Annotated in this window: 60 protein-coding genes, 2 tRNA genes, 1 pseudogene and 1 other annotated feature (1 of these 64 running past the window's edge); of the genes and pseudogenes, 37 read left to right on the top strand and 26 right to left on the bottom strand. The window is 36.7% G+C overall.

Going from position 1 to position 57251, the window contains the following annotated elements; all coding sequences use genetic code 11:
* Positions 1–172 precede the first annotated feature (172 nt).
* Positions 173–949, top strand: a complete 777-nt coding sequence (locus J7E66_RS05090; protein ID WP_214998335.1) for a hypothetical protein — start codon at positions 173–175, stop codon at positions 947–949.
* Between the two features lie 79 nt (positions 950–1028).
* Entirely contained in the window at positions 1029–2012 is a 984-nt protein-coding gene (gene dapF / locus J7E66_RS05095; RefSeq protein ID WP_214998336.1) for a diaminopimelate epimerase, read from the top strand.
* Between the two features lie 7 nt (positions 2013–2019).
* On the opposite strand, the gene J7E66_RS05100 is transcribed toward dapF, so the two are convergent.
* Entirely contained in the window at positions 2020–3861 is a 1842-nt protein-coding gene (locus tag J7E66_RS05100) for a DNA ligase D (protein ID WP_214998423.1), read from the bottom strand.
* Positions 3862–3991: 130 nt separating this feature from the next.
* Here J7E66_RS05100 and ku point away from each other — a divergent pair, with 130 nt between their 5' ends.
* The 4 genes from ku (at position 3992) to J7E66_RS05120 (ending at position 6816) form a co-directional block, all read left to right on the top strand.
* Positions 3992–4822, top strand: coding sequence for a non-homologous end joining protein Ku (gene ku / locus J7E66_RS05105; RefSeq protein WP_214998337.1), 831 nt, complete (start codon positions 3992–3994; stop codon positions 4820–4822).
* A gap of 112 nt (positions 4823–4934) precedes the next feature.
* On the top strand, positions 4935–5900 hold the full coding sequence (locus J7E66_RS05110; RefSeq protein WP_214998338.1) for a nucleoside hydrolase: 966 nt from the start codon (positions 4935–4937) through the stop codon (positions 5898–5900).
* Between the two features lie 323 nt (positions 5901–6223).
* Positions 6224–6424, top strand: a complete 201-nt coding sequence (cspD, locus tag J7E66_RS05115) for a cold-shock protein (RefSeq protein ID WP_214712564.1) — start codon at positions 6224–6226, stop codon at positions 6422–6424.
* Between the two features lie 188 nt (positions 6425–6612).
* Positions 6613–6816 carry a cold-shock protein gene (locus J7E66_RS05120; RefSeq protein ID WP_179195903.1) on the top strand — a complete coding sequence of 68 codons (204 nt, stop codon included), beginning with the start codon at positions 6613–6615 and terminating at the stop codon, positions 6814–6816.
* Between the two features lie 43 nt (positions 6817–6859).
* Here J7E66_RS05120 and J7E66_RS05125 read toward each other — a convergent pair whose 3' ends face one another.
* From J7E66_RS05125 to J7E66_RS05135, 3 genes are all read right to left on the bottom strand, one after another.
* Positions 6860–7153, bottom strand: a complete 294-nt coding sequence (locus tag J7E66_RS05125) for a DUF6509 family protein (RefSeq protein WP_088090517.1) — start codon at positions 7151–7153, stop codon at positions 6860–6862.
* A gap of 394 nt (positions 7154–7547) precedes the next feature.
* Positions 7548–7639 (bottom strand) — tRNA-Ser (locus tag J7E66_RS05130).
* An 11-nt stretch (positions 7640–7650) separates the two neighbouring features.
* A tRNA-Gly gene (locus J7E66_RS05135) sits at positions 7651–7724 on the bottom strand.
* Positions 7725–7940: 216 nt separating this feature from the next.
* On the opposite strand from J7E66_RS05135, the gene J7E66_RS05140 reads away from it, so the two are divergent.
* From J7E66_RS05140 to J7E66_RS05150, 3 genes are read left to right on the top strand one after another with little or no spacing between them, the layout of a single operon-like run.
* Positions 7941–8693, top strand: a complete 753-nt coding sequence (locus tag J7E66_RS05140) for a DeoR/GlpR family DNA-binding transcription regulator (protein ID WP_285289197.1) — start codon at positions 7941–7943, stop codon at positions 8691–8693.
* Positions 8690–9604: a 1-phosphofructokinase gene (gene pfkB / locus J7E66_RS05145; RefSeq protein WP_214998340.1), complete on the top strand. Its 915-nt coding sequence runs from the start codon at positions 8690–8692 to the stop codon at positions 9602–9604. Before J7E66_RS05140 ends, pfkB begins: the two co-directional genes overlap by 4 nt.
* 13 nt (positions 9605–9617) lie before the next feature.
* Complete coding sequence (locus J7E66_RS05150) at positions 9618–11480, top strand: PTS fructose transporter subunit IIABC (RefSeq protein WP_214998341.1); 1863 nt, start codon at positions 9618–9620, stop codon at positions 11478–11480.
* A 29-nt stretch (positions 11481–11509) separates the two neighbouring features.
* Here J7E66_RS05150 and bcbE read toward each other — a convergent pair whose 3' ends face one another.
* Positions 11510–12796: a bacillibactin exporter BcbE gene (gene bcbE, locus J7E66_RS05155; RefSeq protein ID WP_214998342.1), complete on the bottom strand. Its 1287-nt coding sequence runs from the start codon at positions 12794–12796 to the stop codon at positions 11510–11512.
* Positions 12797–12975: 179 nt separating this feature from the next.
* Positions 12976–13225 (top strand) — a binding site (T-box leader).
* Between the two features lie 60 nt (positions 13226–13285).
* Here bcbE and trpE point away from each other — a divergent pair.
* The 8 genes from trpE to mnmH all read left to right on the top strand — a co-directional run bounded on the left by trpE (position 13286) and on the right by mnmH (position 21113).
* Positions 13286–14674, top strand: a complete 1389-nt coding sequence (trpE, locus tag J7E66_RS05160; protein WP_214998343.1) for an anthranilate synthase component I — start codon at positions 13286–13288, stop codon at positions 14672–14674.
* On the top strand, positions 14671–15282 hold the full coding sequence (locus tag J7E66_RS05165; protein ID WP_214998344.1) for an anthranilate synthase component II: 612 nt from the start codon (positions 14671–14673) through the stop codon (positions 15280–15282). The genes trpE and J7E66_RS05165 overlap by 4 nt, the downstream gene beginning before the upstream one ends.
* Complete coding sequence (trpD, locus tag J7E66_RS05170) at positions 15254–16282, top strand: anthranilate phosphoribosyltransferase (protein WP_214998345.1); 1029 nt, start codon at positions 15254–15256, stop codon at positions 16280–16282. Before J7E66_RS05165 ends, trpD begins: the two co-directional genes overlap by 29 nt.
* The gene (gene trpC, locus J7E66_RS05175; protein WP_214998346.1) at positions 16283–17074 is read left to right on the top strand and encodes an indole-3-glycerol phosphate synthase TrpC; all 792 of its coding nucleotides are present in this window, start codon (positions 16283–16285) and stop codon (positions 17072–17074) included. It abuts the gene before it with no gap.
* The gene (locus J7E66_RS05180) at positions 17071–17688 is read left to right on the top strand and encodes a phosphoribosylanthranilate isomerase (RefSeq protein ID WP_214998347.1); all 618 of its coding nucleotides are present in this window, start codon (positions 17071–17073) and stop codon (positions 17686–17688) included. Before trpC ends, J7E66_RS05180 begins: the two co-directional genes overlap by 4 nt.
* Positions 17689–17693: 5 nt before the next feature.
* Positions 17694–18893, top strand: coding sequence for a tryptophan synthase subunit beta (gene trpB, locus J7E66_RS05185; RefSeq protein ID WP_214998348.1), 1200 nt, complete (start codon positions 17694–17696; stop codon positions 18891–18893).
* Between the two features lie 3 nt (positions 18894–18896).
* Positions 18897–19682, top strand: coding sequence for a tryptophan synthase subunit alpha (trpA, locus tag J7E66_RS05190; RefSeq protein ID WP_214998349.1), 786 nt, complete (start codon positions 18897–18899; stop codon positions 19680–19682).
* Between the two features lie 345 nt (positions 19683–20027).
* Positions 20028–21113, top strand: a complete 1086-nt coding sequence (gene mnmH / locus J7E66_RS05195; RefSeq protein WP_214998350.1) for a tRNA 2-selenouridine(34) synthase MnmH — start codon at positions 20028–20030, stop codon at positions 21111–21113.
* Positions 21114–21223: 110 nt separating this feature from the next.
* On the opposite strand, the gene sda is transcribed toward mnmH, so the two are convergent.
* Positions 21224–21358: a sporulation histidine kinase inhibitor Sda gene (gene sda, locus J7E66_RS05200; RefSeq protein WP_066256632.1), complete on the bottom strand. Its 135-nt coding sequence runs from the start codon at positions 21356–21358 to the stop codon at positions 21224–21226.
* A gap of 246 nt (positions 21359–21604) precedes the next feature.
* Here sda and J7E66_RS05205 point away from each other — a divergent pair, with 246 nt between their 5' ends.
* Together J7E66_RS05205 and J7E66_RS05210 are read left to right on the top strand one after the other, a co-directional pair.
* Complete coding sequence (locus J7E66_RS05205; RefSeq protein WP_214998351.1) at positions 21605–21808, top strand: DUF6501 family protein; 204 nt, start codon at positions 21605–21607, stop codon at positions 21806–21808.
* A gap of 87 nt (positions 21809–21895) precedes the next feature.
* Positions 21896–22483, top strand: coding sequence for a GNAT family N-acetyltransferase (locus J7E66_RS05210; RefSeq protein ID WP_214998352.1), 588 nt, complete (start codon positions 21896–21898; stop codon positions 22481–22483).
* 56 nt (positions 22484–22539) lie between these two features.
* On the opposite strand, the gene J7E66_RS05215 is transcribed toward J7E66_RS05210, so the two are convergent.
* Positions 22540–23133 carry a YhcN/YlaJ family sporulation lipoprotein gene (locus tag J7E66_RS05215; RefSeq protein ID WP_214998353.1) on the bottom strand — a complete coding sequence of 198 codons (594 nt, stop codon included), beginning with the start codon at positions 23131–23133 and terminating at the stop codon, positions 22540–22542.
* Positions 23134–23250: 117 nt separating this feature from the next.
* Between J7E66_RS05215 and crcB the strand changes: the two genes are divergently transcribed.
* Together crcB and J7E66_RS05225 are read left to right on the top strand one after the other, a co-directional pair.
* The gene (gene crcB / locus J7E66_RS05220; protein WP_168244774.1) at positions 23251–23643 is read left to right on the top strand and encodes a fluoride efflux transporter CrcB; all 393 of its coding nucleotides are present in this window, start codon (positions 23251–23253) and stop codon (positions 23641–23643) included.
* On the top strand, positions 23640–23990 hold the full coding sequence (locus tag J7E66_RS05225; protein ID WP_214998354.1) for a fluoride efflux transporter FluC: 351 nt from the start codon (positions 23640–23642) through the stop codon (positions 23988–23990). The genes crcB and J7E66_RS05225 overlap by 4 nt, the downstream gene beginning before the upstream one ends.
* A gap of 38 nt (positions 23991–24028) precedes the next feature.
* Here J7E66_RS05225 and yidC read toward each other — a convergent pair whose 3' ends face one another.
* From yidC to J7E66_RS05250, 5 genes are all read right to left on the bottom strand, one after another.
* Positions 24029–24823 carry a membrane protein insertase YidC gene (gene yidC / locus J7E66_RS05230; protein WP_214998355.1) on the bottom strand — a complete coding sequence of 265 codons (795 nt, stop codon included), beginning with the start codon at positions 24821–24823 and terminating at the stop codon, positions 24029–24031.
* A 30-nt stretch (positions 24824–24853) separates the two neighbouring features.
* Positions 24854–25144: a hypothetical protein gene (locus J7E66_RS05235; protein ID WP_088088624.1), complete on the bottom strand. Its 291-nt coding sequence runs from the start codon at positions 25142–25144 to the stop codon at positions 24854–24856.
* Positions 25145–25290: 146 nt separating this feature from the next.
* Positions 25291–26040, bottom strand: a complete 750-nt coding sequence (pflA, locus tag J7E66_RS05240) for a pyruvate formate-lyase-activating protein (RefSeq protein ID WP_214998356.1) — start codon at positions 26038–26040, stop codon at positions 25291–25293.
* A gap of 95 nt (positions 26041–26135) precedes the next feature.
* Entirely contained in the window at positions 26136–28361 is a 2226-nt protein-coding gene (gene pflB, locus J7E66_RS05245; protein ID WP_214998424.1) for a formate C-acetyltransferase, read from the bottom strand.
* Between the two features lie 328 nt (positions 28362–28689).
* Positions 28690–29142, bottom strand: coding sequence for a cupredoxin domain-containing protein (locus J7E66_RS05250; protein WP_214998357.1), 453 nt, complete (start codon positions 29140–29142; stop codon positions 28690–28692).
* Between the two features lie 291 nt (positions 29143–29433).
* Between J7E66_RS05250 and mprF the strand changes: the two genes are divergently transcribed.
* Positions 29434–31962 (top strand): bifunctional lysylphosphatidylglycerol flippase/synthetase MprF, encoded by a 2529-nt coding sequence (gene mprF, locus J7E66_RS05255; RefSeq protein ID WP_251032776.1) that lies wholly within the window; start codon positions 29434–29436, stop codon positions 31960–31962.
* Positions 31963–32107: 145 nt separating this feature from the next.
* The gene (locus tag J7E66_RS05260) at positions 32108–33265 is read left to right on the top strand and encodes a D-alanyl-D-alanine carboxypeptidase family protein (protein WP_214998359.1); all 1158 of its coding nucleotides are present in this window, start codon (positions 32108–32110) and stop codon (positions 33263–33265) included.
* Positions 33266–33307: 42 nt separating this feature from the next.
* Here J7E66_RS05260 and modB read toward each other — a convergent pair whose 3' ends face one another.
* The 3 genes from modB to J7E66_RS05275 all read right to left on the bottom strand — a co-directional run bounded on the left by modB (position 33308) and on the right by J7E66_RS05275 (position 35131).
* Positions 33308–33964 (bottom strand): molybdate ABC transporter permease subunit, encoded by a 657-nt coding sequence (gene modB, locus J7E66_RS05265; RefSeq protein ID WP_214998425.1) that lies wholly within the window; start codon positions 33962–33964, stop codon positions 33308–33310.
* Between the two features lie 8 nt (positions 33965–33972).
* Entirely contained in the window at positions 33973–34767 is a 795-nt protein-coding gene (gene modA / locus J7E66_RS05270; protein ID WP_214998360.1) for a molybdate ABC transporter substrate-binding protein, read from the bottom strand.
* Positions 34768–34888: 121 nt separating this feature from the next.
* Complete coding sequence (locus tag J7E66_RS05275; RefSeq protein ID WP_214998361.1) at positions 34889–35131, bottom strand: YkuS family protein; 243 nt, start codon at positions 35129–35131, stop codon at positions 34889–34891.
* A gap of 102 nt (positions 35132–35233) precedes the next feature.
* On the opposite strand from J7E66_RS05275, the gene J7E66_RS05280 reads away from it, so the two are divergent.
* Positions 35234–35365: a YuzL family protein gene (locus J7E66_RS05280; protein WP_214998362.1), complete on the top strand. Its 132-nt coding sequence runs from the start codon at positions 35234–35236 to the stop codon at positions 35363–35365.
* 45 nt (positions 35366–35410) lie between these two features.
* Here J7E66_RS05280 and J7E66_RS05285 read toward each other — a convergent pair whose 3' ends face one another.
* Positions 35411–37030, bottom strand: a complete 1620-nt coding sequence (locus J7E66_RS05285; RefSeq protein WP_214998363.1) for an ABC-F family ATP-binding cassette domain-containing protein — start codon at positions 37028–37030, stop codon at positions 35411–35413.
* Between the two features lie 378 nt (positions 37031–37408).
* The gene (locus J7E66_RS05290; protein ID WP_214998364.1) at positions 37409–38011 is read right to left on the bottom strand and encodes an SCO family protein; all 603 of its coding nucleotides are present in this window, start codon (positions 38009–38011) and stop codon (positions 37409–37411) included.
* 184 nt (positions 38012–38195) lie between these two features.
* Between J7E66_RS05290 and J7E66_RS05295 the strand changes: the two genes are divergently transcribed.
* Both J7E66_RS05295 and J7E66_RS05300 read left to right on the top strand, forming a co-directional pair.
* Positions 38196–38588: a CidA/LrgA family protein gene (locus tag J7E66_RS05295; protein WP_214998365.1), complete on the top strand. Its 393-nt coding sequence runs from the start codon at positions 38196–38198 to the stop codon at positions 38586–38588.
* Entirely contained in the window at positions 38572–39249 is a 678-nt protein-coding gene (locus J7E66_RS05300; protein WP_214998366.1) for an LrgB family protein, read from the top strand. Before J7E66_RS05295 ends, J7E66_RS05300 begins: the two co-directional genes overlap by 17 nt.
* 66 nt (positions 39250–39315) lie before the next feature.
* Here J7E66_RS05300 and J7E66_RS05305 read toward each other — a convergent pair whose 3' ends face one another.
* Entirely contained in the window at positions 39316–39459 is a 144-nt protein-coding gene (locus tag J7E66_RS05305; RefSeq protein WP_214998367.1) for a hypothetical protein, read from the bottom strand.
* A gap of 47 nt (positions 39460–39506) precedes the next feature.
* Between J7E66_RS05305 and J7E66_RS05310 the strand changes: the two genes are divergently transcribed.
* Complete coding sequence (locus tag J7E66_RS05310; protein WP_251032777.1) at positions 39507–39725, top strand: cold-inducible protein YdjO-related protein; 219 nt, start codon at positions 39507–39509, stop codon at positions 39723–39725.
* 48 nt (positions 39726–39773) lie between these two features.
* On the opposite strand, the gene J7E66_RS05315 is transcribed toward J7E66_RS05310, so the two are convergent.
* The 3 genes from J7E66_RS05315 to yhfH form a co-directional block, all read right to left on the bottom strand.
* A complete protein-coding gene (locus tag J7E66_RS05315; protein ID WP_214998368.1) occupies positions 39774–40022 on the bottom strand; it encodes a transcriptional regulator SplA domain-containing protein in 249 nt (82 codons plus the stop codon).
* A gap of 17 nt (positions 40023–40039) precedes the next feature.
* Positions 40040–40213, bottom strand: coding sequence for a hypothetical protein (locus J7E66_RS05320; RefSeq protein WP_214998369.1), 174 nt, complete (start codon positions 40211–40213; stop codon positions 40040–40042).
* A gap of 150 nt (positions 40214–40363) precedes the next feature.
* Positions 40364–40498, bottom strand: coding sequence for a protein YhfH (gene yhfH / locus J7E66_RS05325; RefSeq protein ID WP_088088609.1), 135 nt, complete (start codon positions 40496–40498; stop codon positions 40364–40366).
* A gap of 298 nt (positions 40499–40796) precedes the next feature.
* Here yhfH and J7E66_RS05330 point away from each other — a divergent pair, with 298 nt between their 5' ends.
* Together J7E66_RS05330 and fdhF are read left to right on the top strand one after the other, a co-directional pair.
* Positions 40797–42950, top strand: coding sequence for a PAS domain S-box protein (locus tag J7E66_RS05330; RefSeq protein ID WP_214998370.1), 2154 nt, complete (start codon positions 40797–40799; stop codon positions 42948–42950).
* Positions 42951–43096: 146 nt separating this feature from the next.
* Positions 43097–45157 (top strand): formate dehydrogenase subunit alpha, encoded by a 2061-nt coding sequence (fdhF, locus tag J7E66_RS31610; RefSeq protein ID WP_374103829.1) that lies wholly within the window; start codon positions 43097–43099, stop codon positions 45155–45157.
* 164 nt (positions 45158–45321) lie between these two features.
* Here fdhF and J7E66_RS05345 read toward each other — a convergent pair.
* Both J7E66_RS05345 and J7E66_RS05350 read right to left on the bottom strand, forming a co-directional pair.
* Positions 45322–46020: pseudogene (locus J7E66_RS05345) on the bottom strand (MFS transporter); the annotation flags it as partial.
* A 214-nt stretch (positions 46021–46234) separates the two neighbouring features.
* Positions 46235–47731: a nitrate/nitrite transporter gene (locus J7E66_RS05350; RefSeq protein WP_214998373.1), complete on the bottom strand. Its 1497-nt coding sequence runs from the start codon at positions 47729–47731 to the stop codon at positions 46235–46237.
* Between the two features lie 360 nt (positions 47732–48091).
* Here J7E66_RS05350 and J7E66_RS05355 point away from each other — a divergent pair, with 360 nt between their 5' ends.
* The 4 genes from J7E66_RS05355 (at position 48092) to J7E66_RS05370 (ending at position 51569) form a co-directional block, all read left to right on the top strand.
* Positions 48092–49429: a TrkH family potassium uptake protein gene (locus J7E66_RS05355; RefSeq protein ID WP_214998374.1), complete on the top strand. Its 1338-nt coding sequence runs from the start codon at positions 48092–48094 to the stop codon at positions 49427–49429.
* 30 nt (positions 49430–49459) lie between these two features.
* Positions 49460–50113: a potassium channel family protein gene (locus tag J7E66_RS05360; protein WP_214998375.1), complete on the top strand. Its 654-nt coding sequence runs from the start codon at positions 49460–49462 to the stop codon at positions 50111–50113.
* Between the two features lie 71 nt (positions 50114–50184).
* Complete coding sequence (locus J7E66_RS05365) at positions 50185–51333, top strand: acyl-CoA dehydrogenase family protein (RefSeq protein ID WP_214998376.1); 1149 nt, start codon at positions 50185–50187, stop codon at positions 51331–51333.
* A gap of 74 nt (positions 51334–51407) precedes the next feature.
* The gene (locus tag J7E66_RS05370; RefSeq protein WP_214998377.1) at positions 51408–51569 is read left to right on the top strand and encodes a hypothetical protein; all 162 of its coding nucleotides are present in this window, start codon (positions 51408–51410) and stop codon (positions 51567–51569) included.
* A 72-nt stretch (positions 51570–51641) separates the two neighbouring features.
* Here the strand turns inward: J7E66_RS05370 and J7E66_RS05375 are convergent, their stop codons facing one another.
* Together J7E66_RS05375 and J7E66_RS05380 are read right to left on the bottom strand one after the other, a co-directional pair.
* Positions 51642–51821 carry an H-type small acid-soluble spore protein gene (locus J7E66_RS05375; RefSeq protein ID WP_214712142.1) on the bottom strand — a complete coding sequence of 60 codons (180 nt, stop codon included), beginning with the start codon at positions 51819–51821 and terminating at the stop codon, positions 51642–51644.
* Positions 51822–51925: 104 nt separating this feature from the next.
* Entirely contained in the window at positions 51926–52105 is a 180-nt protein-coding gene (locus J7E66_RS05380) for a hypothetical protein (protein WP_214998378.1), read from the bottom strand.
* Positions 52106–52621: 516 nt separating this feature from the next.
* Here J7E66_RS05380 and ltaS point away from each other — a divergent pair.
* The 3 genes from ltaS to J7E66_RS05395 all read left to right on the top strand — a co-directional run bounded on the left by ltaS (position 52622) and on the right by J7E66_RS05395 (position 56202).
* A complete protein-coding gene (ltaS, locus tag J7E66_RS05385; protein ID WP_214998379.1) occupies positions 52622–54571 on the top strand; it encodes a lipoteichoic acid synthase in 1950 nt (649 codons plus the stop codon).
* A gap of 85 nt (positions 54572–54656) precedes the next feature.
* Positions 54657–55559 carry a thermonuclease family protein gene (locus J7E66_RS05390; RefSeq protein WP_214998380.1) on the top strand — a complete coding sequence of 301 codons (903 nt, stop codon included), beginning with the start codon at positions 54657–54659 and terminating at the stop codon, positions 55557–55559.
* A gap of 130 nt (positions 55560–55689) precedes the next feature.
* The gene (locus J7E66_RS05395) at positions 55690–56202 is read left to right on the top strand and encodes an HD domain-containing protein (protein ID WP_088088594.1); all 513 of its coding nucleotides are present in this window, start codon (positions 55690–55692) and stop codon (positions 56200–56202) included.
* A 40-nt stretch (positions 56203–56242) separates the two neighbouring features.
* Here J7E66_RS05395 and J7E66_RS05400 read toward each other — a convergent pair whose 3' ends face one another.
* Positions 56243–56719, bottom strand: a complete 477-nt coding sequence (locus J7E66_RS05400; RefSeq protein ID WP_214998381.1) for a hypothetical protein — start codon at positions 56717–56719, stop codon at positions 56243–56245.
* Positions 56720–56915: 196 nt separating this feature from the next.
* On the opposite strand from J7E66_RS05400, the gene J7E66_RS05405 reads away from it, so the two are divergent.
* Positions 56916–57251, top strand: the 5' end (the start) of a protein-coding gene (locus J7E66_RS05405; RefSeq protein WP_214998382.1) for a hypothetical protein. The gene runs 3072 nt beyond the window's last position; the window shows 336 of its 3408 coding nt (coding positions 1–336); it begins with the start codon at positions 56916–56918; the stop codon falls past the right edge of the window.

Below are 57251 nucleotides of genomic sequence, written 5' to 3' on the forward strand. Positions count from 1 at the left end.
ACATAGAAAAACCCGAATAAGGGGCACTTTTTAATTAGTGTCCAATATTCGGGTTATAGTTCAACAAAGTCATATCATCCCTTTTTTTTGTTCTTTAATCGAAATCTCCTATCATTTTTTAGTCGAATAGTAAATAAACTAAAACTAGAGGAATTGATAAGGAGTTTTCTAGATGAAAATAAATGAATATTACCGGGATACGGCTCATTTGAACTTAAATGGTAGTATTGCTGCTCTGATTCCAGCTGTTATGATAGTTGCTGGCAATCTTTCTATTATTAAAAACAAAGAAATAATGATATTAACTATACCTTTCCTGATTTATAGCTTGATTTGTTTTCAAATCTATCTTTTTAGAATAAGGCAGTCGATATCCATTGACAGAAATATGGCAAATTCAAAGCGCATTAGAGAGTCTTTATTTGAAACACGACATTTACTTGTCTTATTTCTGAACACAAACTCTCCACGCCTTCTACTCTATTTTCCTGACGGGCATCTAGCAGGGATGATTAAAAGGTTTCATAACCAGGGCTTAAAGAAGCTTAGGATTTCGAAAATTTATGCTCTCTATAATTTGGATAACGATGCCATCGGATATTTTAAGGTTACTGGCAAAAAGATTGAGGTATTTGACCATAAAAGGCATTATTTAGGCTGCTTTGAAAAAAGGAAACTAGATTGGAGAACAAATAAGAAGGAATTACTAGATTCGAAAGGCAGGTTTATTGGTGCTGTTGAAGGGTCATCTACTTTTATGGATGAGCAAGTAATAAACAAAAATGACCTTCCGGACGGACGGCTTCGAAGGGGATGGATGCCGGTTGAATGGAGTCCACTGTTTCCAGAACCTAATACACCAGTCCTCTCACTTAGGGAGACTTTATCAGAGGAGGATAAGCTTCTCCGAATGTCATTTATTGTTAACGAATATTTTATCGAAAGATAGAAGTATCGACAGTTTCCCTCATGAACATTGAATGATATGATAAATAAAACATGTTTATCAATTTTGTGGGGGTTTTACGATGCAAATCAATTTAATTAAAGGCCATGGTTCGGGAAATGACTTTCTAATAATCGACGAAAAATCGAATGGATATGCTTTTACGGAAAGTGAACGAGCGGGCCTCGCCAAGTTATTATGTAACCGTCAATCCGATTTGGGTGCTGACGGGATTCTTTTCGTTATGCAAAGCGAAAACGCAGATGGAAGAATGCGTGTATTTAACTCTGACGGGTCGGAAGCTTCAATGTGTGGAAATGGACTGCGTCTTGTGGCTAGATATGTTTGCGAACATCTAGGGCAAAATAGCGCTGTGATTGAAACGATGAAAGCCAATCTGAAGGTAAGCAAACAAAACGACCTTTTACAAGATATCCACACCTACCAAGTGGAAATTTCACCGGTGCTGTTTGAATTAAAAGCCCTCCCATTAAATTTAAATAAACCAACTCTTTACAATGAAAGAATTGAAAAACTTTCAGGGGATTTAAGGTTCACAGCTCTTGCAGTACCGAATCCGCATTTAATCGCCATTGTTGAAGCGGAACAGCTCAAAGGTGACCTCCAAAAACAACTTAGTGAAAAGGTGAATGGTCCCAATGATTTGTTTCCTGACGGCGTCAATGTAAGTTTTGTTAAACACTTGCAACCTGGTTCAATTTATGTAAGAACCTTTGAACGTGGTGTTGGTTTTACGAATGCCTGTGGTACTGCAATGTCTGCCTCCACGCTAGTCACTTGTTTACAAGAATTAAATGAGTTCGAAAAAGTTGTTAATGTTTATAATAATGGTGGAAGAGTCCAGTGTGTAGTCCACGAAAGCGAGGGGAAATATACAATTGACTTGATCGGAAATGCTACCTATCTTTATAATGCGACAGTCAATGTTGATCTCGAGCAAGGAGCGTTTACTGTCACTTCGAAAACGGAATTGATGGAACAGACTTCTTATGAGAAGTTACAATCAGAAGCAAAAAGGTATCTCGAAGACGGAATAAAAGGATAGGGCTCTCCTATCCTTTTTTGGTGCCTTTTTTTAGGATCTCTAAGACAGGTGCAAACGCCTGGGTTGATTTTGTTTGAAAGTAATTTGAAAAGGGATCACCTTGTTGGCGTATCCGCTTGATCGCATTTTCCATGTTAAACGATACTAGCTCGAGCTTTTCATTTACTTCCTCCCAATAAAGGGGGGTGGCAACACCTGCATGTTCGTTTCCTCGCATCGAATAGGGTGCAACAATCGTTTTTCCTTCGCTATGTTGCACATAGTCAACGTATAGCCTGTTCCCCCGCTTTTTTTTCATCCTCTCAATCGTGAAGGAGTCAGGATCCTTGGAAATTAAATACTCAGCGACAAAGCTTGTAAATAACCTGGTATCATCGTAAGAATATTCATTTTCGGGTAGTGGGATGTAGATTTGCAGCCCCTTGTTCCCAGAGGTTTTAATGAAACCTATTAAATTCAATTGATCGAGGACTTCTTTGATTAGAAGTGCTGCTTTTATCGCCAATTGAAAGTGGCCGATGGAAGGCGGGTCTAAATCAAAGACAATTTCACTGGGTCCCTTGCTATGAACGGTTTGAAATGGCACGTGGAACTCAATCGCTAATTGGTTACCAAGCCAAACGAGTGTTTTAAGATTATTGCAAAGAATATAGTCAATCCCCTCGGCTGAATGTGTCTGCACAAATTCAGGAGCATAATCTGGACAGTTTTTTTGATAAAATGCTTCTCCGATCATCCCGTGTGGAAAGCGGATGACTGTTAATAAGCGGTCTTTTAATAAAGGCAGCATATACGGTGATATTTCTCGTAAGTACAGGATATAATCGGCTTTGCGTATGGAAAGTTTTTCCCAAAGAGGTTTATCAGGATGGGTAATATCTAAGTCTTCTGGCAAGTTCTTTTGTGCGAAAATAAAACGATCGTATGTACATAAGGATGGTTCTAAATCAAAGCGAAATCGATCAAAATGGGGCTCACGCAGCTGATTTTCATAGAGTTCTAAATATTTTACTTCTATACAAATGGCAGGTTCAACAATAATCATTTGTGCATCTTCACGGAGCATATTTTGTTTAATTGTCTGTTGCAAAGCTTGTTTTTCCTCCGGTTTAAAGCCGAAAAGTACCTGGCCGATAGGATGGATCTTATTTTCCTTATAGACACTTACGTAAAAGTAACCATTTGTTTTATCAAAAGCATTAATAAAACAGCTTACATATTTCCAATTTTTATATTTCAACCATTGTAAGGAACGTTTTCCTTCTTCCCACAGACTATTCTTGTGTTTAGCAATAATTCCTTCCCCATCATTTAAAACAACCTTTTCCCATAACAAATCAAAATCATCATGAGCCTGGACAAGCTGAAGTAATTGTTCATCATAGGGGTCAGCCTCCAATTCCAATCCGATTTTTTGAAACAGTTTGATGAGTTCCTTCTTCCGTTTATGGAAAACAAGGGAATGTAATGCTTTTCCAGTCATCACAAGCACATCAAATACCATCAAGCGGCATGGAGACTTGCTAGCTTGTTCGTTAATTTTTCGTTCCGATTTTAATCGGCCTCGTATTTGAATCATTGAGAAATTAGCTTTATGCGTGTTTTCTAATGAAACGAGCTCCCCATCTAATTGAAGAGGTATGTAGGGTTTGAATTGTTTTTCATGTTTTAACAAAAATTCCTTTATTTCTGGAAATTGGGGGAGAAGTGACTTTCCGTTCCTGCTGGTCAGTTTAATTCCTTGTGAATCCCATTCCAAAATAGCTCGAAATCCATCATATTTAACTTCATAGAACCAATCAGGATGAACTGGTAGATCAAATGTAAGACTTGGCAGCATCGGTTTCATCATAAAAAAGTCCCTTCTTTTTTAGTTTATTTTGTTTAATTATCGTCGAATTCATCCTTTTCCAATTGTTTTTAGGAATGTGATTGTTTTGGTGACGTACAATAATAACAAAAAGATTGGAGAATTAACCATGCATACGATGTGGAAGGGCAGTATTAGCTTTGGACTTGTAAACATTCCCATCAAGCTCCATACGGCGACAGAAGATAAAGATATAAAGCTCCGGACCCTGCATAACAAATGTCATGCCCCGATTAAATATGAAAAGGTTTGTTCTGTTTGTGAGGAAGAAGTGAAGCCAGAGGATATCGTTAAGGCATATGAATATACAAAAGGGAAATTTGTTGTCCTTGATAATGAAGAACTCGAAAAGTTAAGAAAAGAAAACGAAGAGAAAGCGGTCGAAATTATTGATTTTGTAAAAATGGAACAAATTGATCCGATCTATTATGATAGAAGCTACTATATGTCTCCCAGTGAGGGGGGCGGAAAAGCCTATTCCTTGCTTCGAAAGGCCTTGTTGGAGTCTCAAAAAGTTGGACTTGCCAAAATCATCATTCGATCAAAGGAGCAATTAGCCGTTATACGGGTATATGAAAATGTCTTAGTCATGGAAACAATTCATTATCCTGATGAAGTTCGTAAAGCCGGTGATGTACCTAGTGTACCTTCAGAAGACAAAGTGACGAAAAGAGAATTAGACACTGCTATCTTACTGATTGATCAATTAACAACAGATTTTGAGCCGGAAAAATACACTGATGAATACCGGACTGCATTGTTGGAATTGATTGAGTCTAAAAGAAGTGGACAAGAAACTGTATCAGCTGCAACGAAGGAAGTAGCGTCAAATGTCACTGACTTAATGGCAGCATTACAGGCATCCATTGATCGCACAAAACCCAAAAAAGCGGCAGCTCCTAGAAAGAAAGCAGCAACAAGGGTCAAAAAGGAAGCATAATCTAAGAAATTTGCCAACGACCGATTCGAATTCTCTCGGGTCGGTTTTTCATGTTCTTTCAACCATTTTCTTTGCATAATTTTAATAAATATAAAAAATTGGAGGAGAGGCTATGGCTTATAATGTGCTCATGATTGCTGATCCTGGTATCGATGATTCGTTTGCGATCATGTATGCCTTACTTAATCCGAAAATAAACCTAGTTGGTATTGTCAGTGGTTATGGAAATACACCGAAAGAAAAATCGGTTAAGAATACAGCTTACCTGTTAACTTTAGGTGGGAGAGCAGATATTCCTATCATAGCAGGTGCAGCAGGACCAATATCAGGTGAATCAATAGTGTTTTACCCTGAGATACATGGCAAAGAGGGATTAGGACCAATCAAGCCTCCAGATACGATCCAGAATGTAAAAGTTTATGATATTAACAAAATTCTTGAAATTGTTACACAATATAAAGGAAACCTTGTGATTGTTTCTGTCGGAAGATTGACTGAGTTAGCATTGATGTTTATCTTATATGGGAATGACGCATTAAAGGGAGTAAACTCATTTTATATTATGGGAGGGGCTTTTTTGGTCCCTGGAAATATTTCTGCTGAAGCTGAGGCGAATTTTTATGTGGATCCAATTGCGGCAGATACCGTTATGGAAAAAGCTCATAATATTCATCTTTTTCCTTTAAACATAACAAACAAAGCAATTATAACTCCTGATATTATTGACTTCCTTAGCAAAAACAGCCCGACACCCTTTAAACCATTATTAAAACCAGCCTTTGATTATTACTATAAAGCCTATCAGAAGAATGTACCGGGAATTAAAGGTGCACCACTACATGATGTGGTCCCGTTAATGGCATTAACGGAACCGGATTTCGTAAAATATATCCCGAGAAGAGTAAGAGTAGAGGAATTTGGTAATGCCAAAGGCAAAAGCATCGCTGATTTTCGACCAAAACCTGATAAAGAACCGGTTAATACTCTTGATTACATTGGCATGGAAGCGGATTTACAGAAATTTGTCGTCAATTTCATGGAAATATTTTTACAAGGTAATTTCAATAAAGAGCTATGAACTCAATTGGGATTCATTGCTCTTGGAATACAATTCACCCCAACGTAAAAAATCTGATGGCTGGTGAGTGATAGGAAACTATTATATTTTTAACTGATATATATTCACTGAATTTCCTAGTTTTTGAAATTTTGTTGACTGAATAGCCGAAATGAGTTAAAATAAAGGTACGCTTTTAAGTTAGTTAAATATTTATTGGTTTAAGTAGTCGTAACTGCACGAAAATGTGGGTGATGTCTATTGCCCAAACGTGTTAGTGCGTCTTTTTTATTTTTTTAAATGTAGGATAAATTAAAAGTGAACTATATTTTGGGGGTTTTTCCATGAACAACGGTAAAGTTAAATGGTTTAATGCAGAAAAAGGATTTGGATTTATTGAAGCTGAAGGCGGTCAAGACGTATTCGTACACTTCTCAGCTATCCAATCTGAAGGCTTCAAAACTTTAGAAGAGGGCCAATCAGTTTCTTTTGAAATCGTTGAAGGCGCTCGCGGACCACAAGCTTCTAACGTTCAAACAGTTTAATTCTTTTAAAAAAAGGTGATGCACCATGATTAAGCATCACCTTTTATATATATGATTTATACACAATTAGAATAGTTTAAAAGTCAATAGGATACTGCTAAATGATGTATTTGATATTTTCCATATTATTTAGCTAGCAAACTAAGTATTTAAAAACAGTCATGCACTAATTACAAGGGGTGATCGTTTTGGCGTTTGGTAGAAAAAATGATGAGGAAATCAAATTAGAAGAAACTAAAATTTGGGTATGTAGTTCAGAGACTTGTAAATGCTGGATTCGCGACAATTTTAAAAGCACTGATGTGCCACTATGTCCGATCTGCAAAAGTGAAATGACTGAAAGTACTAAAGAATTGCAAGTAATTCACAATCATAGTAAGAATTTTATGTGATCAAATTGTCAGCAGGGAGGTTTCATTTCTCCCTGCCTTTTTATTATTCTTTTGCGTTATCTTTGCAATAGGCAAGGACCAGTTCTTCTTCATCCTCTTCCAGATCAAAGTCAAGGACCTTTTCGCTCCCTTGTTCATAAAGATAAAAGTTGGTTATTTTGTCACCATTTTCGTCGCTGACGAAAATGGCCCTTAGGCCAATTCCTTTATCCGAATAAAGCTCATCCTCTTCATCTACATCAAGATCTAAGAAAAACTCATATCGGTCACCTGATAATAAACCGAATGGATCTTCCAATTTTTCAACTGAGTGTCCAGTAATGTTCAAGTGTATCATCCTCTTCAAATTATTCATCCTAATTATTATACACATATTTAAATCAACAAGAAAAACTAGAAGTAGCATTGTTATTATTATTTTTCTCGAATAGTGTTAATTTTACATAATAATTTCAAATCATTTTGAAATAAATGTGAGTAATTCCATAAATGGGATTATTCTATTGCAGGATTAAGGTAAGATAAAAATGTAAAAAAACACATAGATTGTATGCAGTCCTTTTCTACCTTTCAGTTTGCAAGGGAAAAATGTCCTCTATGTATTAATAGGGACCCTGAATGGTTAAGTCCTTATCAATAAGGAACATGCAAAAACCGCCAGAAATTATTTCTGGCGGTTTTTATATTAATATAAACACGATAAAACATCGTGTTTTTTGAAAGAATATGTATGGAGGAGAAGATGAGATTCGAACTCACGCAACGGTTACCCGTCCTAACGCATTTCGAGTGCGCCCCCTTATAACCACTTGGGTACTTCTCCATTTTGTCCTATGGAGCGGGTGAGGGGAATCGAACCCCCGCCGTCAGCTTGGGAAGCTGAAATTCTACCATTAAACCACACCCGCAATATTTTAAAATGATACATTAATATTATACCATAATCATTCGACATGGAGCAGAAAAGTCTTGTTTTTAAGTTGATATATTATGTATTGTAGAAAAATTCAAATAACGTTCAAAATCATTCAATTTATGAATGATTTTGAAAGAAAATGATTGATTTTTGCAATCGTTTTCAGTATTATGTTCTTAAGAAGAATAAAAAAATAGGTGGTGATGACTTGTTAACACCAGAACGTCATCGAATCATACTTCAATTGTTAAAAGATAAGAATGTTATTAAAATTAATGAAATTATGGAATTAACCGAGTCTTCGGAGTCAACAATTCGCAGAGACCTCTCTTTGCTAGAAGACCAAAAATTTCTAAAGAGGATCCATGGAGGTGCCTCAAGATTACAAGGGAAACTTCAAGAGCTAAGTATGATTGAGAAATCCTCCAAAAACCTTCAAGAAAAACGATTGATTGCTCAATATGCAGCGAATTTAGTGGAGGAAGGAGATTGCATTTATCTTGATGCTGGGTCCACTGTGATTGAAATGATTGAATTCCTGCCATTAAAGGAGATCGTTGTTGTCACGAATGGATTAATGCATTTAAAGCCATTATTAGATAAGGGCATATCGACCTATTTAATTGGCGGTTTGGCGAAGCCGAATACAAATGCTTTCATCGGAAGGGGAGCCTTAGCTGGTTTAGACCTTTACCGTTTTGATAAATGTTTCATAGGTGTTAATGGCATCCATCCACAATTTGGATTTACAACTCCAGACCAGGAGGAAGCAATGGTGAAGCAAAAGGCAATTTCACTTTCAAGAGAGACCTATGTTTTAGCAGATAATACAAAGTTTGCTGAAATCTCGTTTGCCAAAATTGCTGATATCCATGAAGCAATTATTATCACAAATGATATAGATGACGAAACGCAGAAGCAATATGTAAATAGAACAACGATAAAGGTAGTGACATCATGATATATACATTAACTTTAAACCCTTCAGTCGACTATATAGTAAAATTAGAGAGCTTTCATCTAGGAGAATTAAATCGAACTATAAATGAGGCGAAGTTTCCTGGTGGAAAAGGGATAAATGTCTCAACGGTATTAAACCAATTTGGTACCAAAAGTAAGGCACTTGGATTTATTGGTGGTTTTACTGGAGCTTATATTGAGCAATATCTGCATAATGAAAAAATTGATACAGACTTTGTTCAGGTTGATGAAGATACTCGAATCAATGTAAAGATTAAGACCAGTCAAGAGTCAGAAATTAATGCCATTGGTCCAAATATTTCCGAACAAAACTTCATACGCCTAAAACAAAAAATTCACCACTTAGGGGCAGATGATCTATTAGTACTAGCTGGAAGTATCCCCGCTAGCTTACCTAAAACAACCTATGAGGAACTAGTGAAAATTTGCAGTGAAAGTGGAGCAGACTTTGTTGTTGATGCTGAAGGTGATTTATTAAAAAAGGTTCTTCCTTATCGGCCATTTTTAATCAAACCGAATCATCATGAACTGGGGGAATTATTTGACACCACCATTGCAAACCCAGCTGATGTCATCCCATATGGCAAAAGACTCGTGGATATGGGAGCGAAAAATGTAATTGTTTCTCTTGCAGGCGCAGGAGCAGTACTGATAAATAGCGGAATGACACTTTTTGCGGAGGTTCCAAAAGGGGAAGTGAAAAATTCAGTTGGGGCAGGGGACTCTATGGTCGCAGGTTTCTTGGCTGCCTACGGGCGGACCAGAAATATTGAAGAAGCTTTTCGTTATAGTGTAGCGTCAGGAAGTGCAACAGCCTTTTCACTAGGTTTATGTACCAAGGAAAAAGTAGAAGAACTCCTTCCACAAGTTCATATTAAAGAAATCCGTTAAGGGAGAGAAAACCATGAAAATTACTGAATTATTATCAAAAAATACGATTCTTTTAAATATTGAAGGCAATCAAAAAGAAGCAACGATTAATCAGCTGGTTGATGTTCTTTTTAATGCAGGGAAAATATCGGATCGTACTGAATTTAAAGCAGCGATCCTAAAGCGTGAAGAGCAAAGTACAACTGGAATTGGGGATGGGATCGCTATCCCGCATGCTAAAACAAAAGTAGTGAAAGAAGCCGCTATTGTCTTTGGTAAATCAGCTGCAGGTGTTAATTATGAATCATTGGACGGTAAACCGGCACATCTATTTTTTATGATTGCTGCTCCAGATGGTGCGAATAATACACATTTAGAAGCGTTAGCCCGACTCTCTGGTTTGTTAATGAAAGCAGAAGTCCGATACGATCTTCTAAAGGCAACCACTCCTGAAGAAATCATTGACACCATTAACCGAAATGATAAAGAAGAAAAACAAGAAACAGTAACAATAAGTAAAAAGAATTTAATAGTTGCTGTTACAGGATGTCCAACTGGTATTGCACACACCTATATGGCCGCCGACTCCTTAAAAGCAAAAGCATCTGAAATGGGTGTAGATATTAAGGTTGAAACCAATGGTTCTGGCGGCGCAAAAAATATTCTGACCAAGGAAGAAATTGAAAATGCAACAGCAGTCATTATTGCTGCAGATATCAATGTGGAAATGGAACGATTCAACGGCAAGCATGTCATTCAAGCAGCAGTAGCAGAAGGAATTCGTCGCCCAGAACAATTAATTGATAAAGCGCTAAAGCAGGATGCACCTATATTTCGAGGAAATGGCGGACAAAGTGAAAAGGGATCCGATCAAAAAGGGTCACGTACAGGCTTTTATAAGCACCTAATGAATGGTGTTTCTAATATGCTTCCATTTGTTGTCGGCGGTGGAATTCTTATTGCGATTTGCTTTATGTTTGGTTATAACTCATTTAAGCCTGACGATCCATCCTACAACCAGATCTCAGAAGCATTAATGACGATTGGCGGCGGTAACGCATTTGGACTCATTGTTCCTGTTTTAGCAGGTTTTATTGCTCTAAGTATTGCAGATCGTCCAGGTTTTGCTCCAGGTATGGTTGGCGGTATGATGGCGGCAAGTGGCGGAGCAGGCTTCCTTGGCGGTTTAGTTGCTGGTTTTCTCGCAGGTTATGTTGTCCTTCTTCTGAAAAAAGTATTTGCCGGACTGCCTAGATCTTTAGAAGGTATTAAGAGTATCTTACTGTACCCTCTTTTTGGAATTGCCATCACAGGATTCATCATGCTTTATGTAGTGAATAAACCAGTTGCATGGTTAAATGGAACAATTGCTGATTGGTTGACAGGACTTGGGACAGGTAATGCAGTTTTATTAGGTATTGTGCTAGGTCTTATGATGTCGTTTGATATGGGGGGGCCAGTTAACAAGGCTGCCTATGTATTTGGAACAGGTTTATTAGCGAGTGGTGTTTATGAACCAATGGCAGCGATTATGGCTGCAGGTATGGTACCGCCGCTAGCAATTGCTCTTGCAACGACATTCTTCAAAAATAAATTTAATGACCAAGACAGAGATGCTGGTAAAGCATGTTATGTAATGGGATTATCCTTCATTACCGAAGGGGCGATCCCTTTTGCTGCAGCTGACCCATTGCGTGTCATTCCTTCCGTTATGGCTGGTTCAGCTATCGCAGGTGCACTTTCAATGGCGTTCGGAATTGGTCTCCGCGCACCACATGGTGGAATATTTGTAGTCCCATTGGTTGAGAATGGAGCCCTTCTTTACGCACTAGCTATTTTAGTTGGATCAGTTGTATCAGCACTATTAATCGGTTTCTTAAAAAAGCCAGTGAAATAATTAAAAAAATGAAAGAGCTGAGGGATTCCTCAGCTCTTTTGTCCTTGTGCATTGGGTTTTATGGCCATTAGTGCGACAAGTGCAGCAATGATACTTAGACTGCCTAAGAGAATAAAAATCCAATGGATCGCATGCTTTAATAACAATGCAATAATCGGAGGTCCAGCAGCAACTCCAATAAACCTCATGGAACTATAAATTGATGAAATGGTTCCTCTTTCTTTTTTTTCAACGCCTTCGGTAATTAATGCGTCTAGACATGGAAGGCCTGCACCGATTCCAATTCCGCTAATAAGAAACATGGTAATCATGTACCAAAGCTTAATCGAAAACCATAATGCACCAATGGATAAGGCTGTTGCGACAATTCCGGCAAACGTGATCCATTTCATCAATATTTTATTTTTCTTAATCACCTTACCGCTTATAAACGATGATAGGCAAAGTGCTCCTAGTGGTAATGCAAGAAAAAATCCCTTTTTAATATCCTTAATGTTGTATTCTTTTTCAAAAATTTCCGAAAGATAAAATAAAATCCCAAAAAGGACTAGCATGAGTATTCCACCAATAAAAAAGATACCGTATAGCCAACGGCCCTTTTCAGTAAAGGTTTTTTTCACGTTGATGAAAAACTCTTTGAAAGGAATTGGTTTCTCGGTTGTTTTTGGACTTTTGACCAGAAATATGATCATCACAACGGAAATGGCACAAAATACAGGGAATGAAAAAAACGGCAAATACCATATGAATCCTGCTAGAAAAGCCCCTAAAATAGGACTTAATACTTTCCCAAACGTATTGGATGTTTCAATTAGACCCAAACAACAACTAACATCATCTTCGTTATTAAACATATCACCAACCAATGGCATGACAATAGGAGCCGCCCCTGCTGCTCCGACCCCTTGCAGTGCTCTGCCAGCTAAAATAATCCAATAGGCATCATCAAGTTTCCATGAGGCAAATCCTGAAATTAGACCGCCAATACCGGCAATGATGAGACTAGGGATAATGACCTTTTTTCGACCAATATGGTCTGATAGGTATCCTGCGACAGGTATTAAAAAAATGGCGACAATCGAATAGACAGTAATTATCATACTCGTTTGAAAAGATGAAATGGATAATTTTTTTTCCATTGAAGGTAGAACTGGTATTAACATTGAATTTCCCAATGTCATGACTAAAGGAATGGATGACAGTGAGATGATTGCCCACTTTTGATTAGATATCTCATTGGACCGCTTTTGTCCGGCTGCAGATTGTTTCTTTTTCACAGCTTTTGGATTTTGGCTTAAATGTTCAATATGTTCCATTAATCTTCAATCCCGCCTTCATGATTTGCTATTATTACTATTCGCTTAATCACCTTAAAAAACCCCAGTTAAGGCATCCTTTAAATGGAAAAGCATTAATTTGAAATTTTCTAAATCTTTCACTTGACTTTCACTTGAAATTTGCGTAGGATAAAAGTCAACAACATCAAAGTTAAATAATTAACTCGTTGAGCAAGAGGAGTACACTAATTTATTTCTTCCAAGAGAGTCGGGGTAGGTGGGAGCCCGATAAGAAAGGATTTGTGGAATGGACTTGTGAGAGGCATCTTGAACCTGAGTAGGGATGCACGGAACTCCACCGTTAAAAGGATAGGATATCGAACGGATTGTTCCGTATCTGAAGAGGAAGCAGGTTTTATCCACTGCTTCAAATGGAGGTGGCACCACGACCATAGAATCGTCCTCTATATGCGTAATTAATTGCGCATATAGAGGACGATTTTTTTTATTTTAGAAAGGAGTCGAAACATGAAAATTAAAAGTGGTTATTTCATAAACGAGATCGAAGGAGACACTCTTACACCAATCTCCATATTACAAAAAATTAGCGGGAAAAAGAAGTTCCTATTGGAAAGTTCTCATAAGTACAATGACTCTGGGCGATATTCCTTTATTGGTGCAGACCCAGCTTTCGAACTTATTTCGAGGGGAGATAATAATGAGATTATTCAGCGGAATGGAGACAAGAAAGTTTTAAAAGGCAACCCTCTCGAAGTATTAAAAAAACTTATACCACCCATGGGTTTTGAAGAGTTTCCCTTTCCGTTTATTGGAGGCGCGGTCGGTTACGTGGGGTATGACATTATCAGGCAATATGAAGTAATCGGAGATGAATATTCAAACGGAATGGAAATGCCGGATGTACACTTAATGTTTTATGAAGAAGTTATTGTCTTTGATCATCTTGAAGACAAGGTCTTGATTTGTGGGTGTCCTTTAGTCAAGGAGAGCGATAACGCTTTAATTGAAAAAAGAATCAATCAAAGGATAGAAGAGCTAAAGCAGCCTACCTTCTACCCAGCAGAGGAGCCATTTTATTTCTCAGGGTTTGAATCCGAAACAAACAAAGAAGCCTTTATCAAAAATGTAGAAATGGCGAAGGAGCATATTTTAGCAGGTGATATATTTCAAGTAGTCCTTTCAAGACGAATGAAATCAACATTTAACGGAGAACCATTATCGCTTTATCGTAAACATCGTGCGAATAATCCTACTCCTTATATGTTTTATATTGATTTTGATGCTTATACCGTTATTGGTTCATCCCCTGAAAGTTTAATTAAAACAAGAGCCAACACAGTTATTTCAAACCCAATTGCAGGGACCAAAAGACGGGGAAAAACAAACGATGAAGATTTGTTGATTGAAAAAGAATTAAAAAATGATGAAAAAGAACTTGCTGAGCATAAGATGCTTGTTGACCTTGGCAGAAATGATCTCGGCAAGATCTGCAATTTTGGTTCCGTTCAAGTAGATAAGTATATGGCGGTAGAAAAATACCGGCATGTGATGCATCTTGTCTCTGAAGTAAGCGGGCATTTAAATGCTGATAAAACAGCAATAGATGCCCTCGCGGCCTGTCTGCCCGCTGGGACTGTTTCAGGAGCCCCGAAGGTTCGGGCTATGGAGATTATTAACTCCTTGGAAAAATCAAAACGAGGGTTATATTCAGGGGCCGTTGGTTATTTATCAGCAGACGGAAATATGGATTTTGCCCTTGCCATCCGAACGATGATTTTAAAAGAGGGTTCAGCATATATTCAGGCAGGGGCTGGTATCGTTTATGACTCAAATCCAGAGTCCGAATATCAAGAGACAATAAATAAACTTAATTCTTTCTTGGAGGGTGAGAAATGATTTTACTGATTGATAATTTTGACTCGTTCACATTCAACCTTTATCAGTATCTAGGGGAATTAGGTGAACAAATTACGGTTTTACGAAATAACCAATTAAGCATGGACCAAATCAGAGATTTAAATCCTAAAGCCATTATTCTCTCCCCAGGACCAGGGAAGCCAGAGGATGCAGGAATTTGTATCGAATTGATTCAAACATTTTATAATAAAATCCCTATTTTAGGAATCTGTCTCGGCCATCAAGCCATTGGTGCAGCTTTCGGTGGGGAGATTCAAAGAGCAACCCTTATCAAACATGGTAAAACATCATTGATTTCACATCGGAGTGGTGGATTATTTAACGGTCTTCCCAACCCATTAGAAGTGATGCGCTATCATTCATTAATTATTGAGAAGAGTAGTATTCCGGAGGAACTTGAGTGTATTGCTCATTCTGATGATGACCAGGAAATCATGGCCATTAAACATCGTGAATATCCCATTTTCGGTCTTCAGTTTCATCCGGAGTCGATTGGTACTCCATCAGGTAAACAAATCCTAAAAAACTTTTTAAATGAGATAGAGAGGATGAATAAAAGTGAAGAATTATTTACTCCAATTAGCTGAACGTGAATCATTTTCTGAAAACCAGATGAAAGAAGCCGTGCATTTCATTTTGGGTGAGGAGGTTTCTGAATCTGAAATTGCTGCCTTTTTAATGGGATTGAAATCTAAAGGAGAAACAGTTGAAGAAATTACGGGAATTGTAAAAGCGATGAAGGCAAATACGCTGAAATTTAATGAGAAAATTTCAGGCGTTCTTGATAATTGTGGAACAGGAGGGGACGGATCCTCCAGTTTTAATGTGAGTACTACGTCTGCTTTTGTTATTGCTGGTGCTGGAATTCCGGTTGCCAAGCATGGCAATCGAAGTGTTTCGAGCAAAACGGGCAGTGCGGATGTGCTGGAATACTTAGGAATCCATTTAAATCTTTCCGCAGAAAGAACAGAAGAAATTCTTCAGGAAATAGGATTATCCTTCTTATTCGCCCCAAACGTTCATCCAAAGTTAAAGAAAGTCATGACAGTTCGAAAACAATTGAAGATACCAACCATTTTTAACTTTATCGGACCACTTACCAATCCGATTGAGTTAGACTATCAATTGTTGGGTGTGTATCGGAGAGATTTATTGAATGTGTTTGCTGAAGTTCTTTTGAAGTTAGGACGCAAGCGGGCTATTGTTATTAATGGTGCAGGTTTCATGGATGAAGCTTCACTTCAGGGGGAGAATTATTTAACTATTTTAGAGGATGGGAAAATTGCTAATCAATCATTTCTCCCAGAAGAAGTCAATCTCCCACAATATGATAACAGCTGTATTAAGGGTGGAGACTCTAAGGAAAATGCTGAGATATTAATCAATGTGTTAAAAGGGGAAAAGGGTGCTTACCGTGATACGGTTTTACTTAATTCTGGACTAGGAATTTATACAGCAGGTAAAGCAAACTCCATTCAGGATGGGATCAATGTTGCGAAAGAAATCATTGACTCTGGTGCTGCTTATGAAAAATTAACTACTTTAATTGAAAAATCTCAAGCAGCGGGTCAGAAAGAGGCGATATAAGTGGCAACAATCTTAGATAAAATCATTGACCAAAAGAAAAAAGAAGTTCTCTTCCTTCGAGAGGGAAACCAACTATTCGAAGGTACAAATCAGCCGAAAAGATCTTTAATTCAAAAACTGAAGACAGCAGAACAAATATCGATCATATCTGAATTTAAGCGAGCATCTCCTTCAAAAGGAATCATTAATAACATGATTGAGCCTTCCTATCAGGCGGGGTTATATGAAGAATATGGCGCTTCTGCTATTTCTGTACTAACAGATCAAACCTTTTTTAAGGGCTCTTTCTCCGATTTAAGAGCTGTTCGGAGCAAAGTAAATCTGCCGATTCTCTGTAAAGACTTTATCATTGATGAATTGCAAATAAATCTTGCTTCTTCCAATGGGGCGGATATCATTTTACTGATTGTAGCTGCATTAGACGATCAGAGATTGGCTGAACTCCTTCAATATGCTAAGAACTTAGGCTTGGAGGTACTGGTGGAGGTTCATAATCAGAAGGAATTGGAGAGTGCACTTAAGACAGGAGCAAAGCTGATTGGAGTAAATAATCGCGACTTAAAAACCTTTCATGTTTCGCTTGAGGTGACAGAGACATTAGCTTCCATTGTAAAAAGCACTGGTGCGTATCTCATTAGTGAAAGCGGGATCCATCACCAAGAGGATGTAGCACGTGTTAGAAATGCAGGAGCGAATGGGATTTTAGTGGGAGAAGCATTAATGAAAAGTGCAAATGTGAAACAATCCTTTATAGACTTTCGCTTGCCGCTTAATGAAGGTGTAAATAGATGAAAGTAAAAATTTGTGGAATTACAGATATCGAAACAGGGGTTGCGGCGGCTCAATATGGTGCTGATGCTATTGGGTTTGTCTTTGCAGAAAGTAAGCGCAGGATCTCGATTGAGAAAGCACATGAGATAATTGCTAAGATACCTAAAGAGGTGTTTAAGATCGGTGTTTTTGTTAATGAAACAAAAGCAAATATCGAAAGAATCGCTTCCGCTGTGGGACTGACACATATCCAGTTACACGGAGATGAAACAGCAACATTCAGTGAATCGCTTTCCTTGCCTGTCATTAAGTCAATCAGTTTTCAAGGAAATGAAAGCTTAGAGGCATTGGCTGGTTTTCCAAGTGACTTTATTTTACTCGACAGTCCCAAAGGAAAATACAGAGGCGGAAATGGAACGGTGTTTAATTGGAATGAGGTCAATCCTCACTTGATTAATAGCCAAAAAGTCATCCTAGCTGGCGGGTTGCATGCAGACAATGTTGAAGAAGCGATAAAAATTATTAGGCCATATATGGTGGATGTTAGCTCAGGGGTAGAAACCGCTGGGAAAAAGGATTTAAGAAAGATTCAAACATTTATAGAAAAAGCCAAAAGCACACCTGTAGGGAGGTAAAGGGAATGAACACATATACATTGCCAAATGAGAAAGGCCACTTCGGCATTTTCGGGGGGAGATTTGTCCCGGAAACATTAATGAAAGCAGTAATTGAACTTGGTGAAGCCTATGAAAGCGCCAAAAAGGATTCTTCCTTTCAAGCGGAAATTCGAAAATTGTTAAAAGACTATGTGGGGAGAGAAACCCCATTGTATTATGCAGATAACCTGACGAAACACGCGGGCGGGGCTAAGATTTTTCTGAAAAGAGAAGATTTAAACCATACTGGCGCCCATAAAATTAACAATGCGATTGGGCAGGCTCTACTAGCGGTACGTATGGGAAAGAAAAAAATTGTAGCTGAAACTGGTGCAGGTCAGCATGGTGTAGCAACGGCAACCGTTTGTGCCTTATTAAATCTTGATTGTATCGTGTTTATGGGTGAGGAGGACATCAAAAGACAGGCATTAAATGTTTTTCGAATGGAATTGCTGGGTGCAAAGGTCGTCAGTGTCACATCTGGTAGTGCAACATTAAAAGATGCCGTAAACGAAGCCTTAAGATACTGGGTTGAAAATGTAGATGATACCCACTATCTATTAGGATCTGTAATGGGACCACATCCATTTCCGCAAATGGTTAGAGATTTTCAAAGTGTTATTGGCAAAGAAACAAAACAACAATTCCAACTTAGCGAAGGGGCGCTACCGGATGCAGTGGTTGCCTGTATTGGCGGCGGGAGCAATGCGATGGGGATGTTCCATCCATTTATCGAGGATGAGATGGTTAGTCTTTATGGCGTGGAAGCTGCTGGACAGGGTGTTGATACAGAGTATCATGCGGCTTCCTTAACAAAGGGAAGTCCAGGTGTACTACATGGAGCACTAATGTATCTATTACAAGATCAAGATGGTCAAGTTCAAGAAGCACATTCCATCTCGGCAGGTCTTGATTATCCAGGCGTAGGACCGGAACACAGCTATTTGCATGACATTGGTCGAGCATCATATCAATCGATTACCGATAAAGAAGCGCTAGACGCATTTCAGCTCTTATCGAAGCTTGAAGGAATCATCCCCGCATTAGAGAGTGCCCATGCAATTGCCTTTGCAGTAAAACTAGCTGCAAAAATGGATGAAACAAAAAAGATTGTTGTTTGCCTATCAGGACGCGGAGATAAAGATGTGGATACCGTGAAAACACGGCTGAGAGAGGAGAGATAAGAAATGAACCGTTTTGAAAAAACTTTTACGGCTTTAAAAGAAAATAATACAAAAGCTTTTGTTCCCTACATAATGGCCGGGGATGGTGGGCTGGAATGTTTGGTTGAACGTCTAACACTGTTGGAGAAATTTGGTGCAACTGCGATTGAAGTTGGGGTTCCGTTTTCAGACCCTGTGGCAGATGGGCCAACCATTCAACGAGCTGGAATTAGGGCACTTGAAAATGGAACAACCTTAAAGGGGATTATTGCAGAACTAGGAAAAGCGCGAAAGGATGTGTCAGTTCCAATCCTCCTCATGACCTACTTAAATCCCATTTATTCCTATGGGGTAGAGGAATTTGTCCGAGATATTCGTTTGGCTGGTGTGGATGGGTGTATTATTCCCGATTTGCCAATAGAAGAAGAGGAAATCATTACGCCACATCTTGAGAAAGCAGAAATTGAGTTGATTCGACTCGTAACGCTGACAACACCAATGGAGCGAATCAAAACGATTTCAAGCAAGGGCAAGGGATTTTTATACACGGTTACAATTAAGGGGATTACAGGGGCAAGAAATGAATATGATTCGGAATTGAATCAATTTTTAAAATCTGTAAAAGATGTAAGTCCGATTCCCGTCTTGGCTGGCTTCGGCATTTCAAATAAAGAACAAATAACGGACCTAACAAAATACTGTGATGGAGTTATTGTCGGCAGTAAAATTGTCGATTTATTTAACAGTCAAAATTTGATCGAAATGGAAAAGTTGATGTCAGTCTTCAAACCAAAATCAAAGATTGTATAGGTAAAAGGTCTACTCTCGACTGCGTGAGTAGACTTTTTATATTTTAGTGTCATTTATTACTGCACAGGAGTCCTCTATAATTAATATAATTTAATTTGCGGAATTGTTTTTTTGAAACAACTGTCCTCCATTCCGCTAATACAAATTAAATTTGCATAAAAGCAGTAATTCCCGGGTTCTTGAAAGCTAGTGATATATCCTGTATAATGGTGTTTATACTTTATTTAGAAAATAAATTCCCATGATGTTTACTTTTCTGAAACTTCCCGTTGTGGAAGTTTTGTTTGTTTTCATTAGATATGTTATTTTTCAGATAATATTACTTTTATAAGGAGCGTAGATGATATGAAGGAAATGACGGTGGAAGAACTTTTTACGACAAAGAACCCAGTAATCATTGATATACGCTCACCGATCGAGTTTAAAGATGGCGCAATTCCGGGAGCAATTAATGTTCCCTTATTTACAAATGAGGAACGACAAATAATCGGAACCATTTACAAACAAGAAGGGGCGGCGATTGCGAAATGGAAGGCAATGGAAATTGTCTCGCCTAAAATTCCTGAACTCCTTCAAACAATAAAAAAATGCGTTTCAGACGATATGGAACTTATTATCCATTGCTGGCGTGGTGGAATGCGAAGTAAGGCAGTGGTTACATTTTTAGAGTTTGCCGGAATTTATTCTTGGAGACTCGTAGGCGGTTATAAAGCATACCGCCACTATATTCTTGAACAATTGCCTACAATGCTTCCTAACAAAGCAGTCGTCCTCCACGGACTGACCGGTGTTGGTAAAACAGAGGTCTTAAAGATATTGAAAAAGAAGGGATATCCAATCTTAGACCTTGAAGAGATGGCGGGCCATCGCGGTTCGATATTTGGAACGATTGGTCTTGGTGACGGTCATAACCAAAAAACATTTGACTCCCTTCTATTTAAAGGTCTTCAAGAAATAAAAGATGCTGATTATTTTCTGGTTGAAGCGGAAAGCAAAAGAATTGGAAAAGCTGTCCAAACTGAAGAATTAATGGATAAAAGAATGCAAGGTATTAACATCAATCTCAACACCCCCATTAATCAACGGGTAAAGCATCTTGTCGCCGAGTATGTGCAGCCATACAAGGAAGAACCCTGGTATTTCGAAAAGATTTCTGATGGTATTGAAAAGGTGTTAAGACGTGTTAAAGATCCAGACATTAAAAAATCGCTCATCCAAACGTTAACAGATCGTAATTATCCTGATATGATTCGAATTTTACTTGAACATTATTATGATCCTCGCTACGTCCATGCAAAACAAGAGTATGAAGGGGAATTCTTTGAAATATCTGCAGAACACTCTGTTGATGCAGCAGACAAAATTGCTTCAAAACTTAATGGGTTAGGCTTTCGGCCTATTAGACAGTTAAATAGCCAAACTTTAATTTAGATTATTTCCAATCGATATCTAGAATAAATACATGCTGAAAGCTAAATGAAGATCATTTAGTTATTGAAAAACCGCTGAATCCTTTCAGCGGTTTTTTCATTGGGTTTATGCTAACGATTTTTAAATGGTTTTAAACCACGCCGTTTGATTTCATCCTTTAAGATCTTAATCCATTCTTTTTCCTTGTCAGACTTTAATGCATCCCGATACGAAAAAACCAATTGCTCATTACTCATAATTTTCATTTTTTATGAATGCCTCCTTGGTAATGGATTGAATATTCAGTTTTTATAATTGTAATGGTTTACATTCCTTTTGAGAACCCAAAATTAATAAAATTTTTGAAAAAAGTTCAAATTTCTTAAATTAATAACAGATATTTTAAATAAAAAACTAATACTTTTGTAATTGACTCATGATATGGTTGCACAGAACCGGCCCGATTGATTATACTAGAAATTGGACATTGATCGAAAGGAACGGTGGCAACAATGATTCATCTATCATGGCGTGATCGTGAAACAGTAAAAAAAATAAAATGCGTTCACACGGATGCAAAAAAATACCTTGTCAATAACGCCTTAACGGCTGGGAAAGTCTATGATGTGAAAAATGAGACTGAAGAATTTTATTACATTATTGACAATACTGGAAAAGTAGGCGGCTTCTACAAGGAATATTTCCAAAATGTATAGAAAAACAGGACTGTGGAGCATAGCCCGCAGTCTTTTTATATGGAAAAAGTGGTAAAGATACTGCAAATAAAGGGGAGATATTAAATAATGGATAAATTGTGGAACAACCTTTTTTCGTTACAAGGGGAAAATGTAAATTTGATTCCAATCAGTATGGACCATTTAGAGGGCTTATGGGAAGCGGCCAAACCAGATGAAATATGGACGTATATGGCGACCAAGGTTCGATCGAAAAATGAAATGGAACAATTGATTAAAGCAGCATTGAAAGCGAGAGAAAATGGATCAGAATACACTTTCACCGTTGTAAATAAAGAAAATCAAGTGATTGGCAGCACCCGATTCTTAGACATATCCCCGCGACATAAAAGTGCTGAAATTGGTTCGACATGGTATCACCCAGATGTATGGCGGACAAAGGTAAATACAGAATGTAAATTCCTGTTATTAAGGCATGCCTTTGAAAATTGGAACCTCACGCGTGTTCAACTAAAAACAGACTCTCGAAATGAAAGGTCCCAGCAAGCTATTGCTAGAATTGGAGCTGTAAAGGAAGGGATATTACGAAAAGATCGGATTATTTCCGATGGATACACTAGGGACACGGTCTTTTTTAGTATTCTTTGTCATGAATGGGACAATGTAAGAACTGAGCTTAAATTGAAACTGCAGTGAAAGAGTAAGATGCCTGGTCAATTTGCCAGGCAATTTACTTCCCGTCCCACTTTATATTACTTCGCATTAGGAAACACTCTGCGGATGGTATCGGAAAACTCATCGATAAAACCTGAAACCGTTCTTCCATTCCGAATATCTCTTGAATAGGTATTCATTCGATCATAAAAATCAGGATTAACAGAAATATAAACATTGTCAATGTCTCGATCAACAGATTTAACTGCTCGAGCAATCTTTTCTTTAATAGCTGAAGTCAATTCATTACGAGCTGAAACGTCCAATTTAGCCGCAACATAAGCATTATTATCGTTTACAATGACAGTTGCGTTGTCCACTTCAGTTAAGTTGATTACTTTATCAGCAGCCTTGTCCGCTACTCTAGTATTGGTTTGATTGCTTCCAACATTGTTATTATTGCGTCCATTAGTAATAGTGTTATAATTTCTGTTGCGATCTAATTCCGGATCACTAGTATCTGCACTTGAAATAGCTGGTCCGACCTGATTAGGGTTATTAAAATTCACTCTAGTTATTTCATTTGTATTTCGTTGCCGGGTTGTTACATCACCATCGATATTATTCTTTGCACAACCTGTTAAATAAATACTCGACACGAGGGTGGCAATGACGAATAAGCTGTTTCTCATGTTGTATTAACACTCCTTTGTCAAACTACTACAATTAGGTTGCCATTTTTGTAAAAAACTATCCTAACCGGTCTAAGTTGATAATTATAAAAAGGAAAATGTTTAGGGGTGTGTGATTTGATTTATTTTTTAGTGGGATTGGGCGGAGTCGTTGGAAGTTTGCTCCGCTATTTATTATCAGTTTTTGCTGTAGTGGTATGGGGGAAAGAATTTCCAATAGGAACCCTTTTAATAAATTTAACAGGTTCCTTTCTATTGGGTTTTATGACAAATCATGTTGTTAGTTCCAATAAGCTTCATCCGTATTTGTTTACCGCACTTACCACTGGTGTCATTGGTTCGTATACTACCTTTTCAACTTTTTGCTTTGAAACGGTTCATTTACTCGAAACAGGAAAATACATATTTGGCTTCCTTTATTTAATTGTTAGTTTATTTGGAGGTCTATTTTTGGCTAAGGCAGGAATGTTACTTAGTGAACAAGCAAATAAATCGAGGAGAGTAATATGATTGAGATTATATTTGTTTCAATTGGTGGTTTTTTTGGAGCGATTTGCCGCTTTGCGATTAGCAGAAACCAAACTAAAACAGGGTTTCCCTCTGCTACCCTAACAGTCAATTTCATTGGTGCTTTTTTATTGGGGTTACTCCTCGGACTGAATGTAAAAGGGTCATTATATTCCTTAATAGGTATTGGATTTATGGGGTCATTTACGACTTTTTCGACATTAATGCTTGAATCGGTAAAACTTAAAAGGGAAAAAAAGAAAAAGTTTTATTACAGCTATTTGCTAAGCAGTTTCACGATAGGAATCATTCTTGTCTTTTGTGGGCTATTGTTAGGAAGCAGGATCTAAAAAAGAAGCATCAAAGGATGCTTCTTTTTTCAATTTGATTATTTTTGTTTGACTTGGACTTTTGGTGTTTTATTTATCTGATAAAGACTTTTGCTAATCATAGTTTGTACAATAAGGAATGTACCGCCTACCACCCAATAAAGAGGCAGGGCTGCCGGTGCATTAAAAGAAAACATGACAATCATTAATGGAGATAGCAATCCCATGTATTTCATTTGGTCTTGCTGTGTTGTTGGCATATTGGACTGGGAAACTTTAAACTGGAAGTAGTAAATAACCCCAGCAATGATTGTAATAATAATGTCTGGATTTCCGAGACTAAACCATAAAAACTCGTGGGTTTTAATTTCTTCTGAACCGCGAATCGCATAATAGAAGCCAGTTAGAATAGGCATTTGAATGAGCAATGGCAAACAGCCCATATTTAATGGATTTACCCCGTGCTTTTTATAAAGGCCCATCATTTCCGCTTGTAGTTCTTGCTTTTTCTTAGGATCCTTTTCAGTTTTCATCTTTGCTTGAATAACGTCCATTTCGGGTTTTAATACATCCATCTTTTCCTTCATACCCATTTGATTTTTATACTGTCTGAGCATTAACGGCATTAACGCTAGTCTGATAATTATTGTAACAATAATTATGGCCAAACCATAGTTTCCGTTAAAGAATTCAGCAACGGAATGGATAGATACAGAAAAAGGATTGACAACATAATGTTGAAAAAATCCAGTATTGTTAGTTCCTTTTTGTGTTTGAGATGAACAAGCCGATAGCAATAATGTTATTAAGCCAAGCAGTGAGAATAATAGTAGTGAAGATCGTTTTGTTTTCATATTTCCTCCTAGAATGTTGTAAATAAATTGTTAAGTATAGAGGAAGGAAATAGGCTCTTCAGTATCATCCTGAGAATATTCTTTTCTACGAAAATATATAACAATTCTTTTCAGAATATAGCTTCCATTTAAACAACTTTTCTTACGGTAAAAAGCCAATGGGTGAATAATTTCTGTTCTTGCTTGATTAGATAAGGAGCCAAGAAAAGAATATTCCACACTCCAAGCCCATAAGAATTTTAAAGTAATTCCTAAATAAATACTGACGTAAAGGGCGTTTAGGGCATTGATATCTGAAATATCTATAAGCAATTGAAACAAAAATTATCACCTCACTTAATTGTCAATGATATGAGTATATAGTAGAAATGGTAAAGAATCAATTTTATAATTGCGATTATACCATATTTTGAAGACATTACTAATTGGACTAATAAGTTCTTAAAAAACACTGATTCAGAAGTGAATCAATGTTCAATCGGTGCCTTCCAGTGTGCTGTAATCAATTTATAAGCAAACTCGACTTTTTCCTCTGTAGGTGGTTCGACAGAGTTTAGTTGATATTCAAGTCCAAGTGATTCCCACTTATATACACCGAGCTTGTGATACGGCAGGATTTCAATCTTTTGGACATTTTTAAGCGTTCCGATAAATTCACCGAGTTTTTCCAGATCTTCAGGATCATCCGTAACCGTAGGGACAAGCACATGACGTACCCAAACTGGAACTTGATGGTCTGATAAAAATGTTGCAAATTCAAGAATATGATCATTGGACATACCAGTTAACTGGATATGTTTTTTTCGGTTAATATGCTTCAAATCGAGAAGGATTAAGTCAGTATACTGTAAGAGTTCTTCAAGCTGTTCGATAAAAAGCTTGGAATGGGAGAAACAGCCACCAGAAGAATCGATGGTAGTATGAATCCCTTTCTTTTTGCATTCCTTAAACAATTCTATTAAAAAAGGAATTTGCAACAGTGGTTCTCCACCGCTTACTGTAATACCGCCACCCGACGATTGAATAAAGGGGAGGTATGAGATTAGATCAACCATGATATCGGAAACAGCCATTTCTTTGCCGCTGCCGATTTCCCAAGTATCAGCATTATGGCAAAACTGGCACCTTAATAGACAGCCTTGTGTGAAAATTACATATCGGATCCCTGGTCCGTCGACTGTCCCTAATGTTTCGATTGAATGCATATTTCCGTTCATGAGATGATCCCCCTTTAATTTAATAGGAGCCCGATAAAAAGGGCTCCTGATATGGAACTAGTTCTCTGATTCCAGCGAATAGCGGCGCTTCCGCTTTATAATGATTCGTGGAAAGTACGATTAATAACGTCTAATTGCTGTTCTTTTGTTAATTTAATAAAGTTTACTGCATAACCAGATACACGGATTGTTAATTGTGGATAAAGTTCTGGGTGTTCCATTGCATCAATTAATGTTTCTCTATTAAAGACGTTAACATTTAAGTGATGACCTGATTTGATAGCATATCCATCTAGGATGGATACTAGGTTACGCACTTGGCTTTCTTCTTCCTTACCTAAAGCTTTAGGCACGATTGAGAAGGTATTTGAAATTCCATCCATTGCATAGTTGTAAGGAAGTTTTGCCACAGAAGAAAGGGAAGCTAATGTTCCTTTAGTGTCACGTCCATGCATTGGATTAGCACCTGGTGCAAATGGTTCTCCCATACGACGGCCATCAGGTGTGTTTCCAGTTTTCTTACCATATACCACATTTGATGTAATCGTTAAGATTGAAAGTGTATGAACTGAGTCACGGTAAGTCTGGTGCTTGCGAAGCTTTTTCATAAAGGTTTTAAGAACTTCAACAGCAATCGCATCCACACGGTCATCGTTGTTTCCGTATTTAGGGAAGTCTCCATTCGTTTCAAAATCAACCGCAAGACCATTTTCATCACGGATTACCTTAACTTCACCATATTTAATGGCACTAAGTGAATCTGCAACAACGGAAAGACCAGCAATACCAGTTGCCATCGTACGAAGGATCTTGCTGTCATGCAACGCCATTTCAATTCTTTCATAGCTGTACTTATCATGCATATAGTGAATTACATTTAACGTGTTAATATAAAGACCAGCAAGCCATTCCATCATAAGATCAAATTTTTGCATGACTTCTTCATAATTTAATACTTCAGAAGTAATTGGCTGATATTGTGGTCCAACTTGGATTTTTAATTTTTCATCAGCACCGCCGTTAATGGAGTAAAGAAGTGCTTTTGCTAGGTTTGCACGAGCTCCGAAGAATTGCATTTGCTTACCAATTTCCATAGCGGATACACAGCAGGCAATTCCATAGTCATCGCCATATTCTGGACGCATAATATCATCGTTTTCATATTGAATGGAGCTAGTTTTGATTGACATTTTTGCACAATACTTTTTAAAGTTCTCAGGTAACTGCGGTGACCATAAAACCGTTAAGTTTGGTTCTGGTGCAGCACCTAAATTATCTAATGTATGAAGGAAACGGAAAGAGTTTTTCGTTACAAGAGAACGACCATCATTTTCCATACCGCCAATTGACTCAGTTACCCATGTAGGGTCACCGCTGAATAATTCATTATAATCTGGTGTCCGTGCAAATTTAACGAGACGAAGTTTCATAATAAAATGGTCAACAATTTCTTGTACAGCTTCTTCAGTTAATGTACCGTTTTGTAAGTCTCTTTCTACGTAAATATCTAAGAACGTTGATACACGACCAAGGCTCATCGCAGCACCATTTTGTTCCTTGATCGCTGCTAAGTAACCAAAATACACAAACTGGAATGCTTCAGCAGCATTTTTAGCAGGCAGGCTGATATCAAATCCATAGCTGTTTGCCATTTCCTTCAGTTCTTTTAACGCACGAATTTGTTCAGCGAGTTCCTCGCGAAGACGCATGTTATCTTCAGTCATTACTTTGCTTGTGTTCTTTTGATCCTTTTGCTTTTCTTGGATTAAGAAATCAACACCATAAAGGGCAACCCTACGGTAATCACCGATAATACGACCGCGGCCATATGCATCAGGAAGTCCAGTGATGATTGCAGCTTTACGTGCAAGCATCATTTCATCGGTATAGGCATCGAAGACACCTTGGTTGTGAGTTTTACGGAACTCACTAAAGATTTTTTCAATTTCAGGGTTTATTTCGTAACCGTAAGCCTCACAAGCTGCTTTCGCCATGCGAATGCCGCCAAATGGCTGCATAGAACGATTAAAAGGTTTATCAGTTTGCACACCAACTATTTTTTCAAGACCTTCATTAAGATATCCAGGACCATGAGAAGTAATAGTAGAAACGGTTTCTGTGTCCATATCCAATACTCCGCCATTTTCACGCTCTTGCTTTGTTAATTCCATTACTTGTTCCCAAAGTTTAGTGGTTGCTTCAGTTGGACCAGCTAAGAACGAGTCATCTCCTTCAAAAGGAGTAAAGTTTTTTAGGATAAAATCACGAACGTTAACTTCTTTTGACCATGCACCTTTGGTAAATCCATTCCATTGTTCCATCATATTTCACCTCATATTTTTTATAAAATCTATATAACAGTTTTTGTGTTTACTTTATGAATTGAGTATAACAGATATATTGTGAAAAAAGGTACGCATATTAGTAACTAATTGTTAAGGTTTTGTGAAGTCTTATTTAAAGGGATATTTTTCATTATCCTAGGCTGATTAGTTCTGACATTTAGATTGTAAAATATAAACTGTACTATAATTATTAATGATAACAGATAAACTGTTATATAGAAAAAATCCAATAATAACAAGGTGTGTTAATTAATAAAACAGAACTACCATTGGAATAAAAAAAGCAGGAGAAAGATCTCCTGCGTTAATCTACCACAATATAAGCAATCATTGGTCCATTTCGGGAACGGTCTGAATGAACCTCACAAATCAAACGATAGGTTCCCTCTTTTTCAAACTGGAGCGGAACAATGGTTTCTTCTCCTTTTTTCACTATCCCTTTTATTTTTGTTCCTTCTATATAAAAAGGATGCTCTTCACCGTTAATTCCATTAATAAATAACCTTACTTTTTCATTTTTTTCTAAGAAAACTGTACCAGGATCCCAGCGGTAAGCCTCCATTTCTTTTCCGTTTTTCATTTTTGTACTGAATTCCGCAGTGACCATGTGAATTTCACGGATATTTGCTTTTCCTTGCTGATTAAAGACAGTTGTATCTCCAGCTTTTAACATGAACCATGCCGATAGCGAAACAAGTACAACACCAATAGCTACAAAAAATAGTAGTGTTTCTTTTTTAAATACTACAAATTTCATTTGCTGCCCCCTCGTATATTTGTCCTACTTTATTCATATGCCTATTAGGTGAGTAAACTTGTCTCTTTTTTATTATTTTTGTACTCCTTTTGATAAATAAATCTCTTTACTCTTCTTCCTCTATAGATGGTTGAACATTTAAAAAAATGTCTACAATGAGTATTAATATCCAGCAATGTGACGAAATATTTCTTTGTTTTTCCTATAGAAAAGTTTATAGTAAAATCAGGAATTAAAAGAACACTTGCGGAGACTAGGTTGAATTAGCTGAAAAATTAGGTGGTTAGCTTGTTGGGGATTCGAAAAGAAAAGATTTTAAAAATCGCTAAATTTATTTTCCCGTTGTTACTGTTAATCTTTGCAATTATTGAAATAAAAAAATTCACCCAAAACTTAAATATGCAGTTATTGAAGGATGAACTAAATCATCTTAATATCGGACTTCTTCTATTAATAATAGCAATCACCTTTGTCGCTGTTTTACCAATGTTGCTATATGATGTGATATTAGTCAGGATATTAAAATTGAAAGTCCCAATTCGGGATCTTTTGGAACAATCATTCATTGCGAATTCCTTTTCAAATTTAATCGGCTTCGGTGGATTAATAGGGGGAATGTTAAGGACGTACTTCTTTCATAAGCTCGAACAGGACAAGCGAAGGCTTTTGGGGGTTATTGCTTCTGTATCCTTATTTTATTTAACTGGGGTATCAGTTTTATCATGGATCGTTATTATTAAACATCGAAATTTTCCACTATTTGTTGATACAAGATGGCTCTATTTTGCAGTTCTTGGGGTCGGTTTATACTTACCGCTTTTTATAATCATCCATATGATTAAGTCAAATAAGGGCAGTCAGTCACTATTAAGTAAAAATATTACTTTGAAGCTTATCTTGGTTTCAATTATCGAATGGCTCGCCGTATTTTTTGCAATTTTGATCTTATGCAGGATTTTAGGGATTTCAATTACTGCAGACAGTCTATTTCCTGTCTATATTGTAGCTGCTTGTGCAGGCATCATTAGTATGATTCCAGGAGGGCTAGGGTCCTTTGATTTAGTGTTTATTTGGGGGATGCAAGAGTTATTTATTCCCGAAGAAAAAGTGCTTGTTTTGCTTTTATTTTACCGGATTGGGTATTATTTTTTACCATTCCTTTTAAGCCTTGTATTCTTTGTTAAGCTTTATTGGGAAAAATGGAACCAAACCTGGAATGATCTTCCTAAAGCTGTTATCCAAGGGTTTAGTCATGTCTTGTTAACGATGCTTGTTTTTTTATCAGGTTTAATCTTGCTTTTATCTGCAAGTATCCCTGGAATTATGTCCAGATTAAAGGTAGCCCAGGAGCTTTTATCGTTTCCAATCATTAACGTATCACACCAATTATCGGTGGCTGCAGGTTTTTTGTTACTAGGATTATCTCGAGGAATTGAATATAGTGTGAAGAGAGCGTATGAGTTAACAATGTTCGCTCTAATTCTAGCGGCATTATTCTCTATTTTTAAAGGGATTGATTATGAGGAAGCGATATTTTTAATTATCGTCGCCCTTTTACTTAAGATGTCAAAAGGTCAATTTTATCGTGAGAGTTATGTACTGACATGGGGAAAAACGATCTTTGATATTACGATTATTCTAATGATTACAGCAATGTATCTCTTAATAGGGTATGCAAACCTGCCGATCTCAAAAATAGAAATCCCTTCCAAGCTGTTGCCTTATGTTATTGTCGATTATCGGGATTTATTTACGAGTGCTGTTATAGGACTTGTCATTGCTTTATTAATACTTATGTTTGGCTATTTAATCAGCTTGCCTAAAAAGTGGTCATTGGAGAGGTCCAATGGTCGAGATAAAGAAATTATTGCACATTTAACCAAGTATCATGGAAAGGTACTTTCCCATTTAATTTTTTTACATGACAAATTAATCTTTTGGAACAGTAAAAAGAATGTTTTATTATCCTATCAACAATATGCAGACAAGTTAGTTATTCTCGGCGACCCGATTGGGGAAAAAAACGAATTATCAAATGCAATTGAGGAATTTCAAGAAATAGCCGATTTACATGGTTTTACTCCTGTTTTTTATCAGGTAAGTGACGATATGCTTCCGTATCTCCACGGCCATGGCTTTGCTTTTTTTAAATTGGGTGAAGAGGCGTTTGTTGATCTGAAGAATTTTTCCCTTTCAGGAAACAAAATGAAGGGCTTACGGACATTAAGAAATAAATTTGCTCGAGCAAACTATTCTTTTGAAGTAGTTGGCCCTCCATTTTCACCAGGGCTGGTGGAAGAACTTAGAGAAATTTCTAATGAGTGGCTTCTAGGGCGAACTGAGAAGGGTTTTTCTTTGGGGTTCTTTGATGAAGAATATTTAAATAAGGCGCCGATTGCCATTTTAAAAGATGAAAATATGCAAACACTTGGCTTTATGAGCATTATGTATGTTTACGATGACTATCAGACGATATCTGTTGATTTAATGAGATTTAGACCCAAAGTATCATCCGGTACTGTTGATTATCTCTTCCTCTGTTTATTTGATTGGGCAAAGGAACAAGGGTACGGCCGCTTTAATATGGGGATGGCCCCACTTGCGAATGTAGGATTATCAAGGTTTTCTTTTCTAGGCGAGAAAATTGCTGCGCAAATTTTCCTGCACGGACACTTTATTTATCATTTCCAAGGTCTGAGAAAATTCAAGCAGAAATATACAAACATTTGGGAGCCTAAATACTTGGCTTATCGCAGAAAATCATCATTACCATTAATAATGGCTCAAATAACTTTATTGATATCAAAAAAAAGAAATTAGAACTATTACCGGCGGGAGTTACCTGCCGGATTTTCTTTTTCTTATAATTGAATTTTAATTTATAATTTCTATTTTGAAACTATTATTTTGCAAAACTATCTGGTAATATTAATTAGGAAATAATGTAAAAGTTGGGTGTTATCTATTGAAAAAGTTTATATCGGTAATTATTTTTATCCTACTTATTTGTTCTAACCATTTAAACACCTTTGCAGCAATAAATGGTCCGATAGAACTGAAAAGTAAGGGGGCTGTTCTGTTAGATTCAGATACAGGTGCTATTCTCTTTGCGAAAAATGCCAATCAAAGAATGTACCCTGCAAGTCTAACGAAAATAGCAACTGCAATCTATGCAATTGAAAAGGGAAACTTGGACAGTATCGTAACTGTTAGTGGTAATGCAGTAAGACAAGATGGAACAAGGGTATATTTAGATGAAGGGGAAAAGATCCCTTTAAAGAAATTGATCCAAGGCATGCTAATTAATTCCGGAAATGATGCAGCTGTAGCAATTGCGGAACATTTAGATGGAAGTGTCGAACAGTTTGCTGTTCATTTGAATGGGTATTTAAAATCAACGATTGGTGTCAAGAACACCCATTTTATCAATCCCAACGGTTTGTTTGATAAAAACCACTATACGACAGCAATGGATTTAGCAATAATAACTAATTATGCAATTAAGAATCCTATTTTTGCTGACATCTTTGGAACAAAAGTCCTCAAATGGGAGGGGCGATCTTGGAAAACGAATATCCTAACCCACCACCGCATGCTTAAAGGAGAGTTAGCTTATCCAGGAATAACTGGCGGCAAAACAGGGTATACAAGTGAGGCAAAACAAACTCTAGCTACTACAGCTAGAAATGCCAAATTAGGGTTGACAGCAGTCGTTTTAAATTCTGAACTACAAAGAGAGAAATATGACGATACAGCTCGCTTGTTTGATTATGGTTTTAAGAACTTTCAGCATTCAATATTAAAGCAAGGTGAGATTTTTAAAAAGGATAATAAAGAATTTTGTCCTGAAATGGATACCTTAGTAACAGAGGCTATTAATGGAGCTACTAAAGAGGTAAATAGTGAGGGAAAACTTTCGATAAAAAATAATAACGGACAAGTTGTCCAGTTAGTAACACTAAAATATATGGAGCCAATTCCTGAGAAGGTTTCCGCTAAAAGTGAAAAAATTAGTGTGAAGAAACAACAGGTTTCCCATTTTAATGCGATATATGGGATAGTAATTATCGCATTTGCCGGAATTTTTATTGGTGTTAGGAAGAAATTTATTAAAAAGTACTAGTTCTACTATTAAAGCCATGAAAAGGATGAAACCTTTTCATGGCTATTTTTGTGTTACATTGGTAGCAAGTAACATTATGGATGAGATAATAATCATCGATATGACAAGGAGCCAGGCTAATTTCATGTTCCCAGATTCCATGGCTATATAAATGGCGGTGGGAGCAGTTTGTGTTTTTCCGGGAATATTTCCGGCGAACATGAAGGTTGCTCCGAATTCACCTAGTGCTCTTGCAAAACTAAGAATAAGGCCCGTAATAATTGATCTTGTAGATAATGGCAGGGTTACAAGTAAAAATACATTCAGTTCGTTTGCACCATCAACTCTTGCTGCTTCTTCTATTCCCTTATCAACAGATTGAAAACCAATCTTTACCGTTTGGTACATTAAGGGAAAAGCAACAATGGTTGAAGCAATCACTGCAGCAAAAGGTGTAAACATAATGGAACTATCAAATAGTTTATATATTATTGATCCAACCGGACTATTCCCACCAAAAAAGAATATAAGTAAAAATCCGATCACTGTAGGGGGCAATACGATAGGAAGCAAAAGAAAAATTTCAATGAGCATTTTTCCCCTAAAGAGTCCTTTTGATAGTAATCTAGCAAATAAGATTCCAAACACAAACACCAAGGTAACAGAAATAGACGCAACCTTTAGCGATAAAATAATGGGGGACCAGAATTCACTTTGCATCAAAAAGATCAATCCAATACTTTAAAACCATATTTTTTAAATATCGCTCGTGCCGTTGGAGTTTGTAAATAATCATAAAATAGGGAAACCTCTTTCTTTTTAACAGATGACTTTATTATACCTGCAGAATAAATAATTGGTTCGTGAGATTGTTCATCAGCGACAGTAACAACCTTTACTTTATCAGAACCTTTTAGATCTGTCATATAGACGATGCCAGCATCAACACTATTTGTCTCTACATAGGTAAGTACTTGGCGAACATCTTTTGTTTGAATTATTTTTGATTGTAATCTGTCCCAAATATCGAGTTTCTGCAGTGTTTGTTTTGCATACATTCCTGCTGGTACAGTTGCAGGAGTCCCTATGGCCACTTTCTTTATACCGCTTTTATTCAAATCTTTAAAATTGGTTAACGGTGCTGGTTTGCTTTTATTTGTAATTAATACGATTTGGTTGCTCAATAAATCCGTTTGTTTCTTTTCATCAATTAAGCCCTTTATTGCTAGTTCTTCAAAATGATCTTTAGAGGCAGAGATGAAAATATCTACTGGGGCCCCTTGAATAATTTGTTGTTTTAAAGCACCGGATCCTCCAAGGTTATATAGTATAGCAATTTGTTTATTTGTTTTTTCAAATTGAGTCTTAATTTCCATTAAAGCACTGTCAAGGCTTACCGCTGCAGAAATTGTAATTTCAATTTTCTTAGCCTGCTTGATATCTTTTTCTGGAAGTTTAGTTGAACATGCGGGCAGAAACACCAAAATTACGATAAAAAACCATATCAAACCTTTTTTTTTCATGTAATTCGTCCTTTCAAACATCTTCTTTTATAAATCATTATAGCAAATTGATTTAATCATTAAAGAATAGAAACAAAAAAAAGACTAAAGTAAATCCTTTAGTCTTTGAAAAATAACCTGATTATTGTAGTCTACTTTCGACTTGTTGACATACTTCATCAGCAGACAGGCCGTTTGCGTCTATAACTGATCCTTTTGTAAAGGTATCCTGCATACCCATTACATTAGAATCTAGTCCTGTAACCACACAGCAATCACAATTCTGAGCATCCGACTCTTGCTTTAATTCGATCACATCATGTCCTTTTTCACGTAAAGCCTGTTGAACTTGTGCAAGAGATTCTTCCACACCAATTTTTGCCATACAAAACACCTCCTCCTCTAAATTATCTTGCCTAACTTTACCGTAATTATTCGGAATAAGTAGCTATAATCATCCAAAAACTAATAGGGGAGGTGTACAAAAATGGGAAAACGTAAAAAGGATTCATCGACAATCGGGTTGGCTTCCCCGCAAGTAGAAGGTCAGGGAACAACTACAACCGAAACAGGTTCACGGACTGAACCATCATCAAGAAGAAAACAGAAAAAAAGCTAATAAAACAGGCACCCACGTTACAAACCGTGGGTGCCGACTAATTATTTATTGGTACATCTGTGCAACTTGCTTCTGAATATCATCATTTTCAAGGTATTCATCATAGCTCATTTGCTTATCTACTAAGCCTTTTGGCGTTAATTCGAAAATTCGATTGGCGATTGTTTGGATAAATTGATGGTCATGGGACGCAAAAAGCAACGAGCCCTTAAAGTTAATTAGACCATTATTAAGAGCCGTAATCGATTCTAAGTCTAGATGGTTAGTTGGTTCATCAAGAAGGAGGACATTCGCACCATTTAACATCATTTTAGAAAGCATACAGCGAACTTTTTCTCCTCCGGAAAGAACACTTGCTTTTTTTAGTACTTCTTCACCAGAGAAAAGCATTCTACCTAAAAATCCTCTTAAAAAGCTTTCGCTGTCATCTTTAGGTGAGAACTGACGAAGCCAATCGACAAGGTTTAATTCACTGTTCTCAAAATACTCGGAGTTATCCTTAGGGAAATAAGCCTGTGAAGTGGTAATACCCCATTTAAAGGTACCACTATCAGCTTCCATTTCACCCATTAGAATTTTAAACAGCACTGTCTTAGCTGCCTCATTTGTTCCGACAAGAGCGATTTTATCACCTTTATTGACGATAAAGCTAATGTTATCAAGAACTTTTACACCATCAATAGTTTTTGTTAAACCTTCGACTCGTAACAAATCATTCCCGATTTCACGATCTGGTGTAAATCCAACAAAAGGATACCGGCGAGATGAAGGTCTAATGTCATCAAGCGTAATCTTATCAAGTAGCTTCTTACGAGAAGTAGCCTGTTTTGATTTCGAGGCATTGGCACTAAAGCGTGCAATAAAGGCTTGTAATTCCTTGATTTTTTCTTCCTTCTTTTTATTAGCATCCGAAGTTAATCTTGAAGCTAACTGGCTTGATTCATACCAAAAATCATAGTTACCAACATAAACTTGAATTTTCCCGAAATCTAAATCGGCAATATGTGTACAAACCTTATTTAGGAAGTGACGGTCATGGGATACAACAATGACAGTATTTTCAAAGTTAATTAAGAAATCCTCGAGCCATTGAATTGCTTTGATATCTAAGTGGTTTGTAGGCTCATCGAGAAGTAAAACGTCTGGTCTGCCGAATAAAGCTTGTGCAAGCAGCACTTTTACTTTTTCTGACCCCGTGATCTCTGACATTTTCTTATAATGAAGATCTTCACCTATGCCGAGGCCTTTTAGAAGAATAGCAGCTTCTGGTTCCGCTTCCCATCCATTCAATTCAGCAAATTCACCCTCAAGCTCGGCGGCTTTCATACCATCTTCATCTGTGAAGTTTTCCTTCATATAGATTGCATCTTTTTCCTGCATCACTTGATAAAGTCTTGTATGTCCCATAATAACTGTCTTTAATACTTCGTATTCTTCATATTCAAAATGGTTTTGTTTTAACACAGCCATCCGCTCATTTGGTCCGAGCTGGACAGTTCCCGTTTGTGCTTCAATTTCACCAGATAGAATTTTTAAAAAGGTTGATTTTCCAGCACCATTTGCACCAATTAATCCGTAGCAATTACCAGGTGTAAATTTAATGTTTACATCCTCGAATAACTTCCGGTCTCCATACCTTAAACCTACGTTACTTACAGTAATCATATTTAAAACATCCTCCAAGAACAAAATATCTACTGATTATACCATTAAAATAGTAGAAGAGCGAATTCTTTCAGACGAAGTTCTTTTTAAAAGAAAAATTTTCTAAAAAAATTTCTCCGATTTCACACTTTATTCATATTTTTGATGTAGAATTGGGATATGAAGCAAGTAAAAGAAGGTGTGAGAAATATGGCGAAGAATCAACTGACTGAACTCGTTAACAAGTTAAAAAAGGCCGGTATAAAAGCGAGTTTAACAAAACCAAAGTCTAATTACCTTTTGTCTTTACAGCAAATAAAAAAATACCCTTCATCCGTGAATTAAAGAAAAAAAGTAATAAAAAGCGATTAATCCCAAGTGGACTAATCGCTTTTTTGTTTAGTCTAATTTATCCATTACTGTGTCATAAACTTCTTTTTTATTAAAGTCTTTTCCCATTGGAAACTTGTCGATGAATTTATTGTTTTCATCAACCAGGAAGGTAAAGGTTGAATGGATGAATTGACCATTGCCAGGATCTTTAAATTGAAATTGCATCGTTTCCGCAACCTTTTTCATTTCTTGGCGGTCCCTTTTTATGTTTTGCTTGTCTCCTGTTAAAAATAACCATTGTTTGTTATTCTCTATCTCAAACCCCTGCATATAACTAGTTAATATCTCGGGGGTATCTCGATATGGATCGATGGTAATTGTTAAAAATTCAATATCCTTACCAAAAACGCCAATCTTTTCAAAATCTTTTTTCAAGTCAATCATTTTTTCGGTGGTTGTTGGACAAATATCAGGACAATGAGTGTAGATGAATTCAACAAGTTTTAATTTGGTATGATCCATACCAAAATTATATGAATCCCCGTTTTGGTCTATCAAGGTAACTTTTGCAGGTATTTTCGCATTTGCATCGCGAATGAGAAAGAAAGAAATTCCTGCTGCAATCCCAATAAACACAGTAAGACTGCATATTAAATAGATCTTTTTCATATGTATCCCTCCTACCATTAAGATAAAGAAGTTATTCGAAAAAAGATATGGATATTTTGTGGACAAAAGTTAGTGCAAATTTAAAGTGATTCCTTTATACTGTAGTATTATTGATTATATTTTTAAAAAATTTAGAATATTGCCGATTGTACTTTTTTATTCCAGAGAAAAGGAGGGGGATTTAGTGAAAAAAGTACTGACATTTTCTAGTCAAATATTGATATTAATTGTGATTTATCAGATTGGAAATCAAATTGTACGAATTCTTCATTTGCAAATACCAGGAAATGTTATAGGTATACTACTCCTTTTAGTTTTACTCTGGACAGGTGTAATAAAAGTCGAACAAATAGACGTAGCGTCCACATGGTTATTAAAACATTTAAGCTTTTTTTTCATTCCTATTGCCGTAGGATTAATGACATTGGGGCCAATCTTCATACATAAGGGCGTCATTATCTTATTTGTCCTTGTAACAAGTACTTTTATTGGACTTTTATCGGCAGGTAAGGCCACCCAATCAGTGATAATGAAAAAAGAAAAGGTGAAAGTGAATTATCATGATCACAGTTTATAGTATTTTCCTAACAATTGTTGTCTATAAACTATCTCGTGGGTTTGGCCAAAAGTATTCATCCCCTTTAACGAGCCCAGTATTCTTAAGTACATTCATCATTATTATCCTGCTAGTAGGATCACATATTACTTATCGTGAATATATTCCTGCTAAAAAAATTATGACTTACCTGCTCGGTCCAGCAACAGTAGCCTTAGCAGTGCCAATTTATAAAAATCGGAATTTGATTGCAAAGTATAGAGTTGCTGCTTGTGTTGGACTATTAATTGGGTCATTTACAACGATTACCACTGCCCTAGTTATTGCTAAATGCTTCTATTTCTCTAAAATGCTACTTCTTTCGTTAACGATAAAGTCAGTTACGGTCCCAGTTGCAACAGAAATAGGGAAAATAATAAAAGCTAACGTGTCACTCATCGTTGCTTTTGTTATTCTTACTGGAATGATTGGAGCTATGTTTGGTCCAAAGCTTCTGACTATGTTTAAAATTCATCATCCTTTTGCTCGAGGCTTATCAATCGGGACGATAGCACATGGAATTGGCACAGCTGAAGCAGTCAAGGAGGGAGAAATCCAAGGAGCTGTTGCTGGAGCAGCAATGGGAATTGCCGCCTTATTAATTTCGTTTATCGTACCATATCTAATTCCTTATTTCATATAGAAAAACTAAAGCCTTCCATTTAACAGGAAGGCCTTAGTTTTTTCATAATTCAAATACAAAAAATCTCTACTTTTCTTTTTTATTATCAAGGTACATTTCTGCAAGTAGCTTCTTAACTTCATTATAACTTAAGCCTGATTGGCTATTTAACCTCTTAACTTCTTCGATATCCGTTCCAACAATTGTGTATTGGTTTTTATTTGTAAACATTATTTTTCCAACTCCTATGGAATTTATGGAAATGAAAAGCCACTTTTATGTGCATACTAATAAAAAAGGAGGCGGTTCCCATTTTTTACGGTAAAAGAGCTAAAGAAGAAGAAATTGAAACAATCTTGGTTGATACTGAAATCTATTCTTGTATAGATGAAGCGTGTATAGGTTGGATGAGGAAAGATTTTGTGGCAGATGACTTACTCTGCCCAATGTGTGGAAATGAAATGTTACAGGAAATGAGAGAACTTCCGCAAATTTAAGAATTTATATATTTGTAAAGACTGTCATAGATAAATGACAGTCTTTTCTTATTCACCAAAATCAAAAAAATGTGTATCATATGCCTTTTTTGCTGCATCAGAGCTGCTAAAAAGTGCATCATCATCTTCAAGGTCAAGAAATTTCTCATTAAGATATAACGCTAAGTTATCAGGGTTATTTGGATGTTGGACAATTTCGGCGGCTTTAATTTTTGCGGCAGTTAGAAAAGTAGGATTCCGATAAATAATATAAACTTCATCACCCAGTTTAGCATTAGCTATATCAATCATTCCCATATAATTTAACCGCCTTTCTAAAGATTTTCATTTTGCTGTTGAATCTCATCTCCGCTAATTAACGTGTTGGCTTCTTCAAGATTTCTAAGTTTATCCACTGAATCGCCTGAAACAGTTTTCGTACGACCAGCAAAAGTTTCTTTTAGAGGGTCTCTGGTTTGTTCTGTTCGAGAATCATCCTTTTTAAACATTCAATTCAACTCCTTATCTAAAGGGTTTGCTTCTCTAAAAAGGTTTATGCCTTCCTAATTCTCTCCAAAACGGAAATAAATTGAATACAGTAGATATCATTAATGAGTTAATATCAAAAAAACTCTCCAAAAATGGAGAGTTTTTTTGAACTATTCCTCTTTTTTAGCTAAACAGCGATCACATTCCATAAAGTAACTTTCTGCTTGTTCCTCCATGTGCTGACCACACTCTGAACATTCCTTTTTTTGCAAAGTACGAAAAAACTCAACTGGACTCATTAACATAATAAAAATCCCCCTTTATTAATACAGTTTATTTGAATCACTCTTGTTATAGTACAGTATAGCCGAAATAAATAAAAATGTGTAGACTTTTTTTAAAAAAAATCTGCCATTTTAAAAAAATAAGTCTTTTATCACAAGAATTAATTTATTCCTTTTTTCTTGTTTTAATATGACGGTTATTTTTCGGTTAAAGTAAAGGGAAATTGACAATCTTCGATATTTGGTGCTTCCTTAACATTACGATTTACATTACTATCATAGTAGAAAAGCAATATAGAAAGTGGGGAGATGCTGGTAAATGAATGCAATGATCGGGACTTTTCAACCTTATTACATTATTATTGCCATTGGTTTAACCATCATGGCATCATATACAGCATTAGATATGTTTACCTTAATTAAGTCGTCTGAAAAAAATAAGAGGCTCCTGTTTTTGGGTGGAACAGTATCTATGGGAATCGGGATTTGGATCATGAACTTTATCGGACTCATTTCAGCAGATACAAATCGGTTCGCAAGTTATCAAATTCCACTTACGATTCTTTCAATGGCTATTGGGATTGCTTTTACAGGAATGGCTTTCCTTTCATTTTATGGAAAACAAATTAAATATTATCATTTAATCGTGGGCAGTGTATTTCTAACCTTTGCAGTAATTGCAATACAGGTAATCGGATTATATGCAATGAATGTAAATATTAAATTTAATTTCCTCTTGCTTGTTTTTTCAGGACTTTTAATCTTTGGTTCCTTTTTATTTTCTTTATGGATTCTTTTTTCTTCAAAAAGTTATACCCAAAGTAATCAGGTTTGGGTAAAACCAATTAGTGCAATCATTATGTCATTAGCAATTATCGAAGGTCATTTTCTTTTAAGGAGAGCCTCATTTACGACACCAAAAGTTCTTGGGGGATCAAGCGCTGATAGTTCATTTATTATTTATTTGGTACTTTTCGTATCAGTATTAATAATCGGTGGACTTATTTTATCTAGTACATTAATTAGTAAACAATTAATGACGACGGATACAAACTTAAAAGACATCAAAGCTGCACTGGATGCTTCAACCATTGTTGCGATTACAAACCCAGTAGGAACAATCATTTTTGTAAATGATAAATTTGAAGAAATTTCTAAATATAAAAAGGAAGAGATTATCGGTCAGAACCATAGAATATTAAATTCTGGCTATCATTCTAAAGAGTTTTTCAAAGACCTATGGCGTACGATACAAGCTGGACAAATATGGCGTGGGGAAATTCGTAATAAAGCAAAGGGTGGGACGTTTTATTGGGTCGATACTACAATTGTTCCTTTTTTGAATAAAAAAGGTAAACCTGTTCAATATATTGCAATACGATCAGATATTTCTGACCGAAAAAAGGCGGAAGAGCATCTTAAGGATACAATTAAAGAGAATATTGATATAAAATTTGCACTTGATCAATCCTCAATTGTCGCATTTACAGATGCGAAAGGAATCATCACCAGTGTAAATCACAATTTCTGTGAGATATCTAAATATAATCGAGAAGAAATCCTGGGGAAAGACCACAATATTCTAAATTCTGGTTACCACTCAAAGGACTTTTTCAAAAATCTTTGGAAAACTATCGGATCTGGAAATGTCTGGAAGGGTGAAATTAGAAATAAAGCTAAGGATGGAACTTATTATTGGGTAGACACAACCATTGTTCCATTTATTAATGGTCAAGGAAAGCCATACCAATACCTTGCAATTCGCAATGATATAACAGAGCGGAAGAAAACAGAAGAGGTCCTCCATCGCCAGGATAAGCTCGCGGCTGTAGGACAATTGGCTGCAGGTGTTGCTCATGAAATCCGTAATCCACTAACATCGATGAAAGGGTACGCGGAATTCTTGCAGTTAGACGAAAAAGATCCGGAGCGAATGGAGTTTTTAAGTATCATTCTAGATGAAATTGAACGGGTTAATACGATTGTTGAGGACTTTATGGTATTGGCAAAACCAAAGGCAGTGGAGTTGGAAGAAAAAAATGTTGTTCCTGTTATTAAGAATGTCGTCTCTTTGTTAGAATTCGAAGCGAGAAAGAAAAATGTTCGTTTGACCTTTGATTGTAATCATGAAATTATTCAAATTAAATGTGATGAGAATCGCTTAAAGCAGGTATTTCTGAATTTCATTAAAAACGGAATTGAAGCTATGCCTAATGGTGGCGAATTAAATGTTAAAACAATCATACATGATAATAATGTCCAAATATCTATTCAAGACACAGGAGTAGGAATATCCAAAGAAAAATTAAAGAAACTAGGAGAACCTTTTTACACAACCAAGAAGAATGGTAACGGCTTAGGCTTAATGGTTAGTTTCAAAATTATTGAAAGCCATAATGGTAAGGTGTTTGTGGAAAGTGAACCTAATAAAGGAACAACCTTTAATATCTTATTACCGGCAAAAATTGCCTGAAAGCGGGGGATCTGATCTCTCGTTTTTTTATTTCCAAAATTTTCATTCAAGAAAAAGACAAATATTCTTTGAAAAAGAAATCCACATTCTTATTAAATAGATTAATATGGTAATAGAGGTATTAATGTTTTTATAGGGGAGTGAAAATGGTGGGAGAAGCAAATTTTGTTAAAACGATCTGCGGTTACTGTGGTACTGGATGTGGCTTAGTCCTTGAAGTAAAAGACAACAAAATCATGAAAATTCGCGGTGACAAGGAAGCTCCAGTGAACAAAGGGCAAACATGTGTAAAAGGCGCATTTGCCTATGAATACGTACATGCAAAAAATAGATTAACATCTCCACTAATCCGAAAAGCAGGAAAGCTAGTTGAAACCACTTGGGATGAAGCATATCAATTCATTGCTAGTCAATTATCCAACATAAAAACTACGTGGGGTCCAGACTCGATATCCATGTTCGCTTGCGCGAGAAATACAAACGAATCCAATTTTGTAACTCAAAAATTTATGAGGGCGGTCATTAATAGTAACAATATTGATGGCTGTAACCGTACTTGACACGCCTCTAGCGTTGCCGGTCTGGCAACTGTTTTTGGAAGCGGTTCACCGACTAATACACTAGATGATATTGATCGAGCAGAAGTGTTACTTTTGATGGGTTCAAATACAACAGAGGCACACCCCATTATTGCAAATCGTATGAAAAAAGCTGCAAAATCTGGTTTGAAAATAATTGTCATAGATCCAAGGAAAATAGATATGGTAAAATCCTCCCATCGCCATTTGCAATTAAATGTGGGCTCAGATATTGCTCTTATCAATGCTTTCATTAGAGTCATCTTAAAAGAAGGTTTATACAGTCCGGAGTTTGTCCAACAGGTTACGCTTGATTTCGAGAAGTTAGAAAAGCAAGTCGAGCCTTTTACGCTGGAATACGCTGCATCGATTACCGGTTTAAATGCAGAAGACATTGCTGCAACTGCAAGAGAGTACGCCACCTCAAACGGTTCAATGATTGCGTACACGCTCGGGATTACGGAGCATCACTGTGGTGTAAATAATGTATTTGATATAGCAAACCTTGCGTTATTAACTGGGAATATCGGTAAACCAGGCTCTGGTGTCATGCCGCTTCGAGGTCAGAATAATGTTCAAGGTGCGGGTGATATGGGCTGTTTGCCAAACCAATTAACAGGTGGAATGAGCATAGCAAATAGTGATTCCCGGGCGCGGTTTGAAAAGGAATGGAATGTTGAACTAAACCCAAGAGTGGGTGACACACAAACGAGAACTTTTGATCGGATCGAGACGGGTGAATTAAAGGCACTTTATGTCATTGGTGAAAACCCGCTCCTTGCTGATGTTCATATGAATCATACACAAACATTGTTTGAAAAGCTTGATTTATTAATTGTTCAAGATATTTTCTTAACGGAAACAGCAAAAATGGCTGATGTTGTATTACCAGCACGTTCATGGGGTGAGGTGGATGGGACATATACCAACACCGACCGGAGAGTTCAAAGGGTTCGCAAAGCGGTAGAACCACACCCTAATGTGAAAGAAGACTGGGAAATCCTATGTGATCTTTCTACGATTATGGGCTATCCTATTCACTATAACAACAGCGAAGAAATCTGGGATGAAGTTAGAAAACTAGCTTGGGAGATGTACGGGGGCATATCGTATGAAAGACTTGAAAAAGAGTATGGTATTCATTATCCTTGCCCAGATGAAAACCATCCAGGAACACTTATTTTACACGAGAGGTTCCACCAAATGGAGTCGACATCAACAAAGTCAGCATTTGTACCGGTAGATTATACTGCACCATTGGAACTCCCTGATGCTGAATATCCATTTACACTAACAACAGGAAGACGTTATGAATCTTACAATACACATTCTCAGACGCGTCATTATGCTGCTGGAGTTAAATTAAAACAAACAGAAGAGACTGTTGATATTCATCCAAATGATGCTGCAGCTTTAGGTATAACAGATGGTGAAGTGGTACAGGTTCGCTCGAGAAGAGGAGAACTACTAGTAAAGGCGAAGATTACCGAACAAGTAGTCCCAGGGCTCGTTTTTATGAGCTTCCACTGGAGTGAAACACCGACCAATGTCTTAACCTTAAATGAATTTGATCCTATTTCAGGAACAGCCGAATATAAGGCTTGTGCGGTTGCGATATCTAGGATATAGAGAATTTTTAAATCAACGCAGTTTAATGACTGCGTTTTTTTAATTGGCTAAGTTAAAGCTCATTGTTAATTTTGGCACATGTTGATTGGAGCGGAAAGCTGCGCGCCTGGAGCGCAAATCAACAGCCAAGTTTATTATCGCCTTATTAAAAAAACAAGTCGGAATTATCCGACTTGTTGTGTAAATGATTTAGCTGCTGTAGCTTTTCTTTGATAGAAATACCAGTTGAGTCCAAATGCCACTACATAAAAAGCAATAAAGAAGTATAAAGCTGTAACAGGAGTGCCCGTCGCCTTAACTGACCACCCGAAAAGTTTAGGAATAAAGAATGATCCATAGGCTGCAAATGCCGCTGAAAACCCAATTACTGGTGCTGCTTCTTTAGGAATAAAAAGGTTCGGAATCATTTGGAAAGTCGAGCCTGAACCAATACCAGATGCAACGAACAGAATTAAGAAGGATAATAAGAATCCAGCAAATTGTTTTCCATTTAGGAAATAAATAACCCCTGCAGAGCCAATTCCCATGATGACTAAAACATAGGAAGTTACCTTTGCACCCCCAAGTTTGTCTCCCATCCAACCACCAACAGGTCTTGAAGCTGCGGCCACTAATGCACCAAGAAAGGCAAGTGATATATGCTCTGGGAATTGTGAACTTAATAAAAGCGGAAATGCCGCTGAATAACCAATGAATGAACCAAAAGTCGCTACATATAGGGCTGTCATAATCCAAGTATGTTTCCGTTTTACAATCACAAATTGTTCCGAAACTGATTGCTTTGCACCAGGTACATTATCCATTTTAAACATTGCTAAAACTGTCAAGATGACAATAGGAATCACCCAAATAAATGCGGCGTTTTAATTTGTGATCAAATTTTAATTTTTATAAAGTGAGAGTTGTTTGTGTAATTACTATAAAACAGATGGTAACATGAATTTTGTGACGTACGTCACAAAAACAGTGAACGAACTGTGAACTCAAGGAAGTTGACAAAAAGTTGTAATAAATTGCCCAAGATTACAAAACAAAAGAGACCTTCCACGGGGAAGATCTCCTTTTGTTCTGCCTTTTTTAGGATTTTTCGTTATCTTCATAGAACATACCTACAAAGTTTTTTGTTTCACCTGCGTCATCTTTAATGGCTGTAATAGTTAGCCATTCTCTGTAAATTTCATTGTTTTTGCGTTTGTTCCAAATATAACCTTCCCAAACCCCGTCTGTTTTTAAACTAAACCACATTTTTTTGTAAAACTCGTTGTCATGTTCACCGGATTGAAATACACTTGGGGTTTTACCGATTACCTCTGCTTGACTATAGCCAGTGATTTTTGTGAATGCGGGATTAACGCTTTGAATACTGCCATTAACATCGGTTACACAAATACCATCTAAGGCATGGTTTACAATCTTTGCAGAAATATCCAACTTATCTTGATAATATAGCCATACCACGATAACCAGACTTGCTAAGGAAAATTCAGATAGGGACATAAACCCAATCGCATAATGACCAGTCCAATCAAAGAGAATCGTGAGAATGATTGGCGGGAAAAAACCACCCAGTCCTCCCATGGCAGAAACAATTCCATTCACAATACCTGCTTGATTGGAAAAATATAAAGGGACTAGTTTAAAGATAGCGCCATTTCCAATTCCCGCAAAGAAAGCAACTAATAAGCAACCAAAGGAATATATCGGCAGTGATGGAGTAAATGACAAAAGAAACCCTGCAAAAGTTAGGCTAAAGAAAACAGCCATTAAAATAAGAAAAGGGTTAACTTTATCGCCTAACCATCCACCTATGGGTCTAAAAAAGGTTGTCAAAGCAATAAAACCTGCTGTCCGGAGTCCTGCATCGACTTTATCTAATTCAAAGTGAGTAACTAAAAACGATGGTAAATAAATGGTGAAAGCAACGAAGGAACCAAACGTGATAAAATAAAATAGACTTAGAAACCAAAGTTTTGGATTTTTATATACCCCTTTGATTTGTTCGAGTAAGGAAATGTTAACTTTTCGTTCCTTTTTGTCCCCAAATATAAAGTTTAAAAAAGCAAAGATTAATACAACTATCAGGAAGATTTTAATGGTGTTTCTCCATCCATAGGTGGTAGCAAGTACGGGTGCGGAAAAGGAAGTGATTGCCGTACCAATATTTCCTGCCCCGTAAATTCCGTTAATAAACCCATGCTTTGTTTTTTCATAATACTTGGGAAGAGAGGTAACACCGATGGAAAAGATAGCACCGCCAATCCCTAGTAAAAATCCTCCTAAGATTAATGTTAATAAGGAATTAGCATAGCTTAACAACGCAATTGGAATGAGCAGTATAATAAAGCTGATTGTAAATAAAATTCGAGCGCCATAGCGATTGGCCCAGTAGCCAATCGGAACTCGAAGAAGTGAACCGAGGATAACAGGGACCGCCGTAGTCCAAGCAATTTGAGATGAAGTAAGTTGGATATCTACTTTAATAAACGGCATTAGTGATGATATCAGTACCCAAACCATAAAACCTGCTACCAGACTTCCAGTTTGTATAATTAGTTGTTTTGACCCTTGTTTCATAACAATCCCCCTTCAACCCCATGCTATTTTATTATTTCCTCCAAAAAGTCGTTATATATTTAGAAAGAGTGTTTATGAACATGGAAAATTTACTTCTTGTATTATAGAACAACATATAGTCAATCAACAGTGAGTTATGACACACATTTGACACACTCATGGTAAAAAATTTTTTAAGGTGTACCAATTCACATCTTTAATTTACATTTTTTGTTAGTAATTGTATATTTTTCCTGTATTATAGATTTACAATATTTAAAAATAGAGGCATGAACAAGGAGAAAAAAATTAAGATCATAGATAACACATGATTATTAATTGTTTGTTAAAAATAACATTAAAGTAGTAAGGGAGAAAACTATGCTGCGCAAAAAAATATATCTAGATCCACCAAAAATTCTTGTTCTAGGTTTCGGTTTGATCATATTACTAGGAACATTTCTACTAACCATGCCTGTTTCGACTACAAATGGGCAAGGTTTGTCATTTTTAAACGCCCTGTTCACTGCAACCTCTGCAACATGCGTAACAGGTTTAGTTGTCGTAGATACCGGGACCACATTTTCGATATTCGGTCAAGTGGTTATTTTATGTATGATTCAAGTCGGTGGACTTGGATTTATGACGTTTGCAACGTTTTTTGCCTTCCTATTAGGGAAGAAAATATCTTTAAAAGAAAGGCTTCTACTTCAAGAATCATTAAATAATTTATCAATGGAGGGGATTGTACGGCTAGTAAGACGAATTTTAATTTTTACAGCGGTGATTGAAATACTTGGTGCTGTGCTTTTATCTATCCGTTTTTCCTTTGACATGCCGATAGGAAAAGCGATTTATTATGGGATTTTCCATTCGATTTCCAACTTTAACAATGCGGGATTTGACTTAATGGGGGAGTTTCATAGTTTAACGAGTTATGTTGACGATCCAATCGTTACGTTGACCGTTAGTGTATTAATTATCTTAGGTGGTCTTGGCTTTATCGTTATGAACGAACTATTTGAATATCGTGTTTCAAAACGGCTATCATTACATACAAAGATTGTCTTAATGGCGAGCAGCGTTTTAATAGTAGTAGGTACAGCTGGTATATTCCTGCTTGAATATTCCAATGGATTAACGCTAAAACCATTGTCGTTTTCAGGGAAAATCCTTGGGTCATTATTCCAATCTGTTACGGCAAGAACAGCAGGGGCTAACACATTAAGTATTGGTGATTTAACGCAATCATCATTATTATTAATTGTGTTACTCATGTTTGTTGGTGCATCGCCTGGGTCGACAGGCGGGGGGATCAAAACCACCACTTTTACAACGCTCATTGGAGCTGTTTGGTCACAAATTCGCGGGAAAGAGGATGTTATTTTTTACCGTCAGCGGATTGAATATGAAACGATTTATAAAGCATTAACCGTCACATTTAGCGGGTTATTTCTCGTCATGCTAATGACGCTTATTCTAACCATTTCTGAACACGGACAAGATTTTCTAACAATAGTATTTGAGGTAACTTCTGCCTTTGCAACAGTCGGGCTATCGATGGGATTGACACCTGAATTATCACCACTTGGCAAGGCATTGATAATTTTTACTATGTTTGCTGGCAGGGTAGGACCATTAACTATTGCTTATGCGGTGACAATTCGCAGAAACCCTGATGCATTCCGGTATCCGAAGGGAAAAATCACGATTGGGTAGTTTTTTACACCAAGGAGGTACAAGGAGACAATGGCTAATCAATATGCAGTGATTGGATTAGGTAGGTTTGGACTAAGTATTGCCAATAAGTTATATGAATCTGGGCAGGAAGTGCTTGGAGTCGATGTGAATGAGGAACGAGTTGAAGAATCCCATCCATTCGTTACTCATTCCGTGATTGCCGATTCAACAGAAGCTGAGGCATTAAAATCGATTGGGATCCGTAATTTTGATACAGTTATTGTAGCAATCGGAAACGATATTCAGGCAAGTATCCTATCTGTTTTATTATTGAAGGAACTTGGTGTAAAAAAGGTGATTGCCAAAGCATTAAATAAACTTCATGGTCAAGTATTAAAAAAGGTTGGGGCAGACTGGGTCGTCTTTCCTGAGCGAGATATGGGAATTCGAGTCGCCCATCAGCTGTTATCACCTAATGTCTTAAATTTTATTGAGATATCGAAGGATTATAGTGTAGAGGAAGTAAAAATCCCCGATAGGATGATTGAGAAAACCTTAAGGGAACTAGATTTAAGGGCAAAGTTTAATTTGAGCGTCATCGCGATTCGGCATGAAGATGAAATTAACATTTCACCATCTCCTGATGAAAAAATTAATTACGGTGATGTACTAGTAGTAATCGGTGAAAACCGCGATTTGGAAAAATTTGCTAATTTAGAATAAGAAACAAACCCCTGGTTAATAAGACTAGGGGTTTGAATGATTTTTTGTTAATGGGATAGGAGAGATGAGAGATGAACTTTCAAGAAAAAGATACATTAGATGAACGAATAGAGTTTATGAGAATACTTTCAAAACAATTCCTATTACGAGCACCTCAGGTAGATATAGAAGGTAGTTTCCCGTATGCAAATATTCAGGATCTGAAAAATACAGGTTACACGGCATTAACTGTTCCTTCAAGGCATGGTGGAGAGGATATCTCGCTTTATGAACTAATTCGACTCCAAGAAACGATTGCACAAGGTGACGGGGCAACAGCACTTTCGATTGGATGGCATATGGGAATTATTATGAATCTAAATGAAAAAAGCTCTTGGGATGAGTCGATCTTTAAGTATCTTTGTAAACAAGTGAAAAATGGAGCATTAATAAATAGTGCTCAAAGTGAACGGAAGACTGGAAGTCCTACACGAGGCGGCAGACCGGAAACCACAGCAGAAAAAAGTCAGAATGGCTGGGTTATTAAAGGGAGAAAAACATTTACTACCATGTCCCCCGTCCTAGATTACTTTATAGTTAGTGCAACAATCAAAGAAACCAATGATGTGGCCAATTTTCTACTTCCACGATCCACAAAAGGATTGGTTATTGAGGAAACTTGGGACAGTATCGCGTTAAGAGGAACAGGGAGTCATGACTTAATTTTGGATAATTGTTTGGTAGATGATGAATATCTTGTGGAAAAGTTAAGTTCGAACGGAAAAAGAGCGAATGGATGGCTACTTCATATTCCAGCATGTTATCTGGGCATAGCAAAAGCGGCCCAAAGATATGCTATTCAATTTGCTAAAGAATATTCTCCGAATAGTATTGTCGGTCCAATTATCGATTTACCAAATGTTCAGCAAAAACTTGGAGAGATTGAGTTGAAATTAATGCAGTCCGAGCATTTCTTATATGGGGTTGCAAAACAGTGGGATTATTCAAACGATCAAGCTAGGGAAAAAATGGGGGCTGCTTTAGGTGCAGCAAAATTAACAGTTACCAATAACGCAATCGAAGTTGTTGATTTAGCAATGAGAATCGTAGGTGCAAAAAGTCTTTCATTGAAAAATCCGTTACAGCGGTATTATCGAGATGTAAGGGCAGGCCTTCATAATCCACCAATGGATGACATGACGATACAATTACTCGCCAGGGATAGTATTTTAAATCACTAACAAAATTTAGAACTTATTTTTTTATGTTATTTTTCCGCCATATTGGAAACCTTAACATAAAGGAGTGAGGAATAATGCCTAGAGGTAAAGAATTAGAACAACTTCCAATGTCGAATATCGCACCAGGTGCAGGAAAAGATGCAAGTCTGAACAATAGAGAAAGTCTTGGGGGTATTGTCCAAGAAGAACAGCCAGAACCAAGTGATATAGAAAAAGAGAATGAAGATATGGTGTAAGGCAGGAATTCAATCCTGCCTTTTAAGTTGTAAAAAAAGACGTCTTTTCAATGAAAAGATCGTCTGAAAAAATTATTCCTCGATAAGTTCTCCAATTTCAACAACTGAACGTTCTTCCAAAGGGCCTCGTAAATGTACTGTTGCTGTATGTCCATCTTCATTTAATTGGTCAATCCAAACCGATGTACCATTATATTTTACTTCTATATCAGCAGATGATGACAAAATTTGTTTTACACGGTTAATATTCATTATATTCACTCCTATAAAAATAGTCATTTAATGATCTTCATTTCATTCCAATAAAATACATTCGCAACCGTTTTCTTCTATTATATAATTGGCATTAAAAATTCTTAAGGGTAGTTGATATGTATACCATTGGTAGTTCCTGGATCGTCATCATCACCCAAGCTATTAAGATAATTTTCAAGCTCGACTTGGAGTTCTTTTGGAGCACCAGGCTTTAAATGCCAATTTCCTGGTTCATCAACAAAATATGGGCTTTTTGTAAATTCAGGCCTAATTCTGGGCATCGTATTCTCCTTTTAAATTTTTTCTACATTCCTCTGTGTATATGCTATCCAATCTTTAAGGAGTTCATTCAAGTAATCTTTCTCCTTACCGTCTGTTAAAGATAAGTCAATATTCATATTGCTCCTTCATACGTTCGGGTTTATGATATGTAGAAATGATGTCTCGAGGATTGTTCTGACTAAGATATAATTTATGGAAGAATAGAAAATCTAACAAAAAAAAATTTGAAACTAATTAAAACTTATTTCGTCTTATATTATTGAAGATTGAAAACAGTCATGTCCCAAAGAGAACGGACATAAAAATAAAAGGTATATCTCTATTTTTAAGAACTGACCAAGCTGTTGAAAGAAATGATTTTGCTTGCCCGAGATGGCGGGGAAAAGTGTAGAATGTTGTAGAAAAGTATAGATAATAATAGCAAGATTTATGTTTTTATTTTTTAAAGAAATGTGATATAGTGAGTGAGGTTCGTTTACCGAAGCTTAATTGGTAAGTGAGAGGAGAATTTAAAGATGAATAAAATTAGACTACCAAAAACAATAACCAATAGTCATATTACATTCTTTATAGCAGCTGTTTTATTATTTTGGATCAAAACCTATGCTGCATATCAAATTGAATTTAACTTAGGTATTGAAAATAGCCTACAGAAGTTTTTGCTTTTAATAAATCCATTAAGTTCAGCACTTTTCTTCTTTGGATTTGCCCTGCTTTTTAAAAAGCGTTCAAAATTGATAATGATATTAACCAATTTTCTATTATCATTCTTATTGTATGCAAATATTGCCTATTATCGCTTTTTTAATGATTTCATTACGGTTCCGGTTCTAATGCAAACCAAAACAAACGCTGGTCAACTTGGCGACAGCGCACTTTCATTAATGTCTCCGTTTGACATTTTTTATTTTACAGATATGTTTATTTTAATCGCGTTAGCATTAACCGTGTTCAAAAAAGTTACGGTAACGAACAGAAAGACCTTTAAGATTGTTCTATTATTTTCAATTACTACTTTTCTATTTAATTTAGGTTTAGCAGAAAAGGATCGTCCGCAGTTACTTTCACGGTCATTTGACCGGAATTATTTAGTAAAATACCTTGGAGCGTATAACTTTACCATTTATGACGTCATCCAAAATATAAAATCATCGAGTCAGCGGGCTTTAGCGGATAGCAGTGATATTACAGATGTTGAGAACTATCGTAAAGCAAACTATGCTGCACCAAATCCAAAATATTTTGGTAAAGCAAAAGGTATGAACGTAGTTTATATTTCGATGGAATCCTTTCAAAGCTTTATGATTGATTATAAAATGCCTAACGGACAAGAAGTAACACCATTTTTGAATTCATTAGCACATGACAATAATACCTTCTATTTTGATAATTTCTATCATCAAACAGGACAAGGGAAAACATCGGATGCCGAATTTCTAATGGAAAATTCATTATATCCAATGGCACAAGGTGCTGTTTTTGTTAACAAAGCCCAAAACACATATCAAGCTATGCCTTCTATTCTAAAAGGACAGGGATATAGTTCTGCTGTGTTCCACGGGAACTATAAGACGTTCTGGAATCGAAATGTTATCTATAAAGCATTTGGATACGATCAATTCTTTGATGCAGAATACTACAGCATGTCAGATGAAAATACAAAAAACTATGGAATGAAAGATAAACCTTTCTTTAAAGAATCTATTCCATTACTTGAAAGCTTAAAGCAGCCGTTCTATACAAAGTTCATTTCACTATCTAATCATTTCCCATTTGAAATGGATCCACAAGATACTGATTTTCCTGCTGGGGATTATGGTGATACAGTTGTAAACCAATATTTCCAATCAGCAAACTATATGGATCAGGCATTTGAGCAATTCTTTAATGATTTAAAAGCTAATGGTATGTATGACCATACAATAATTGTAATGTATGGTGACCATTACGGAATTTCTGAGAACCATAATGATGCAATGGCGAAGGTTATGGGTGTGGACGAAATTACACCTGCAATCAATGCAAAATTACAGCGTGTACCATTATTTATTCACGTACCTGGTGTAAAGGGTGGAATTCAACACCAAGTTGGCGGGGAAGTCGATGTCCGCCCAACAGTTCTCCATTTATTAGGTATTGATACGAAAGATTATATGGAATTTGGTTCAGATCTACTTTCTAAACAACACCGTAATTGGGCATTATTCAGAAACGGTGACTTTGTAACATCTGAGGCTATCCAAATAAATGAAAAATGTTACTCCTCTTTAACAGGTGAGTTATTAGAAGATAGGACTATATGTAAGGATGTAGATAGCAAAGTTAATACAGAGCTAAATATGTCCGACGAAATAGTTTACAAAGATCTGCTGCGGTTCTATAAGCCAGAAGGATATACACCGATCAATCCTAACGATTATGAATATCTAGGACCAAAAGTTGACAAAGTAACAGAAGAAAAGTAACAAGGTCAAAGAGAGAGGAGCATTAACTTCTCTCTTTTTATTTTGTTACAATAGATAAAGTAAATAATTTAAAGGGGCACTATCTATGAACAACAGAATTCTCCAATTGATAATATCGTTTATCGTAATTATTCCTTTCATTCTCTCAGGGTGTTCTAGTAGCGAACCGTCTAAGCAGAAAAGTGACTCTAAAACTTCCTCTGTTGTAAAAAACAATGAAGTTCATACGAATGAAACGAGCGATTCAAAGACACCTTCACTCTCTCAAACAGAAGTACCTCAATCGAAAACCGGTAATAAGAAATTACTTCCCGCAACTATCGTCAAGAATGTCGATGGTGATACTATTAATGTTAACCTTAATGGGAAGATAGAAAAGGTAAGAATGCTCTGTGTGGATACACCTGAAACACATCATCCCCGCTTAGGGGTACAGCCATTTGGACCAGAAGCCTCCGAGTATACAAAGGAAATTCTCTCCGTTGGTACTAAAGTTGAAATTGAACCTGGAATCGGAGACGGACGTGATAAATATGGGCGCCTACTTGCCTATATTTATGTTAATGGAAAAATGTTTAATGAAATGCTGTTGGAAAAAGGCCTTGCTCGTGTGGCCTATATTTATGCTCCGAACACCCAATATGTTGATGAATTTTATGCGATTCAAAAGAAAGCACAAGAAAAAGGTGTAGGAATCTGGTCGATTGAAAATTATGCTCAAGAGGATGGGTATAATACTGAAAATGTCAAAGAAACGGAAGAAAAAGGTACAAATTCAAAAGCATCTTCAGGGAACAACTATCAAAATAACCCAAGTGATGATCAAGAATCAAACTTAGATTGCAAAGGGAAGATCAAAGGGAATGCAAATTCTCATATCTATCATGTACCCGGCGGTAGTTTTTACGACTCCACCGCCGACAACATTGTTTGGTTTTGTTCAGAAAAAGAAGCGCAGGATGAAGGGTACAGAAAGTCAAAACGCTAATATCATATGTTTAAAAGACGGCGGGCCTTCAAATGCCTTCTGTTTTTTTTTTATAAAAAAATAGCCATGTACCATTTGTTATCATATAATAAATGAAAAATATTATTATGAAAAAGTTAGGAGAGATCGCATGAGAGACGTTACCTTATTGAATATATTTGAACATCATATTGCCCAAAAATATTTGAACCGTTCTGGTCTTGCCCATGCGATTGCTGTAGCCTACCATGCCTTTCAATTAGGGAAGGAGCATCAACTGGATGTTGACATTGCTGCAAAAGCTGGGCTCCTCCATGACATGGGGCATTATACATGGTATAAAAATGGAAAATGGGATTATGACTTATACAAGCAAAATGACATTCACCCAATTAAAGGGGCTGAGCGGGCTCACAAGCTCCTGATTCGTCTTGGTGAAAATCCAATCAAAGCTAAGACGATTGCACTCGCCATTTTATTTCATACTGACTCCTTTCTACCATCAAACGATATTGTCCGGACACCATTACAACAAATTGTTAAATGGGCCGATGAAAAGGATGAGGAAGAAGGCGGCATGCACCATTACCGAACCATTGAATATGAACGTGCAAAACAAAGCATAATCCGCCTAGACGAATGGATCGACAAAAAAGGTGAATAAAGATAAGGCGGTGCAAATGCACCGCCTTTGTTTAATTAAATTACTTCCTAGTAAAGCCTTCTTCTTGCAAAAACGCCTCTGCTTCCTCATAGGTATCAAAGGTAGCATCAAGATTTAACCCAAAATAGATATTCCAGGATTCATTTTCTTCAACTAGAATCAGGACATTATTTTCACTATCCACCCAACGCTCCTCTTTTGAATTTCCAATAATAGCTTCTTCAGCAGCCGTTTTTTCGACTGATGATAGGGATTGAATCGATTGTTTTAACAATTTACGGAGTTGGTCTTCGGAGAAATCACGGATATTGACCATTCCTTTTTCATCCGTATCATAATTGTCCAGCTGTCCAGCATAAACAAATCCATTCCCATTTGGGTGTAAGTGATAAACAATGTTTTTCTTATCAGAGATACTGCCTTCGAACTGAAAATTGACTCGTCCAAGTGAAACATTCTTTCGTTCTAACTCTGAAAATGATTCGATAATCGCTAATTTTTCATTATATGTAAGCATAGTTTCCTCCGTCTATTTAAGTAAATCCTCTTACATCATACAGATATTTTACCCAAACGTAAAATCTTTAAAAAAAGAGTTGCAGAGTTCATGTTTTTTTGAGAATATATTGAAAATATTGTGTAATGGTGTAAAATTACACTATAGAGGAAAATTTTGTATGTTTGCCATTTTGGTATGATTGTGGGGAGATTTCATGGATTTGAATATGAGAGAAGAACAGAGGAAAATTTTTAGAAAAGAGTTATTCACTTTACGTGAAGAAGGGTACCTTTCTGAGGCAATTGTCGACACCGTAGCAAGGGCACATTATCAATATCATATGGATTTATTAGAAATGGAGGCAAAACCCCCATCCACTGAAAATAATACGCCAATTAAAAAAGCTGCACCGCCAAAACCGCAAAAATTGAAAAAAACGTTAACACCAGAAGAAATCCGTGAAAGGAATATTACCTGGTTATTAAACATTGGGGTAATCTTTTTATTAATAGGTGGATTGTTTGTTGCGACGAGCAATTGGGAATCATTG

Source organism: Bacillus sp. ISL-7, assembly GCF_018613065.1.

What these genes read in the sequence shown, in the direction of transcription:
- J7E66_RS05090 (WP_214998335.1), top strand. Translation starts at nt 173, where the DNA reads ATGAAAATAAATGAATATTACCGGGATACGGCTCATTTGAACTTAAAT.
- dapF (WP_214998336.1), top strand. Translation starts at nt 1,029, where the DNA reads ATGCAAATCAATTTAATTAAAGGCCATGGTTCGGGAAATGACTTTCTA.
- J7E66_RS05100 (WP_214998423.1), bottom strand. Translation starts at nt 3,861, where the DNA reads ATGAAACCGATGCTGCCAAGTCTTACATTTGATCTACCAGTTCATCCT.
- ku (WP_214998337.1), top strand. Translation starts at nt 3,992, where the DNA reads ATGCATACGATGTGGAAGGGCAGTATTAGCTTTGGACTTGTAAACATT.
- J7E66_RS05110 (WP_214998338.1), top strand. Translation starts at nt 4,935, where the DNA reads ATGGCTTATAATGTGCTCATGATTGCTGATCCTGGTATCGATGATTCG.
- cspD (WP_214712564.1), top strand. Translation starts at nt 6,224, where the DNA reads ATGAACAACGGTAAAGTTAAATGGTTTAATGCAGAAAAAGGATTTGGA.
- J7E66_RS05125 (WP_088090517.1), bottom strand. Translation starts at nt 7,153, where the DNA reads ATGATACACTTGAACATTACTGGACACTCAGTTGAAAAATTGGAAGAT.
- pfkB (WP_214998340.1), top strand. Translation starts at nt 8,690, where the DNA reads ATGATATATACATTAACTTTAAACCCTTCAGTCGACTATATAGTAAAA.
- J7E66_RS05150 (WP_214998341.1), top strand. Translation starts at nt 9,618, where the DNA reads ATGAAAATTACTGAATTATTATCAAAAAATACGATTCTTTTAAATATT.
- bcbE (WP_214998342.1), bottom strand. Translation starts at nt 12,796, where the DNA reads ATGGAACATATTGAACATTTAAGCCAAAATCCAAAAGCTGTGAAAAAG.
- trpE (WP_214998343.1), top strand. Translation starts at nt 13,286, where the DNA reads ATGAAAATTAAAAGTGGTTATTTCATAAACGAGATCGAAGGAGACACT.
- J7E66_RS05165 (WP_214998344.1), top strand. Translation starts at nt 14,671, where the DNA reads ATGATTTTACTGATTGATAATTTTGACTCGTTCACATTCAACCTTTAT.
- J7E66_RS05180 (WP_214998347.1), top strand. Translation starts at nt 17,071, where the DNA reads ATGAAAGTAAAAATTTGTGGAATTACAGATATCGAAACAGGGGTTGCG.
- trpB (WP_214998348.1), top strand. Translation starts at nt 17,694, where the DNA reads ATGAACACATATACATTGCCAAATGAGAAAGGCCACTTCGGCATTTTC.
- trpA (WP_214998349.1), top strand. Translation starts at nt 18,897, where the DNA reads ATGAACCGTTTTGAAAAAACTTTTACGGCTTTAAAAGAAAATAATACA.
- mnmH (WP_214998350.1), top strand. Translation starts at nt 20,028, where the DNA reads ATGAAGGAAATGACGGTGGAAGAACTTTTTACGACAAAGAACCCAGTA.
- sda (WP_066256632.1), bottom strand. Translation starts at nt 21,358, where the DNA reads ATGAAAATTATGAGTAATGAGCAATTGGTTTTTTCGTATCGGGATGCA.
- J7E66_RS05205 (WP_214998351.1), top strand. Translation starts at nt 21,605, where the DNA reads ATGATTCATCTATCATGGCGTGATCGTGAAACAGTAAAAAAAATAAAA.
- J7E66_RS05210 (WP_214998352.1), top strand. Translation starts at nt 21,896, where the DNA reads ATGGATAAATTGTGGAACAACCTTTTTTCGTTACAAGGGGAAAATGTA.
- J7E66_RS05215 (WP_214998353.1), bottom strand. Translation starts at nt 23,133, where the DNA reads ATGAGAAACAGCTTATTCGTCATTGCCACCCTCGTGTCGAGTATTTAT.
- J7E66_RS05225 (WP_214998354.1), top strand. Translation starts at nt 23,640, where the DNA reads ATGATTGAGATTATATTTGTTTCAATTGGTGGTTTTTTTGGAGCGATT.
- yidC (WP_214998355.1), bottom strand. Translation starts at nt 24,823, where the DNA reads ATGAAAACAAAACGATCTTCACTACTATTATTCTCACTGCTTGGCTTA.
- pflA (WP_214998356.1), bottom strand. Translation starts at nt 26,040, where the DNA reads ATGAACGGAAATATGCATTCAATCGAAACATTAGGGACAGTCGACGGA.
- pflB (WP_214998424.1), bottom strand. Translation starts at nt 28,361, where the DNA reads ATGGAACAATGGAATGGATTTACCAAAGGTGCATGGTCAAAAGAAGTT.
- J7E66_RS05250 (WP_214998357.1), bottom strand. Translation starts at nt 29,142, where the DNA reads ATGAAATTTGTAGTATTTAAAAAAGAAACACTACTATTTTTTGTAGCT.
- modB (WP_214998425.1), bottom strand. Translation starts at nt 33,964, where the DNA reads ATGCAAAGTGAATTCTGGTCCCCCATTATTTTATCGCTAAAGGTTGCG.
- modA (WP_214998360.1), bottom strand. Translation starts at nt 34,767, where the DNA reads ATGAAAAAAAAAGGTTTGATATGGTTTTTTATCGTAATTTTGGTGTTT.
- J7E66_RS05275 (WP_214998361.1), bottom strand. Translation starts at nt 35,131, where the DNA reads ATGGCAAAAATTGGTGTGGAAGAATCTCTTGCACAAGTTCAACAGGCT.
- J7E66_RS05280 (WP_214998362.1), top strand. Translation starts at nt 35,234, where the DNA reads ATGGGAAAACGTAAAAAGGATTCATCGACAATCGGGTTGGCTTCCCCG.
- J7E66_RS05285 (WP_214998363.1), bottom strand. Translation starts at nt 37,030, where the DNA reads ATGATTACTGTAAGTAACGTAGGTTTAAGGTATGGAGACCGGAAGTTA.
- J7E66_RS05290 (WP_214998364.1), bottom strand. Translation starts at nt 38,011, where the DNA reads ATGAAAAAGATCTATTTAATATGCAGTCTTACTGTGTTTATTGGGATT.
- J7E66_RS05300 (WP_214998366.1), top strand. Translation starts at nt 38,572, where the DNA reads ATGATCACAGTTTATAGTATTTTCCTAACAATTGTTGTCTATAAACTA.
- J7E66_RS05305 (WP_214998367.1), bottom strand. Translation starts at nt 39,459, where the DNA reads ATGTTTACAAATAAAAACCAATACACAATTGTTGGAACGGATATCGAA.
- J7E66_RS05310 (WP_251032777.1), top strand. Translation starts at nt 39,507, where the DNA reads ATGTGCATACTAATAAAAAAGGAGGCGGTTCCCATTTTTTACGGTAAA.
- J7E66_RS05315 (WP_214998368.1), bottom strand. Translation starts at nt 40,022, where the DNA reads ATGGGAATGATTGATATAGCTAATGCTAAACTGGGTGATGAAGTTTAT.
- J7E66_RS05320 (WP_214998369.1), bottom strand. Translation starts at nt 40,213, where the DNA reads ATGTTTAAAAAGGATGATTCTCGAACAGAACAAACCAGAGACCCTCTA.
- yhfH (WP_088088609.1), bottom strand. Translation starts at nt 40,498, where the DNA reads ATGTTAATGAGTCCAGTTGAGTTTTTTCGTACTTTGCAAAAAAAGGAA.
- J7E66_RS05330 (WP_214998370.1), top strand. Translation starts at nt 40,797, where the DNA reads ATGAATGCAATGATCGGGACTTTTCAACCTTATTACATTATTATTGCC.
- J7E66_RS05350 (WP_214998373.1), bottom strand. Translation starts at nt 47,731, where the DNA reads ATGAAACAAGGGTCAAAACAACTAATTATACAAACTGGAAGTCTGGTA.
- J7E66_RS05355 (WP_214998374.1), top strand. Translation starts at nt 48,092, where the DNA reads ATGCTGCGCAAAAAAATATATCTAGATCCACCAAAAATTCTTGTTCTA.
- J7E66_RS05360 (WP_214998375.1), top strand. Translation starts at nt 49,460, where the DNA reads ATGGCTAATCAATATGCAGTGATTGGATTAGGTAGGTTTGGACTAAGT.
- J7E66_RS05365 (WP_214998376.1), top strand. Translation starts at nt 50,185, where the DNA reads ATGAACTTTCAAGAAAAAGATACATTAGATGAACGAATAGAGTTTATG.
- J7E66_RS05370 (WP_214998377.1), top strand. Translation starts at nt 51,408, where the DNA reads ATGCCTAGAGGTAAAGAATTAGAACAACTTCCAATGTCGAATATCGCA.
- J7E66_RS05375 (WP_214712142.1), bottom strand. Translation starts at nt 51,821, where the DNA reads ATGAATATTAACCGTGTAAAACAAATTTTGTCATCATCTGCTGATATA.
- J7E66_RS05380 (WP_214998378.1), bottom strand. Translation starts at nt 52,105, where the DNA reads ATGCCCAGAATTAGGCCTGAATTTACAAAAAGCCCATATTTTGTTGAT.
- ltaS (WP_214998379.1), top strand. Translation starts at nt 52,622, where the DNA reads ATGAATAAAATTAGACTACCAAAAACAATAACCAATAGTCATATTACA.
- J7E66_RS05390 (WP_214998380.1), top strand. Translation starts at nt 54,657, where the DNA reads ATGAACAACAGAATTCTCCAATTGATAATATCGTTTATCGTAATTATT.
- J7E66_RS05395 (WP_088088594.1), top strand. Translation starts at nt 55,690, where the DNA reads ATGAGAGACGTTACCTTATTGAATATATTTGAACATCATATTGCCCAA.
- J7E66_RS05400 (WP_214998381.1), bottom strand. Translation starts at nt 56,719, where the DNA reads ATGCTTACATATAATGAAAAATTAGCGATTATCGAATCATTTTCAGAG.